Origin of the sequence: Gordonia sp. VNK1 (assembly GCF_040049135.1) — a bacterium.
Classification (GTDB): Bacteria; Actinomycetota; Actinomycetes; order Mycobacteriales; family Mycobacteriaceae; genus Gordonia; species Gordonia oleivorans.
On sequence record NZ_JBDZDJ010000010.1, the window covers coordinates 110,409 to 168,079 of the forward strand.

48 protein-coding genes and 3 pseudogenes (1 of these 51 only partly in view) are annotated in these 57,671 nt (G+C 67.6%); 33 read left to right on the top strand and 18 right to left on the bottom strand.

All coding sequences use genetic code 11. The features are described 5' to 3' along the window. The first annotated feature begins 232 nt into the window (after positions 1–232). The 8 genes and pseudogenes from nrdH to ABLE94_RS14510 all read left to right on the top strand — a co-directional run bounded on the left by nrdH (position 233) and on the right by ABLE94_RS14510 (position 9,989). Positions 233–466: a glutaredoxin-like protein NrdH gene (nrdH, locus tag ABLE94_RS14475; RefSeq protein ID WP_348807553.1), complete on the top strand. Its 234-nt coding sequence runs from the start codon at positions 233–235 to the stop codon at positions 464–466. 180 nt (positions 467–646) lie between these two features. After that, on the top strand, positions 647–1,189 hold the full coding sequence (gene nrdI / locus ABLE94_RS14480) for a class Ib ribonucleoside-diphosphate reductase assembly flavoprotein NrdI (protein WP_348807552.1): 543 nt from the start codon (positions 647–649) through the stop codon (positions 1,187–1,189). Between the two features lie 186 nt (positions 1,190–1,375). Next, a pseudogene (gene nrdE / locus ABLE94_RS14485) lies at positions 1,376–4,717 on the top strand (class 1b ribonucleoside-diphosphate reductase subunit alpha); the annotation flags it as partial. Positions 4,718–4,755: 38 nt separating this feature from the next. Continuing rightward, positions 4,756–5,874, top strand: a complete 1,119-nt coding sequence (locus ABLE94_RS14490) for a hypothetical protein (protein WP_348809089.1) — start codon at positions 4,756–4,758, stop codon at positions 5,872–5,874. A gap of 16 nt (positions 5,875–5,890) precedes the next feature. Beyond that, the gene (locus ABLE94_RS14495; protein ID WP_348807549.1) at positions 5,891–6,634 is read left to right on the top strand and encodes a maleylpyruvate isomerase family mycothiol-dependent enzyme; all 744 of its coding nucleotides are present in this window, start codon (positions 5,891–5,893) and stop codon (positions 6,632–6,634) included. Continuing rightward, positions 6,624–8,147 carry an amidohydrolase gene (locus tag ABLE94_RS14500; RefSeq protein WP_348809090.1) on the top strand — a complete coding sequence of 508 codons (1,524 nt, stop codon included), beginning with the start codon at positions 6,624–6,626 and terminating at the stop codon, positions 8,145–8,147. Before ABLE94_RS14495 ends, ABLE94_RS14500 begins: the two co-directional genes overlap by 11 nt. 208 nt (positions 8,148–8,355) lie before the next feature. After that, positions 8,356–9,357 carry a class 1b ribonucleoside-diphosphate reductase subunit beta gene (gene nrdF, locus ABLE94_RS14505; protein ID WP_348807547.1) on the top strand — a complete coding sequence of 334 codons (1,002 nt, stop codon included), beginning with the start codon at positions 8,356–8,358 and terminating at the stop codon, positions 9,355–9,357. Between the two features lie 68 nt (positions 9,358–9,425). After that, a complete protein-coding gene (locus ABLE94_RS14510; RefSeq protein WP_348809091.1) occupies positions 9,426–9,989 on the top strand; it encodes a hypothetical protein in 564 nt (187 codons plus the stop codon). A 28-nt stretch (positions 9,990–10,017) separates the two neighbouring features. Here ABLE94_RS14510 and ABLE94_RS14515 read toward each other — a convergent pair whose 3' ends face one another. Genes ABLE94_RS14515 through ABLE94_RS14525 form a run of 3 tightly spaced genes read right to left on the bottom strand, consistent with a single transcriptional unit; the run spans position 10,018 to position 14,211 of the window. Further along, positions 10,018–10,815 carry a hypothetical protein gene (locus tag ABLE94_RS14515; RefSeq protein WP_348807545.1) on the bottom strand — a complete coding sequence of 266 codons (798 nt, stop codon included), beginning with the start codon at positions 10,813–10,815 and terminating at the stop codon, positions 10,018–10,020. Continuing rightward, on the bottom strand, positions 10,812–13,781 hold the full coding sequence (locus tag ABLE94_RS14520; RefSeq protein ID WP_348809092.1) for a DEAD/DEAH box helicase: 2,970 nt from the start codon (positions 13,779–13,781) through the stop codon (positions 10,812–10,814). The genes ABLE94_RS14515 and ABLE94_RS14520 overlap by 4 nt, the downstream gene beginning before the upstream one ends. A 37-nt stretch (positions 13,782–13,818) precedes the next feature. Continuing rightward, complete coding sequence (locus ABLE94_RS14525; RefSeq protein ID WP_348807543.1) at positions 13,819–14,211, bottom strand: PPOX class F420-dependent oxidoreductase; 393 nt, start codon at positions 14,209–14,211, stop codon at positions 13,819–13,821. An 87-nt stretch (positions 14,212–14,298) separates the two neighbouring features. On the opposite strand from ABLE94_RS14525, the gene ABLE94_RS14530 reads away from it, so the two are divergent. Continuing rightward, positions 14,299–15,699: a DUF2252 domain-containing protein gene (locus ABLE94_RS14530; RefSeq protein ID WP_348809093.1), complete on the top strand. Its 1,401-nt coding sequence runs from the start codon at positions 14,299–14,301 to the stop codon at positions 15,697–15,699. A gap of 57 nt (positions 15,700–15,756) precedes the next feature. Here ABLE94_RS14530 and ABLE94_RS14535 read toward each other — a convergent pair whose 3' ends face one another. From ABLE94_RS14535 to ABLE94_RS14545, 3 genes and pseudogenes are all read right to left on the bottom strand, one after another. Further along, positions 15,757–16,248, bottom strand: coding sequence for a beta-class carbonic anhydrase (locus ABLE94_RS14535; protein WP_348807541.1), 492 nt, complete (start codon positions 16,246–16,248; stop codon positions 15,757–15,759). 111 nt (positions 16,249–16,359) lie between these two features. Next, a pseudogene (locus ABLE94_RS14540) lies at positions 16,360–17,117 on the bottom strand (isocitrate lyase/PEP mutase family protein). After that, a complete protein-coding gene (locus ABLE94_RS14545) occupies positions 17,104–18,072 on the bottom strand; it encodes an ABC transporter substrate-binding protein (RefSeq protein ID WP_348807540.1) in 969 nt (322 codons plus the stop codon). The pseudogene ABLE94_RS14540 and the gene ABLE94_RS14545 overlap by 14 nt, the downstream one beginning before the upstream one ends. Before the next feature lie 337 nt (positions 18,073–18,409). Between ABLE94_RS14545 and ctaD the strand changes: the two genes are divergently transcribed. From ctaD to ABLE94_RS14565, 4 genes are all read left to right on the top strand, one after another. Further along, positions 18,410–20,173, top strand: coding sequence for an aa3-type cytochrome oxidase subunit I (gene ctaD / locus ABLE94_RS14550; RefSeq protein WP_348807539.1), 1,764 nt, complete (start codon positions 18,410–18,412; stop codon positions 20,171–20,173). A gap of 83 nt (positions 20,174–20,256) precedes the next feature. Then, positions 20,257–21,474, top strand: coding sequence for a phosphoserine phosphatase SerB (gene serB, locus ABLE94_RS14555; RefSeq protein ID WP_348807538.1), 1,218 nt, complete (start codon positions 20,257–20,259; stop codon positions 21,472–21,474). After that, complete coding sequence (locus tag ABLE94_RS14560) at positions 21,471–22,217, top strand: peptidyl-tRNA hydrolase (protein WP_348807537.1); 747 nt, start codon at positions 21,471–21,473, stop codon at positions 22,215–22,217. Before serB ends, ABLE94_RS14560 begins: the two co-directional genes overlap by 4 nt. After that, complete coding sequence (locus ABLE94_RS14565; protein WP_348807536.1) at positions 22,214–22,672, top strand: cupin domain-containing protein; 459 nt, start codon at positions 22,214–22,216, stop codon at positions 22,670–22,672. The genes ABLE94_RS14560 and ABLE94_RS14565 overlap by 4 nt, the downstream gene beginning before the upstream one ends. A gap of 733 nt (positions 22,673–23,405) precedes the next feature. Here ABLE94_RS14565 and ABLE94_RS14570 read toward each other — a convergent pair. From ABLE94_RS14570 to ABLE94_RS14575, 3 genes and pseudogenes are all read right to left on the bottom strand, one after another. Further along, positions 23,406–23,648, bottom strand: a complete 243-nt coding sequence (locus ABLE94_RS14570) for a DUF6985 domain-containing protein (protein WP_348807535.1) — start codon at positions 23,646–23,648, stop codon at positions 23,406–23,408. Between the two features lie 46 nt (positions 23,649–23,694). Beyond that, a pseudogene (locus tag ABLE94_RS26450) lies at positions 23,695–23,934 on the bottom strand (DUF6985 domain-containing protein); the annotation flags it as partial. Between the two features lie 40 nt (positions 23,935–23,974). Next, a complete protein-coding gene (locus tag ABLE94_RS14575; protein WP_348807534.1) occupies positions 23,975–24,970 on the bottom strand; it encodes an LLM class flavin-dependent oxidoreductase in 996 nt (331 codons plus the stop codon). A gap of 204 nt (positions 24,971–25,174) precedes the next feature. Here ABLE94_RS14575 and ABLE94_RS14580 point away from each other — a divergent pair, with 204 nt between their 5' ends. Both ABLE94_RS14580 and ABLE94_RS14585 read left to right on the top strand, forming a co-directional pair. Beyond that, complete coding sequence (locus ABLE94_RS14580; protein WP_348807556.1) at positions 25,175–25,981, top strand: ABC transporter ATP-binding protein; 807 nt, start codon at positions 25,175–25,177, stop codon at positions 25,979–25,981. Positions 25,982–26,067: 86 nt separating this feature from the next. Next, on the top strand, positions 26,068–26,868 hold the full coding sequence (locus ABLE94_RS14585) for an NUDIX hydrolase (RefSeq protein ID WP_348809094.1): 801 nt from the start codon (positions 26,068–26,070) through the stop codon (positions 26,866–26,868). Between the two features lie 4 nt (positions 26,869–26,872). Here ABLE94_RS14585 and ABLE94_RS14590 read toward each other — a convergent pair whose 3' ends face one another. Next, positions 26,873–27,826: a zinc-binding alcohol dehydrogenase family protein gene (locus tag ABLE94_RS14590; RefSeq protein ID WP_348809095.1), complete on the bottom strand. Its 954-nt coding sequence runs from the start codon at positions 27,824–27,826 to the stop codon at positions 26,873–26,875. 83 nt (positions 27,827–27,909) lie between these two features. Here ABLE94_RS14590 and ABLE94_RS14595 point away from each other — a divergent pair, with 83 nt between their 5' ends. Further along, positions 27,910–28,551, top strand: coding sequence for a TetR/AcrR family transcriptional regulator C-terminal domain-containing protein (locus ABLE94_RS14595; RefSeq protein WP_348809096.1), 642 nt, complete (start codon positions 27,910–27,912; stop codon positions 28,549–28,551). 61 nt (positions 28,552–28,612) lie between these two features. Next, the gene (locus ABLE94_RS14600; RefSeq protein WP_348807529.1) at positions 28,613–29,164 is read left to right on the top strand and encodes a hypothetical protein; all 552 of its coding nucleotides are present in this window, start codon (positions 28,613–28,615) and stop codon (positions 29,162–29,164) included. Positions 29,165–29,204: 40 nt separating this feature from the next. Here ABLE94_RS14600 and ligD read toward each other — a convergent pair whose 3' ends face one another. Continuing rightward, positions 29,205–30,194 (bottom strand): non-homologous end-joining DNA ligase, encoded by a 990-nt coding sequence (ligD, locus tag ABLE94_RS14605; protein ID WP_348809097.1) that lies wholly within the window; start codon positions 30,192–30,194, stop codon positions 29,205–29,207. A gap of 9 nt (positions 30,195–30,203) precedes the next feature. Continuing rightward, complete coding sequence (locus ABLE94_RS14610) at positions 30,204–30,818, bottom strand: TetR/AcrR family transcriptional regulator (protein WP_348807527.1); 615 nt, start codon at positions 30,816–30,818, stop codon at positions 30,204–30,206. A gap of 104 nt (positions 30,819–30,922) precedes the next feature. Between ABLE94_RS14610 and ABLE94_RS14615 the strand changes: the two genes are divergently transcribed. The 3 genes from ABLE94_RS14615 to ABLE94_RS14625 are packed head-to-tail and all read left to right on the top strand — an operon-like array spanning position 30,923 to position 33,767. Next, complete coding sequence (locus ABLE94_RS14615; protein WP_348809098.1) at positions 30,923–31,915, top strand: Rossmann-fold NAD(P)-binding domain-containing protein; 993 nt, start codon at positions 30,923–30,925, stop codon at positions 31,913–31,915. A 9-nt stretch (positions 31,916–31,924) separates the two neighbouring features. Then, positions 31,925–32,713, top strand: a complete 789-nt coding sequence (locus tag ABLE94_RS14620) for an enoyl-CoA hydratase/isomerase family protein (RefSeq protein WP_348807525.1) — start codon at positions 31,925–31,927, stop codon at positions 32,711–32,713. Between the two features lie 46 nt (positions 32,714–32,759). Further along, the gene (locus ABLE94_RS14625; RefSeq protein ID WP_348807524.1) at positions 32,760–33,767 is read left to right on the top strand and encodes a class I SAM-dependent methyltransferase; all 1,008 of its coding nucleotides are present in this window, start codon (positions 32,760–32,762) and stop codon (positions 33,765–33,767) included. Positions 33,768–33,770: 3 nt separating this feature from the next. On the opposite strand, the gene ABLE94_RS14630 is transcribed toward ABLE94_RS14625, so the two are convergent. Beyond that, the gene (locus ABLE94_RS14630; protein ID WP_348807523.1) at positions 33,771–34,952 is read right to left on the bottom strand and encodes an alpha/beta hydrolase; all 1,182 of its coding nucleotides are present in this window, start codon (positions 34,950–34,952) and stop codon (positions 33,771–33,773) included. Positions 34,953–35,077: 125 nt separating this feature from the next. On the opposite strand from ABLE94_RS14630, the gene ABLE94_RS14635 reads away from it, so the two are divergent. Then, on the top strand, positions 35,078–36,298 hold the full coding sequence (locus ABLE94_RS14635; protein WP_348807522.1) for a THUMP-like domain-containing protein: 1,221 nt from the start codon (positions 35,078–35,080) through the stop codon (positions 36,296–36,298). On the opposite strand, the gene ABLE94_RS14640 is transcribed toward ABLE94_RS14635, so the two are convergent. Beyond that, a complete protein-coding gene (locus ABLE94_RS14640) occupies positions 36,221–37,645 on the bottom strand; it encodes an MFS transporter (RefSeq protein ID WP_348807521.1) in 1,425 nt (474 codons plus the stop codon). The two genes, ABLE94_RS14635 and ABLE94_RS14640, sit on opposite strands and share 78 nt — an antisense overlap. 53 nt (positions 37,646–37,698) lie before the next feature. On the opposite strand from ABLE94_RS14640, the gene ABLE94_RS14645 reads away from it, so the two are divergent. Further along, the gene (locus ABLE94_RS14645) at positions 37,699–38,694 is read left to right on the top strand and encodes a GlxA family transcriptional regulator (protein WP_348807520.1); all 996 of its coding nucleotides are present in this window, start codon (positions 37,699–37,701) and stop codon (positions 38,692–38,694) included. A gap of 9 nt (positions 38,695–38,703) precedes the next feature. On the opposite strand, the gene ABLE94_RS14650 is transcribed toward ABLE94_RS14645, so the two are convergent. Then, on the bottom strand, positions 38,704–40,035 hold the full coding sequence (locus ABLE94_RS14650; protein ID WP_348809099.1) for an outer membrane protein assembly factor BamB family protein: 1,332 nt from the start codon (positions 40,033–40,035) through the stop codon (positions 38,704–38,706). A gap of 164 nt (positions 40,036–40,199) precedes the next feature. On the opposite strand from ABLE94_RS14650, the gene ABLE94_RS14655 reads away from it, so the two are divergent. From ABLE94_RS14655 to ABLE94_RS14665, 3 genes are all read left to right on the top strand, one after another. Then, a complete protein-coding gene (locus tag ABLE94_RS14655) occupies positions 40,200–40,952 on the top strand; it encodes an acyltransferase (protein ID WP_348807518.1) in 753 nt (250 codons plus the stop codon). A 400-nt stretch (positions 40,953–41,352) separates the two neighbouring features. Continuing rightward, positions 41,353–42,651, top strand: a complete 1,299-nt coding sequence (locus tag ABLE94_RS14660) for a 13E12 repeat family protein (RefSeq protein WP_348809100.1) — start codon at positions 41,353–41,355, stop codon at positions 42,649–42,651. Continuing rightward, a complete protein-coding gene (locus ABLE94_RS14665; protein WP_348809101.1) occupies positions 42,648–42,944 on the top strand; it encodes an HNH endonuclease signature motif containing protein in 297 nt (98 codons plus the stop codon). The genes ABLE94_RS14660 and ABLE94_RS14665 overlap by 4 nt, the downstream gene beginning before the upstream one ends. Before the next feature lie 569 nt (positions 42,945–43,513). Here ABLE94_RS14665 and ABLE94_RS14670 read toward each other — a convergent pair. The 3 genes from ABLE94_RS14670 to ABLE94_RS14680 are packed head-to-tail and all read right to left on the bottom strand — an operon-like array spanning position 43,514 to position 47,129. Further along, positions 43,514–44,776: a glycosyltransferase family 4 protein gene (locus ABLE94_RS14670; protein ID WP_348806648.1), complete on the bottom strand. Its 1,263-nt coding sequence runs from the start codon at positions 44,774–44,776 to the stop codon at positions 43,514–43,516. Continuing rightward, positions 44,776–46,323 (bottom strand): 1,4-alpha-glucan branching protein domain-containing protein, encoded by a 1,548-nt coding sequence (locus ABLE94_RS14675; RefSeq protein ID WP_348809120.1) that lies wholly within the window; start codon positions 46,321–46,323, stop codon positions 44,776–44,778. The genes ABLE94_RS14670 and ABLE94_RS14675 overlap by 1 nt, the downstream gene beginning before the upstream one ends. Before the next feature lie 8 nt (positions 46,324–46,331). Further along, the gene (locus ABLE94_RS14680) at positions 46,332–47,129 is read right to left on the bottom strand and encodes a class I SAM-dependent methyltransferase (RefSeq protein WP_348806649.1); all 798 of its coding nucleotides are present in this window, start codon (positions 47,127–47,129) and stop codon (positions 46,332–46,334) included. Between the two features lie 139 nt (positions 47,130–47,268). On the opposite strand from ABLE94_RS14680, the gene ABLE94_RS14685 reads away from it, so the two are divergent. The 8 genes from ABLE94_RS14685 to ABLE94_RS14720 all read left to right on the top strand — a co-directional run. Next, positions 47,269–48,054, top strand: a complete 786-nt coding sequence (locus ABLE94_RS14685; protein WP_348806650.1) for an electron transfer flavoprotein subunit beta/FixA family protein — start codon at positions 47,269–47,271, stop codon at positions 48,052–48,054. Positions 48,055–48,134: 80 nt separating this feature from the next. Further along, a complete protein-coding gene (locus tag ABLE94_RS14690; protein WP_348806651.1) occupies positions 48,135–49,088 on the top strand; it encodes an electron transfer flavoprotein subunit alpha/FixB family protein in 954 nt (317 codons plus the stop codon). 158 nt (positions 49,089–49,246) lie between these two features. Continuing rightward, the gene (locus tag ABLE94_RS14695) at positions 49,247–50,113 is read left to right on the top strand and encodes a GNAT family N-acetyltransferase (protein ID WP_425476204.1); all 867 of its coding nucleotides are present in this window, start codon (positions 49,247–49,249) and stop codon (positions 50,111–50,113) included. Beyond that, positions 50,110–51,006 (top strand): lysophospholipid acyltransferase family protein, encoded by an 897-nt coding sequence (locus ABLE94_RS14700; protein ID WP_348806653.1) that lies wholly within the window; start codon positions 50,110–50,112, stop codon positions 51,004–51,006. Before ABLE94_RS14695 ends, ABLE94_RS14700 begins: the two co-directional genes overlap by 4 nt. A gap of 84 nt (positions 51,007–51,090) precedes the next feature. After that, entirely contained in the window at positions 51,091–51,594 is a 504-nt protein-coding gene (locus ABLE94_RS14705) for a DUF4334 domain-containing protein (RefSeq protein WP_348806654.1), read from the top strand. A 284-nt stretch (positions 51,595–51,878) separates the two neighbouring features. Next, the gene (locus tag ABLE94_RS14710; protein ID WP_425476207.1) at positions 51,879–53,309 is read left to right on the top strand and encodes an MFS transporter; all 1,431 of its coding nucleotides are present in this window, start codon (positions 51,879–51,881) and stop codon (positions 53,307–53,309) included. Positions 53,310–53,434: 125 nt separating this feature from the next. Next, complete coding sequence (locus tag ABLE94_RS14715; protein WP_348809102.1) at positions 53,435–56,938, top strand: ATP-binding protein; 3,504 nt, start codon at positions 53,435–53,437, stop codon at positions 56,936–56,938. 107 nt (positions 56,939–57,045) lie between these two features. Next, positions 57,046–57,671: the beginning of an FAD-binding oxidoreductase gene (locus ABLE94_RS14720; protein ID WP_348809103.1), read on the top strand. 772 nt of this gene lie beyond the right edge of the window; only the first 626 of its 1,398 coding nucleotides appear in the window; it begins with the start codon at positions 57,046–57,048; its stop codon lies beyond the right edge, outside the window.

Below are 57,671 nucleotides of genomic sequence, written 5' to 3' on the forward strand. Positions count from 1 at the left end.
AATGTGATTCACAACTTCTAGTGGTGCTCGGAAATGTCAGGCACTAGGTGTAGTGTTCTCAACACCAGCCGGACCGAGACGCGAGAGTGCCGTAGCGGTAGGAGAAGTTCGATACACGCAGTGACCTGCGTCACGATCTTCACGCTGGGAAATCGGGCTCCGAGGGGTCCGTGACCACACCCGACCGACGAGCATCTGCTGATCATCACGTGACACGAGGAGCGTTCTGCGAATGGCAATCACCGTCTACACCAAGCCGGCGTGCGTGCAGTGCAATGCGACCTACAAGGCCCTGGACAAGCATGGCCTGGAGTACGAGGTCGTCGACATCAGTCAGGACGACGAGGCGCGCGACTACGTCATGGCCCTCGGGTACCTGCAGGCACCGGTTGTCGTCGTCGGCGACGACCACTGGTCGGGCTTCCGCCCGGACCGCATCAAGGCCCTCGCCGCCGCCGCTGCCTGACGCGATCGCCAAGTGCCGATCCGGAGGGGAAGTCGGGATCGGCCGGGCTCGCGCGCAGCACGTGGACGCGGTTGCCTGCCCCGTGAGTGATTCCGTGGCAGGCAACCGGACCACAACTTTCGAGAAGAAGACCTCAGCGGCCGCAGATGGCCGTTCACGATCCGGCAGGCGGTGGGAGAGATGGTGGAACAGCCGACCGGCACACCGCCGCTCATCGTGTACTTCTCCTCGGTGTCGGAGAACACCCATCGTTTCGTCGAGAAGCTGCGGCTGCCCGCGGTGCGCATCCCGTTGATCGACCGGGGCGCCCCGAACGCCGTGACCGCAGACGCCGGGAACGCCGCAGGCAGGATCGGTTCCTTCGAGGTCGACCAGCCGTTCGTGTTGATCTGTCCCACCTATGGGGGCGGTAAGTCCTCCTCGATGGTTGGCGGTGGCTTCGTCCCCAAGCAGGTCATCCGCTTCCTCAACAACCCCCACAACCGCTCGCGCATCCGTGCGGTGATCGCGGCCGGCAACACCAACTTCGGCGAGGAGTACTGCCTCGCCGGCGACATCATCGCGCGCAAGTGCTCGGTGCCCTACCTCTATCGATTCGAATTGATGGGGACCGAACACGACGTCACCCGCGTCCGCGAGGGACTGGCGGAATTCGGCGCCACCATGGTCGCCGACCTGCGTGAACCGGAAGTGTCAGACCCCACGCCTATCGTGTGCGGGTGAGGGGTTCGCACCCCACCCCACGATCACAACAGCCAGCACGTCCACGAATCAGCACGCCCATCACCCGTTTCGACACCCACCAACAGGAGAGTCTCCGTGTCGCCCACCACTTCTGTCTCCGACGTGACCACCGACACCACCACCTCGGCGAGCAAGTCCGGCGTGCACGCGGGACCGGCCGGACACGATCCGGGCGAGCTCGACTACCACGCGCTCAACGCGATGCTGAACCTGTACGACGCCGACGGTCGTATCCAGTTCGAGAAGGACCGCGAGGCGGCGCATCAGTACTTCCTGCAGCACGTCAACCAGAACACGGTGTTCTTCCACGACCTCGACGAGAAACTCGATTACCTCATCGAGGAGAACTATTACGAGCCCGAGGTCCTCGAACGCTACGACCGCGAATTCGTCAAGCTGCTCTTCGGGCACGCGTATGCCAAGAAGTTCCGGTTCCCGACCTTCCTCGGCGCATTCAAGTATTACACCAGCTACACGCTGAAGACCTTCGACGGCAAGCGCTACCTCGAGCGGTTCGAGGATCGCGTCTGCATGGTGGCGTTGACCCTGGCCGACGGTGATACGACGCTGGCACGCAATCTCGTCGACGAAATCATGGAAGGCCGTTTTCAGCCGGCGACTCCGACATTTCTGAATTCGGGAAAAAAGCAGCGCGGTGAGCCCGTGAGTTGTTTTCCGGCCGGGACTCCGGTCGATACCGAGCACGGCCCCCAGGCCATCGAAACACTCAAGCCCGGCGATCGGGTGCTCTCCCACGACGGCACGTATGCCGCCGTGGAGAAGCTGATCGAGAACCCCAATGATCAAGCGCTGGTGTCGATTTCGCACTTCGGACACAAGGAGCCGATCCTCTGCACGCCGGAGCATCCGATCCTGGTCTGGACAACGCGGGAAGTAGACACCATCATCGGCGGCGATGGCGCCGACATCTTCAACGGCTTTGTGTGGCTCGCGGCCAAGGACATCGATCCGTCGGACTTCATCGTCACCACGGCACCCTCTCAGGGGCGGCCAGTGCGACGCCACGACCTGATGGCGTACGTGGGGGAGGGGACATACGAGGAAGTCGATGGGCTGATCCAGAAGGTCAACTCCGACAAGAAGCACCGAAACAAGCAGCGTCACAGCCAGACGTTCAACTCGGTCAATCGGTATGTCGAAGAGTCCTATGACCTCGGATTGATCCTCGGTTGGTATGTGGCCGAGGGGCATGTTTCCAAGCGCTCAACGAACAGATCCGTGCCCAACGGTGTGCACTTCACCTTGGGTGCACATGAACTCTTCTATCAGAACGATCTCGCGGACGCCTTCAAGCGAGTCTTCGCGACCGACTTGCGGGTCCATGAGAGCGTCAGCGACCATTCGGTCCGAATGGTGTGCAACAGCAAGGTGATCGCGGAGCTGCTGCTCTCCCTTGCTGGGACCGGCTTCGGTGACAAGCGGCTTTCGGCGGATGTGCTCACCGCAGATGAGGAGTTCCAACGTGGACTGCTCATCGGGCTCTTCCGGGGCGACGGCTGCTCAACCACCGGTGGAATGATGGTGGATCTGGTGAATCCTGAACTGGTCGACCAGGTTCAGTTGATTCTGCGACGACTCGGCATCATGTCCACCGTCCGGCGCTACGTCAACCAGGCGGGCAACATCACGGGTCAGGCATTCGTTCCCGGTACTCCGGGTACCAACGAGGATTTCATTTTCGACGTCGGGAAGAACCTGCACAACTATGTCGGTCGCAAGGGCGCCCTACGGACGACCTATCAGGTGGTCCACGGCCGCCATGTCTATGGCATTCGTGAGCTGAAGCACACCGATCAGACTCCCGAGAAGGTGTACAACCTCCACGTCGAGGGGACCCACACGTATTCGATTCATGGGACCGTGGTCCATAATTGTTTCTTGTTGCGAATCGAAGACAACATGGAATCCATTGGGCGGTCGATCAATTCGGCATTGCAGCTGTCCAAACGCGGTGGTGGCGTCGCCCTTTTGTTGTCGAATATCCGCGAGCACGGTGCGCCCATCAAGAAAATCGAGAATCAATCGTCGGGCGTTATTCCGATCATGAAATTGCTCGAGGATTCTTTTTCCTACGCCAATCAGCTCGGCGCGCGTCAGGGTGCCGGTGCGGTGTACCTGCACGCCCATCATCCCGACATCTACCGCTTCCTCGACACCAAGCGGGAGAATGCGGATGAGAAGATCCGCATCAAGACCCTGAGCCTGGGCGTGGTGATCCCCGACATCACCTTCGAGCTCGCCAAGAACAACGACGACATGTACCTGTTCAGCCCGTACGACGTCGAACGTGTCTACGGCAAGCCGTTCGCCGACGTCAACGTGACCGACACCTACCACGAGATGGTGGAGGACAAGCGGATTCGCAAGACGAAGATCAAGGCGCGCGAATTCTTCCAGACCCTCGCCGAGCTGCAGTTCGAATCGGGCTACCCCTACATCATGTTCGAGGACACGGTGAACCGGGCCAACCCGATCGACGGCAAGATCACCCACTCCAATCTGTGCTCGGAGATCCTGCAGGTGTCCACGCCCTCGACGTTCAACGACGATCTGTCCTATTCCCATGTGGGCAAGGACATCTCGTGCAACCTCGGGTCGCTGAACATCGCCAAGACGATGGATTCACCCGACATCGGCGCGACCATCGAAACCGCGATCCGTGGCCTGACCGCCGTCAGTGACCAGACGGCGATCACCTCGGTGCCCTCGATCGAGAAGGGCAACAACGACTCTCACGCGATCGGCCTCGGCCAGATGAATCTGCACGGCTATCTCGCCCGGGAGCGGATCTTCTACGGTTCCGAGGAGGGTGTGGACTTCACGAACATCTACTTCTACACGGTGCTGTTCCACGCCCTGCAGGCGTCGAACACCATCGCCCGCGAGCGCGGCAAGGCGTTCGCCGGCTTCGAGAAGTCGACGTACGCAACAGGCGAGTTCTTCGACAAGTACACCGAGCAGGTGTGGGAGCCGGCGACGCAGCGTGTGCGAGAGCTGTTCGCCGAGGCCGACATCCACATCCCGACCCAGGATGACTGGCGGGTGCTGAAGGCATCGGTCGCCGAATACGGGATCTACAACCAGAACCTGCAGGCGGTGCCGCCGACCGGATCGATCAGCTACATCAACCATTCGACCAGCTCGATCCACCCGGTCGCCGCCAAGGTCGAGATCCGCAAGGAAGGCAAGATCGGTCGCGTCTACTACCCGGCGCCGTTCATGGACAACGACAACCTGGAGTACTACCAGGATGCCTATGAGATCGGCTACGAGAAGATCATCGACACCTACGCCGCGGCGACCCAGCACGTCGATCAAGGCCTGAGCCTGACCCTGTTCTTCAAGGACACCGCCACCACTCGTGACGTCAACAAGGCACAGATCTACGCGTGGCGCAAGGGAATCAAGACGCTGTACTACATCCGACTGCGTCAGATGGCTCTCGAGGGCACCGAGGTTGAGAACTGCGTGTCGTGCATGCTGTGATGGGCACCCTGTAACAGGCCGCGACATCGGGGGTGCGGATGGCCGAGAAGAAGATCGACTACCGGAAGCGGCCGGCACCGGGGAGTACGCCGGTACCGCCGGTCCAGTCCGGGTGGCCGGTGCCGCCCGCGCAGCACGCTCCGGCGGCCGCGTCGGGGTGGCCCGCGCCGCCCGTCGCGCCGGCCCCACCCGCTCAACCCGGGTGGCCGGGGCAGGCCGCGCAACCGGCCCCGCCGGTAACCGCACCGCGGCCGGTGCCGACCGAGGTGGGCGTCGTCGGCGCCGCGCCCCCGAGTTGGACCACCTTCTGGGTGTTCGGGTCGGTCGTCGGCGTGCTGCTCCTGCTGGCACTGATCTTCGTGGCCACGGGTTCGGCGGTCGGCGTGTTCTTCTTCGGTTTCGTGGGGGGCATCCTGGGCTTGCTGTACCTGCTGTCGCTCTGGGGAGCCCGGTCGGTGATCGGTAAACCCCAGGTGACCGCCGGTGCTGCCGGAATCTGGGCTCCGCGATTCCAATTGCGCTGGGATCAGGTCAGGGCCCTGGATTTCGTCTCCAACGGCCGCGAGTACTCGAAGATCGATCCCCACAAGACCAGTGTGGCGAAACGACAGATGACCTCGCTGGTGGTCACCTCGCGTGAGCGCGGCGCCAACGGTCGACCCGTGCAGTACGGAACGACCCTGTGCTTCAACCACTCCCACAATTACGAGGAGTTCCGTCAGGCGGTCCGAAGACTCGCCCCGCACGTCGAGTTCCGGACGGACGTGAGTGTCGAGGACACCGTTCTCGACCCGGCGGTCCAGCAGGCGGTGCAGCAGCAGCTGGCGTCGACCGGTCGCCTGGTGGTCACCACCAAACGCGGCAAGGAGAAGATGTCCTTCGACCGAAACGGCGCCACCCTCGGACGCAACTTCGCGCCGTGGCCGGAGATCACCGCTGCGGTGGCGGTCATCGACCTCCACACCGACCGGACCGGGGGAATCTCCACCACCACCCGGACGCAGACACTGGTGCTCCTGACCAATCAAACGAATCCCAACGGCCAAGAACGCCGGTTCCGGCACTCCTACGACGAATCGTTCCAGCCACCCATCGAGTATCTCCTGCCGGTGCTGCGTCAGTTGGCGCCGCACATCCAGGTGGCCGACCAGCGCTGAGGGTAGCCTGCGACGGATGACACCCGAACGCTGGCTCGACGCCATCCGGCTGGAGAGTGATCGGCTCGCCGCCACCACCCCCGCATCGCTCACCCTGCCGGTGCCGACATGTCCCGGCTGGACCGTTCACGACCTCCTCGGACACGTCGGCGCCGTCCATCGCTGGGCCGCCGACCGCCTGATGGAGACGCGACTGTACCGCGGATACGACGGAATCCCGGTCCCCGAGGGCGCCGCGGTGATCGACTGGTACGCGGCCGGACGCGACCTTCTCGTCGACGCGTTGATCTCACGCGACCCGGACTCCCCGGCGAAGACCTTCGTCGGCGAGCGGACCGTGGCCTTCTGGTATCGGCGCCAAGCCCACGAATTGGCGGTGCATCGCTGGGATCTGGAATCGGCCACCGCGCCGGCAGCCCAGGCACCGATCGAGGCCGACCTCGCCGCCGACGGCATCGACGAGTGGCTGGAGGTGTTCGTTCCGCGTTTCATCGCCGCCGGCGACCCCGTGCCCGACGAGGTGCTGGGCCGCACGATCCACCTGCACGCCCACGACCACACCGACCGTCACTGGGTGCTGCGCCCGACCGCCGAGCGATTCGATGTGTCCGACGAGCCCGCGGAGGCAGACGTCGCCATCCGCGCGACCGCCGATGATCTGCTGCTCACCGTCTGGCATCGACGCGCCCTGGACGACGCGGACGTCGTCGGTGACCGTGACCTCGCCGGTGCCGCACTCGAACTCGTCCATGTCACCTGAGGCGTCATCCGAGCCCACCGGCGCCGACCTCATCATCCGTTCGGCGCGGATCGTGTCCGAGGATGGCACGGTCACCGAACCCGTCGACATCAGGATCGCCGGTGGCCGGGTCGCCGACATCGGCGGGGTCACCGCGCACGGGCAGTCGGCCCGCGAACTCGATGCCGGCGGGCGGTGGGTGATCCCCGGACTCTGGGATCACCACGTGCACGTCACCCAGTGGGCGCGGTGGGGTGAGCGGCTCGACGTCTCCGGCTGCACTGCACCGCAGGCGGTGATCGATCGGGTGCACCACCACATCGAGGAGGTGGATTCGTCGTCCGGGCAACAGGATTCGCGCGTGATCCTCGGTGTCGGACACCGACCTTCGCAGTGGTCGGAGCCGGCGTCGGTGACCGCACTCGACGCGGTGTCCGGACGGCATCCGGTGATCCTGATCTCCGGTGATGCCCACAGCGGCTGGCTCAACAGCCGATCACTGCAGGTCTGCGGCCTCGAGCACCGCACGGGCCTCGTCGACGAGAACGAGTGGTTCGCGGTGTTCGCGCGCCTCGACGAGATCGCACCGACGCAGACCCCGGAGTTCGATCAGGTGCAGCGGGCGATGACCGCGGCCCTGACCCGCGGCATCGTCGGGATCACCGACCTCGAATTCGCCGGCGCACATCGCGTCTGGCCGGAGCGGATCGCCGCCGGCATGATTGCGCCCCGCATCCGCGCCGGGTTCTACCCCGACGCCCTCGACGAGGTCCTCGGGTCCGGTCTGCCCGGTTCTGGTCTGCGCACCGGTGACCCGTTGGCGCACAACGTTCTTCTCGGTCCGCTGAAGATGATCACCGACGGTTCGCTGGGATCGTTGACGGCGCACTGCTGCGACCGCTACGCACCCGAACCCCATCCATTCGGCAAGCAGAACTTCTCCGGTGCCCAGATCCGGGAATTGCTCTCGCGCGCCACCGCGGGTGGCCTCGACGTCGCGGTGCACGCCATCGGCGACGCCGCGGTCACCGAGGCGCTCGATGCCTTCGGGGTGACCGGCGCCCATGGCAGCATCGAACACGCCCAGTTGATGCGCCGCGACGACCTCGTCCGGATGGCCGGCCTCGGGGTGGTGGCGAGCGTGCAACCCGCGCATCTCCTCGACGACCGCGCTGTCACCGAACGTGTCTGGGCGGATCGGGCCGATCGGTGCTTTCTGCTGCAGAGCATGCATCGGGCCGGGGTGGCCCTCGCGCTCGGATCGGACGCGCCGATCGCGCCCCTGGATCCGTGGCTGGCCATCGACGCCGCGGTGTGGCGCGCCGAACCCGGTGAGCCGGCGTGGAATGCCGCCGAACGACTGACCGTCGGACAGGCGTTGTTCTCCTCGACCAACGGGGCGCCGCCGCTCGCCGTGGGGTCGCTCGGCGACGTCGTGCTGCTCGACGACGATCCGTTCGGTGTGCGGCCCCGCGACGTGCGGGTGGCGGCGACCGTCATCGGTGGTGATCCGGTGTGGTCTGCCCTGGGATGAGTGGCGACCAGCCACCCATGATTTGGGGCCTCGTGCGTCACACCATCCCCAGATGTTGTGGTTTTTCACGATCTTGGCGTCGGATCGAGTGTCGGTCCACGATGGCCGGGCGCGACGGCCTAGATTGGTCCTATCGCTCATCGCACCAGCCGCGCTGCGGCGAACTGCGGACACCGACCCGAATCCACCCATCGACCCCGAGGAACAGATGACGGCCACCTCTCACAGCCCCGCCGACGGCGCCCCCATCAAGCTGGTCAGCCGGGTCTCGGCGATCAACTGGAACCGCGTCCCCGATGAGAAGGACGCCGAGGTCTGGGATCGCCTGACCGGAAACTTCTGGCTGCCGGAGAAGGTTCCGGTGTCCAACGACATCCCGTCGTGGAACACGCTGACGGAGTACGAAAAGCAGCTCACCATGCGGGTGTTCACCGGTCTGACGCTGCTCGACACCATCCAGGGCACCGTCGGTGCGGTCTCGCTCATCCCGGATGCGACGACGCCGCATGAAGAGGCGGTGCTCACCAACATCGCGTTCATGGAGTCGGTGCACGCCAAGAGCTACAGTTCGATCTTCTCCACCCTGTGCTCGACCAAGGAGATCGACGAGGCCTTCCGCTGGTCGGAGGAGAATGACCAGCTGCAGCGCAAGGCGCAGATCGTCATGGACTACTACCGCGGCGAGGATCCGCTCAAGCGCAAGGTGGCCTCGACGCTGCTGGAGTCGTTCCTCTTCTACTCCGGTTTCTATCTGCCGATGTACTGGTCGTCGCGCGCCAAGCTCACCAACACCGCTGACCTGATCCGGCTGATCATCCGCGACGAGGCGGTGCACGGCTACTACATCGGCTACAAGTATCAGCGTGGTCTGGAGACGCAGAGCGCGCAGCGTCGCCAGGAACTCAAGGACTACACCTTCGAGTTGCTCTTCGAGCTCTACGACAACGAATCCGATTACACCGAGGCGCTCTACGACGAGGTCGGTCTCACCGAGGACGTCAAGAAGTTCCTGCGCTACAACGCGAACAAGGCGCTGATGAACCTCGGCTACGAGGCGATGTTCCCGAAGGACGAGACCGACGTGAACCCGGCGATCCTGTCGGCCCTGTCACCCAACGCCGACGAGAATCACGACTTCTTCTCCGGGTCCGGTTCGAGTTACGTCATCGGCAAGGCCGTCAACACCGAAGACGAGGACTGGGACTTCTAGCGGGGCACAACCGAAGGACGTCGATGGCGGCTCCCGGGCGGTCAGCAGCGCCGAAGCCGGGGTTGACCGTGACCCGGTTCCGGACCTCGATGATCATGCAGGTCATCTTCATCGGCACGGCCCTTGTCATCGTGGTGACCACCCTGGCCGGGACTCTCGCGTCAGGCGGCAGTACGACGGGTGTGGTGGTCGTGATCGTGATGTTCGTGGTCATCGCACTGCTCGTGTGGTGGATACTGCGTCGCCGAACGCTGATGGTGATCGCCGTCGACGCCACCACGCGAGCCGGATGTGTCGAGAAGCCTGCACGCGGCACGGACGCGGGGTGGCGAATCCCGTTGTCCGACATCACGCGTGCGCATGTGGCCATGCATACGAAGTGGGTCGGGTCGGGAGATGCTCGCACCCAGAAGAAGCGCCAACTCCTCGGCCTCGAGACCCAGGCGTGGGTACCGACGTGGCATGCGCACCCTGCCGCCGACCCGCGGTGGTTTCCCGACCTACCGGATCGCGCTCGCCAGTACGTCGTCCACATGGGTTCATCGGGTGGCTACGGGCGACGACGCCGGCGAATTGTCGCCGCCTTCGAGCCCAGCCGGGTGGAGGTTGTTCTGCACGAGCGCAATGAATGAGCGAGGGTAGCGGCCCCTTGACGGTCCTTCACTCCTCGACGAGCCGGTCGTACAGGTCACCGAGCTCATCGACCGCCTCGGCGATGTCACCCGGCGCCACCCCGGATGCCCGCAGGGCCGCCCGCAACGCCGCGGTGTCGAGGTCGGTCATCGGATTCATCCGCGGCGGTGACGGCAGCGGGGGAGCGGTCGCGCCGGTGCCGTAGAAGTCGACGGTCGGTGGTGCAGAACGCGATTCGGTCCACACGAGCGGATTGTCGGGGAGCCCGGACGGTTCTCCGGACACGTCCTCGATGGCCGCGAGCAGTTCGGGTAACGATGTTCCCATCAGCGTGAGCAGTGTCAGCGGGGTGCGGTCGATCTCGGCCGCGATCTCATAGGTCACCGTCAGTACGTGGATGCAGCGACCCGAGGAGTCCGGGCACGTGCAGTCACCGACGATGTCGGCACTTTCGGTGGGCAGCAACAACTCTCCGAGCGTGTCGGGTTGCTCGCCACGGGCCAGATACATCACGTCGGTGATGCCGCCGGCCGCGGCCAGCAGCGAGACCACCGTGGTGGCGTCGACGGTGCGAACCTCGAGGAACACCTCGAAGGGGTCGAGTTGACTGCCCTCGACGACCGCGGTCACCATTCCATCACCGATGGACACCCGATGCGCATTCCGATCGCGAAAGTAGCTGCGCGCCTTCGTGATCTTGCGGTTCTCGACGATCTCGGAGGTGACCTGCCCACCCGGTCGGCCCTCGACGACGTCGACCAGGGCCCGGGACCACGGCGTCAACGCATAACCGCGGACCGGGGTGGTGCCACGCCGCGCACTCATTCGCTCACCGCCTCGTCGCGGAGCCGGAACAGTTCGAACAGTTCGTCGTCGCCGAGGTCACCCATCCAGTTCTCGCCCGTCGACACCGTCAGCCGGGACAACTCGCGTTTCTTGGCGATGAGGTCGTCGACGCGTTCCTCGAGGGTGCCCACGCAGACGAAGCGCCGCACGTGCACCCGCTGGGTCTGACCGATCCGGTAGGCACGATCGGTGGCCTGGTCCTCCACGGCCGGATTCCACCACCGATCCACGTGCACAACGTGATTGGCGGCGGTCAGGTTGAGTCCGGTGCCGCCGGCCTTGAGCGTGGCCACCAGAATCGGCGGCCGCGCGGAGCCGTCACCGCGCTGGAACCGCTCGACCAGCAGGTCACGCTCGCCGCGTGGCAGACCACCGTGCAGCAACGGGATCTCGGTGCCCAGCACCTCGGTCAGCCACGACGAGACCAGTTCGCCGAACACGGCGAACTGGGTGAACAGCAACCCCTGATCACCTTCGGCGACCAGGGTGGTGACGATGTCGGAGAGGAGTTCGAGCTTGCCCGACCGATGGTGGCCGCGGCGCAGTATCGCCGATCCGTCACCGAGGTAATGCGCCGGATGATTGCAGATCTGTTTGAGCCGGGTCAGTGCGGCGAGGACCGTGCGGCGCCGCAGCGCGCGCTGCTGCTTGTCGGCCAGGGCGGCCATCAGATCGTCGATCACCGCGCGGTAGAGGGCGGCCTGCTCGACGGTGAGGTTGGCCCGCACGGTGAGCTCGTTCTTCTCCGGCAGATCGGAGACGACGGCCGGATCGGTCTTCTCCCGCCGCAGGATGAACGGGCGGGTGAGGGTGGCCAGCCGACGGACGGCGGCCGGATCCCGATCCCGCTCAATGGGTTCGGCGAAGCGGTTGCGAAACGCCGAGGCCGAGCCCAGCAGCCCGGGATTGACCAGGTCGATCACCGCACGCAGGTCCTCGAGGCGGTTCTCCACCGGGGTTCCGGTCAGGGCGATGCGGTGAGCGGCGGGGATGGCGCGCAGTGCGCGGGCTGCGGCCGTCCGGACGTTCTTCACGTGTTGCGCCTCGTCGACGATGACGTGCCGCCACCGATGCGCGGACAGTAGATCGCGATCGCGGGCGGCGAGGGCGAACGTCGTCAGCACCACGTCGATGCCGGAATGGACCGCGGTGAACGCGGCACCCTTGGATCGTCCGGCGCCGTGATGGACGGTCACCCGCAGATCCGGTGCGAACCGTTCCAACTCGTGGACCCAGTTGCCGACCACCGACATCGGACACACGATCAGCGAGGGCGCGCTGTCGCTTTCGTCTCCACCATCGTCGCGTGCGTCGTACTCGTGACACAGCAGCGCGATGATCTGCAGCGTCTTGCCCAGGCCCATGTCGTCGGCGAGGACGCCACCGATGCCCTGGCCGGACAGGTACGCCAGCCACTCCAGGCCGCGGTGCTGATAGGGCCGCAACACCGCGTGCAGCGACGCCGGGGCCGCCACCGGGACCGGGGCCATCGTGCCCGTCTCGGCGATGGCATCGAGCCAGGCCAGTCCCTGCACCGAGGTCACCGGTACCGGCACGCGGTCGGTGTCGTGCGCGACCATGTCGAGCAGCTCACCCATGTCGGGTGTGTGCCCGGACGTCCGCAGCGCGCGTTGCGCCGCGATGAAGGCGGCCGCGCGGGTCAGCGCGGCGCCCTCGGCGCGTACCCACACCCCGCGGATGCGCACCAGATCGCCCTTCTGACGCGACAATTCGTCGAGATCGGCGTCGCTGAGCGTGATGGCGTCCGGGCCGTCACCCAGGGCGAGTCGCCACTCGAACTCACGGATCTCGCGCAGGCCCACCATGCGGGCCGGGGCGCCACCGCCGGTCACCGGGGCCGCCCGCACCCCGAGGGTGGGCCGCACCTCGGCGATGGTGCGGGGGAGCAGGACCGGGAGGCCTGCCTCAGCCAATGCCTGTGCGCCGCTGGTGAACAGCGCTTCCGCGAGATCGCCGGTGAGCAGGAAGTCCAGCGAGGTGCGGTCGGGGTCGGCGCGACCCAGATCCGGGAATGCGCGCACCGCGGTGGCGAGTTCGGTGGTGATCTCGTCGAGTTCGGTTGCGTCCAGGCGATGCGGGACCACCGGATCGATGTGACCGTCGTCGGAGCGTCGGCAGACCTGCAGACGCCACCGGAGCCGGTGCGGGTCGCCGGGAACCGAACCGGCGGTGAACAGTTCGTCGTCGAGGTCCTGCGGATGATCCGGATCGTCGGGTTCGTGCAGACGGAAGAGCACCGTCGAATCGCCGGCGGGAGCGCTCGCCGTCCACTGCGTCCACGCCGACATAGCGGTCGGGCGGGTGGCCGACGCCGGAACCGCGGAGTCGACGAGGGCCGCGATCAGCGGGGTGGCCGGATCGGCCGCGCCGAGGCGGGTCGCCGACGCGGTGATCCGGGCACGGCACTCGTGATCGACGAGTTCGGCCGCAAAGTCCATCAGCGCCTCGGTGCCGCCGTTGTCCAGCAGCGCCGCCGGTGCGCCGCCGGTGATCACCGCCGACCACGCACGCCACTGCGGTGTGGCCACCGGGCGCCAGACGAACACCGACTCGCCCGCCACCTCGGCGACGGTGGGTGCCACGACGCGGGCATCGACGAAGCGTCTCACCCCGTCGAGAAGGTGGCGGTACCACGCGATGTCGCCGGCGACCGCCACCGAGCGCGTCGCGTCCAGGAACGACACCGCCGACGCCACCCCGAGCGTCATCGTCGCGACGAAGCGACGCCTGCCCGACTCGTCAATCACTCCGACCTGCCGGCGAAATCGTTTGCCGGACAGCAATGATCGCAACGGTTCCGGATACGGTGACCCGGCGGCTTCGGTGTCGTTCCCGTCGGTCTCGTCCCAGACCGAGAGGCCGACGCCGGGACGCCACAGGACATGCAGCGCGGCGGCCGGTTTGGGGGCCGGTGCGGCGACCACGGTGGGTGCGGTGTCGGTCGATGAGGTGGCCGCGGCGCTACTTCTTTCCGAAATAGGTGGCGTTCAACGCGAGGATGACGCGATCGGCGGCGTCCGGGGGCGGAGCCTGATCGGCGTTGCCGTAGCGCTTGCCGAGCACGACGTAGAACGATCCGGTCGGATCGTCGGTGACCGATTCGAGGGTGCCCCGCACCTCGAGGTACCGATACGGATTGTCGGGATCGGTGATGACGAACGAATAGTTCGGATTCTGCTGCAGGTTGGCGATCTTCTTGCGGGCCTTGGTGTGGGTGAACCGCAGCTGCCCGTCCTGCCAGGCGAACCACATCGGGGTCGCATTGGGTACGCCATCGGGTCCGACGGTGGCGAGCACACCGACAATCGGACGGTCGAGCAGGTCGTCGTAGCCCTCGGGGATCGTGGTTGCCATGCCGTCCAGGGTAGTGGGCGCCACCGACACGACTCACCGGCACGATCGGGTGACCTGATGGGTCATCGTGGAGCAGACTGGTCAGTCATGGCCACCCCGTCACTGCCGCAGCCGCCGACGCAGAGCGAGATGCTCGCGACCGGCCCCACGATCTACTCGACCGCCGACCGGTCGATCGGTAAGGCCGCCCGCAAGGTCGTGCCACGCAGTGCGTTGGGTGACTGGGATCCGGATCGGCGTGGACACGATGCGCTCGCCACCATCTTGGCGCAGAACACCATTCGGGATCAGGTGCTGTTGCCGATCCGCCACGGACGCATGTCGGCATCGCCGTGGACCTACTATCGCGGGGCCGCCGCGGTGATGGCCGCGGACCTGGCGTCGCGTCCGAACACGGGGATCACGGTGCAACTCTGCGGTGACGCCCACGTCCTGAATTTCGGGCTGTGGAACACCCCCGAGCGGACCCTGGCCTTCGACCTGCGTGACTTCGACGAGACGCTTCCCGGACCGTTCGAATGGGACCTCCTGCGATTCCTGGCGAGCCTGGTGGTCCTCGCCCGCGAGAACAACGTCGACGCCGTCACCGCCACCGGCGCGGTCCGCGCCGGATTCCAGGGCTACCGCAAATGGATTCGGACGTACGCCGGGTGGCCGATCCTGGACGTGTGGGCGGAGAAGATCTCCGTCGACGACCTCGTCGGGTATGTGGCGTCACCGGCCAACGGAGCCCGGCTCGATTCGTATCTGGAGAAGCGGGCGCAGAAACGCACGGCGCGGGGAGCGAGCAAGAAGCTGACCCATCAGGTGGATGGCCGTCGGCAGATCGTGGAGGACCCGCCGTACCGGATTCACGCACTCAGTGGTTACCGCGACGTGCTCAACGACGTGATCCGCGCCTACTATGCGACGGTCCCGGAGAACATCGCCGCGCTGCTGCGTCGCTTCGATCTGGTCGACGCGGTGCAGCAGGTCGTCGGCGTCGGCAGCGTCGGGATGCGGGTGTTCCTCAATCTGGCCGAGGAACACGAGACCGGCGACCCGATGTTCTTCCAGATCGAACAGGCCGCCGCCTCGGTGTACGAACCGTTCCTGTCGCCGAGCAGTTACGACAACCACGGTCAACGAGTCGTCAACGGCCAGCGACTGATCCAGAGTGCCTCCGACATGTTCCTGGGCTGGACCCGGATCGCCGACTGGGACTTCTACGTGCGCCAGTTCCGCGACGGCAAGGTCATCCCCGACGGACCGCGAGTGGCCGGCGTCATCGAGCAGTTCGCGACGGCCTGCGGACACGTGCTGGCCCGTGCGCACGCGCGCAGCGGGGATGCCCGCGCGATCGCCGACTATCTGGGGACATCACGCAAGGCCGAGGAATCGGTGGTGCGATTCGCCAACGCCTACGCCGATCAGACCGAACGCGACCACGCGCAGTTGGCCACCGCGGTCGCCGACGGGTCGATTCCGTCGGCGCCCGGCTGGCCGTGAGCCCGGTGGTGACGATCAGTCGGAGATGATCAGGCGGAGACGATCAGTCAGAGACGATCAATCGGTGACCTCGTTGAGTTTTCCGGTGGCCACGTCGAAGACGAAGCCGCGCAGTGAGCTGGTCTTGGTGATGAACGGGCTGTTGCGGATCCGGGTGAGTGACTGACGCACGTCCTCGTCGACGTCGCCGAATGCCTCGGCGGCCCACTGCGGCTTCTGCCCGATCTCGTTCTGGATCTCGCGTTTGAAATCGTCGTCGGTGAAGGTCAGCATGCCGCAGTCGGTGTGGTGGATGAGGATGATCTCGGTGGTGCCGAGCAGTCGCTGGCTGATGGCCAGTGATCGGATCTCGTCGTCGGTGACGACGCCGCCCGCATTGCGGATGACGTGTGCCTCACCGTCTTTGAGGCCGAGGATGCGGTAGACGTCCAGGCGCGCATCCATGCAGGCGACCACCGCGACGTGACGACTCGGCGGCAGCGGCAGCGGGCCGGAGAAGGTGGCGGCGTAGGCGGCGTTGTTCGCCAGGTATTCATCGGTGACAGTCATCTGTCCACGATGCTCGTCGACCTCTGCCGACGTCGACGGTTTCACCCGGTCGGGGTCAAACCATGGCCGGATGCGCATGTGTGGTGAGCTCGCGGTCGGGAGAGCCCGCGTTCAGTGCCAGCGGGCCAGCAGTGCCGTCGAGCGGGCCGCGAGGTCGGCCTGCCAGAAGGGGCCGAAGCTGATCCGGCCGACACCGAGGTCCGCGAAATGGGTCAGGGAGTCCTCGGCGGGCAACCCGATGGCGTTGACCGGGAGCGGCAACTCCGAGGTCAGCCGGCGGTGCACGTCGTCGGCATGCCGGCCGACCGGGTAGAGGCACGTCGCACCCGCGTCGGCGCAGCGGCGCAGCCGGTCGATCGCGCGGTCGACGCGGTCGGCGTCGTCGCCGATCCGACGCAGCAGCACGTCGGTCCGCGCATTGATCACGATGGGCACGCCCGCGGCGTCGGCCGCCTCGCGCAGTGCGGCGACGACCTCGGCGTGTTCGGCGGGTTCGCGGAGCCTCCCGCCCTCGGAGTGCACGGTGTCCTCGATGTTGAGACCGACCGCTCCGGCGTCGAGGAGACCGCCGATGAGGGTGGCCGCCGACTCGCCGTATCCGGACTCGATGTCGACCGACAGAGGTACGTCGACGGCCTCGGCGACCTGGGCGACCCGGGTGCACAACTCGGCAAAGGTCATGCCCTCGTTGTCGGAGCGGCCGATGGAGTCGGCCACCGGGTGACTGCCCAACGTGAGTGCGGCGAACCCGGCGTCGACGGCCAGGGCGCCGACCACGCGTCCCAGACGGTCGGCAGCACGACGGGATCGCCGGGCCGGTGCAGGGCGGCCAGGGTCCGGGCCGCCACGCTGAGATCAGGAGTTGGCATTGAGGGATTCCTTGACGTCGTTGAGCACCAACCACGCCGAGGCCAATCCGCCACCGCCGTACCAGATCTCGTCGTTCACCGACAGCACCCGCTTCCACGTCGGTGCCCCCATGTCGAGCCAGCGATCCGAGAGCAGGACCTCCTCGCCGTGCGCCTGCCCGTCCTCACCCTCGAAGGACACATAGATGAGGTCGGCGTCGGCGTCGGTGAAGTTCTGATCGGTGACGGTGACGTCCTCCGGCCCGCGTTGCGCGGCGGGTCGCTGGACGCCGATCTGGGTCAGGATCTGACCCGCGAAGCTGCCGGTGCCGGCCAGGATCTCCGCATCCTTGGTGAACCGGACCAGGGACACCTGATTGTGGGCGGCATCCATCCGACGGCCGGTCTTCTGTGCCTCGGTGTCGAACTCCTGCAGCAACCGAGTGCCCTCGCCGGAGCGGCCCAGCGCGGCGGCGACCGCGGTGAAACGTTCCTGCCAGTCGTCGTCGGTGGCGATGGTGACCGTTTTCGTCGTGCCGAAGGCGCCGGCGGACGCCGCGGTCGACGGCGTGGTCAGGACGATGTCGGGTGCCGCGGTCTGCACCGCGGCCGCATCGGGTTCGGCACCGATGGTCGGCACCGACGTCAGTTGCGGGCCGAGATACTCGGGCACGCTGCCCGGCGCCGCGGTCACCGCGGTCACCTTCGGGCCGAGTCCGAGGGCGCAGATGTCGTCGAGCAGGGCCGGATCGGTGACCACGATGCGCGAGACGTCGGCCTGCGGGGCGTCGGCGACCGTCGGCGCCAGGCAGGTCCGGGCGTAGTCGCGGTCGGCGGAGACCACGTTGACCTCGGCGATGCGGGTCGTCGAGGTGGAGATGGTCTTGCCGTCGGGGGTCGTCAGCGTCGACTGGTCCTCGGAGCACCCGCTCACCGCCAGGGCCGCGGCCACACCGATCGTCGAGATCGCCATCATCCCTCGGAGTCGAGAGGTGTTCTTAGTCCGTCCGTTCCGGTGGTCACCGCCGCGCTGCACCCGCCCAACCTAGCAGGGGCGCCGACGGGTTTCGCCGACGTCGCAAGCGGGACGGTGGACCGGGGTCGATGGCACCCTGTGGTGAGGCGGCGCGTCGCCCGCATCGAGCGGTCTGACCTGCGTCGATGGCGTCGGCGGAAAATCGAGTACGACAGATCGTAGGACCCACTCGGCCAGGGTGGGTGCAAGGGTTTAGGATCGGTAACCAGCGCTCGGTTTGTTCATGTGCCGACCGACGGAAAAACGCTTCCCGACCGGTCGGGCAAGAGGAGGATCTGTGACCGCGGTAGACCAGCCCACCACGCAAGTGGCACCAGTTCGTCCGTACCCGGAGCGATATCAGCCCAAGGGTTCGTTCATCTACAAGCTGATCACCACGACCGATCACAAGTTGATCGGCATGATGTACATCGTCGCGTGCTTCGCGTTCTTCCTGATCGGCGGCCTGATGGCGCTGCTGATGCGCGCCGAGCTCGCCCACCCGGGGATGCAGTTCCTCTCCACCGAGCAGTTCAACCAGCTGTTCACCATGCACGGCACCGTGATGCTGCTGATGTATGCGACCCCGATCGTCATCGGCTTCGCGAACTTCGTTCTGCCGCTGCAGATCGGTGCCCCCGACGTCGCCTTCCCGCGACTCAATGCCTTCGGCTTCTGGCTGTTCGTCTTCGGCTCGACCGTCGCGATCGGCGGATTCATCACCCCCGGTGGCGCCGCCGACTTCGGCTGGACCGCCTACACCCCGCTGACCGACGCGATCCACTCGCCCGGCGTCGGCGCCGACCTGTGGATCATGGGTCTGGGTGTGTCGGGTCTGGGCACCATCCTCGGTGGCGTCAACATGGTCACCACCGTGGTCTGCCTGCGTGCACCCGGTATGACGATGTTCCGGATGCCGATCTTCACCTGGAACATCCTGGTGACCACGATCCTGATCCTGCTGATCTTCCCGCTGCTGACCGCGGCCCTGCTCGGCCTGGAGGTCGACCGCCAGTTCGGCGCCCATCTCTACGACCCGGCCAACGGTGGTGTGATTCTCTGGCAGCACCTGTTCTGGTTCTTCGGTCACCCCGAGGTGTACGTCATCGCGCTGCCGTTCTTCGGCATCGTGTCCGAGATCTACCCGGTGTTCGCCCGCAAGCCGATCTTCGGCTATTCCGGCCTGATCTACGCGACCCTGGCCATCGCGGCCCTGTCGGTCGCGGTGTGGGCGCACCACATGTACGTCACCGGCGCCGTGCTGCTGCCGTTCTTCTCCTTCATGACCTTCCTGATCGCGGTGCCCACCGGTGTGAAGTTCTTCAACTGGATAGGCACGATGTGGAAGGGCAACATGACGTTCGAGACGCCGATGCTGTTCTCCGTCGGCTTCATCGTGACGTTCCTCTTCGGTGGTCTGACCGGTGTCCTGCTCGCCAGCCCGCCGCTGGACTTCCACCTGTCCGACAGCTACTTCGTCGTCGCCCACTTCCACTACGTGCTCTTCGGCACCATCGTGTTCGCGACCTACGCCGGCATCTACTTCTGGTTCCCCAAGATGACCGGACGCATGCTCGACGAGGGTCTGGGCAAGTGGCACTTCTGGCTGACCTTCATCGGTTTCCACACCACCTTCCTGGTGCAGCACTGGCTGGGTAACGAGGGCATGCCGCGCCGCTACGCCGACTACCTGCCGTCGGACGGGTTCACCACGCTGAACATGATCTCGACGACCGGTGCGTTCATCCTCGGACTGTCGACGCTGCCGTTCCTGTGGAACGTGTTCAAGAGCTACCGCTACGGCGAGGTCGTGACCGTCGATGATCCGTGGGGCTTCGGCAACTCCTTGGAGTGGGCCACCAGCTGCCCGCCACCGCGTCACAACTTCACCGAGCTGCCCCGCATCCGCTCCGAGCGTCCGGCCTTCGAACTGCACTATCCGCACATGATCGAGCGGATGCATGCCGAGGCCCACGTCGGACCGGGTCACAGCAGCGAATCCGCCGAGCACACCCGACGCGATCCGTTGACCGTCGGCGACCACGAGTCCTCGGCCGACTGACCAGGAATCACTCGGTGGTCGACTCGAAAGAATCACACACCACAACCGCACCCGGATCGGCATCGCCCGGTCCGGGTGCGGTCGTGAAGACGACCCTTCTGGTCACCGTCACCGGCCCCGACAAGCCGGGCGTCACCTCGGTGCTCATGGGCGCACTGGCCGGCCAGCAGGTGTCGCTGCTCGACGTCGAGCAGGTGGTGATCCACGATCGCCTCACCCTTGGTGTGCTGGTGGCCGTCGACGGCGATCCGGAGGCCGTCCAGGATGTCGTCGAACAGGCGATGTCGTCGATCGGGATGGACGTCAGTGCCGAGGTCAACGCACCGTCGGACGGACATGCGCCGTCCACACATGCGGTCGTGCTGCTCGGCAGTCCGGTCACCGCACGCGCGTTCAGCGCGGTGGCCGCCGAACTCGCCGGACAGGGCGGCAACATCGACTCCATCCGCGGCGTCGCCGACTATCCGCTGACCGGACTGGAACTGATGATCAGCGTCGGCGGCCGCGACGACGTCGCCGCCGACACCGCGCTGCGCAAGGGCCTTGCCCGCGTCGCGACGAAGCATTCGGTCGACATCGCCGTCGAGCGCGGTGGGCTGGCGCGCCGCGCGAAACGTCTCATCGTCTTCGACGTCGACTCCACCCTCATCCAGGGTGAGGTCATCGAGATGCTCGCCGCCCACGCCGGCCGGGAGGCCGAGGTGGCGGCGGTGACCGAGGCCGCGATGCGTGGTGAGTTGGATTTCGCGCAGTCGCTGCATCAGCGGGTGGCCGCGCTGGCCGGACTCGACGCCTCCGTGCTCGACGAGGTGGCCGCGTCGCTGCAACTGACGCCGGGTGCGCGCACCACCATCCGGACCCTGCACCGGCTCGGCTATCACTGCGGTGTGGTGTCCGGCGGATTCCGTCAGGTCATCGACGCGCTCGCTCACGAGCTGGAACTCGACTTCGTGCGCGCCAACACCCTCGAGGTGATCGACGGCAAACTGACCGGGCGTGTCGTCGGCGAGATCGTCGACCGCCCCGGAAAGGCCCGGGCCCTGCGGTCGTTCGCCGACCACGTCGGGGTGCCGATGGAGCAGACCATCGCCGTCGGCGACGGCGCCAACGACATCGACATGCTCAGCGTCGCCGGGCTCGGCATCGCGTTCAACGCGAAGCCGGCGCTGCGCGAGGTCGCCGACGCCGCGCTGAATCATCCGTTCCTCGACGCGGTGCTGTTCATCCTCGGCGTCACCCGCGACGAGATCGAGGCCGCCGACGCCGCCGACGGCGTGCTGCGGCGGGTTCCGCTCGAGTGACCGATCCGGGGTTGCCGTCGAATCCGTTCGCCGACGACTACCGGCGCCTGACCCGCTACGTCGGCGGAGCGGACGATCCGGAGAATCCGGCCGACGTCCTCGCGATGCAGATGGTTCTGCGGATCGAGAAGACCGCACCACCGGACCGTGCGGACCTGCTGGTGGCCGCTGCCCGAGCCGTGGCCCTGCTGTGTCTGGACGATCGTGCCGGTGGCGACGGACCGTGGTCAGAGCCGATGGACGCGTGGTGCGACGCCCGCATCCGCAAGATCGCCCGACGGGCGCGCGGTACGCAATGGGCTGCGGCGCAAGAGGTCTGGGGTGTGACGGCCACCGTCGGTGACGTCGAGGCCAGAGCGCTGGTTCCCGGTCGGGTTGGCGACGTCGACAAGCGGATCTCGCGACTGCAGATCGGTGGCACCGAGGTGGCGGGCTCGCTACCGACCGAACCACCCATCGGCGGCGTGTGCCTGTGGGTGAACCCGGACCTGGAGATGACCGTCGGCAAACTCGCCGCGCAGGTCGGCCATGCGTCGATGCTCGCGGTGCGGTTGATGGACGAGACGTCGGCCCGGGTGTGGCGTGATGCCGGCTGCCCGCTGTCGGTGTGTGCCGCAGACTCCTCGCGGTGGGCGGCACTGATGGCCGCGGATGCGACCGGCGCCGCGGTCGCGGTACGCGATGCGGGTTTCACCGAGATCGCGCCCGGGTCGGTGACGGTGATCGCGGAGGTGATCCGATGAGCGAACCCGACGAATTGCCGTACTGGGCACAGGGATTGGGGCTGAACCCGCATCCCGAAGGCGGCTGGTTCACCGAGACCTGGCGCAGCGATCTGGTGCTCCCTGCCGCGGTCCTGCCCGGCTACGACGCCGATCGCGCGGCCGGAACCGCGATCCTGTTTCTCCTCATGCCCGGTCAGCAATCCGACTGGCACACGGTGCGCGGTGCCGAGATGTGGCTCTATCATCGCGGCGCGCCGGTCGAACTCGACCTGGGTGGCGACGGTGACGAACCGGACGATGTCACCACTGTTGCGGTCGGTGCCGACATCGGCTCTGGTCATCGGCCGCAAGTGTTGGTGCCGCCACGACACTGGCAGCGAGCGCGATGCACCGGCGACGAGGCGTCATTGGTCAGCTGCATCGTCGTTCCCGGATTCGACTTCGCCGATTTCCGGCTCATCGACAAGGGCTAGGCACAAGCCGCTCGAGGTGTTCCGACCCGCCGGTCGAGACCCTCTGTGGTGCAGCTGGTTCCGTCCCCGCGCGCTGGTCGAGGTGTGAGGAGCGCTAGCGACGAGCCTCGAGACCTGGTGAGACAAGGCCGGTTTCGTCCCTGTCCGTGGGTCGAGGTGTGAGGAGCGCTAGCGACGAGCCTCGAGACCTCGTGTGGTGCTGCTGGTTTCGTACTAGCCACTGGTTGTGGTGGGTTGTCTTGCAGCGCGGGTCGCGGAGGGTGGCCTCGATACACCGACTCGCAAGCTCGTCGGCACTCGGCCAGCGGGAGGTGCGGCTGGTTTCGTCCCCGCCCGTCGGTCGAGCTGTGAGGAGTGCCAGTCCTGCGTTAAGCTCCGTCGAAACGACGACCCTCGAGACCTGGTGAGACAAGGCTGGTTCCGTCCCCACCTGCCGGTCGAGGTGTGAGGAGCGCTAGCGACGAGCCTCGAGACCTCGTGTGGTGCAGCTGGTTCCGTCCCCACCTGCTGGTCGAGGTGTGAGGAGCGCTAGCGACGAGCCTCGAGACCTCCTGTGGTGCAGCTGGTTTCGTTCTAACCTCGGGTTGCGGTGGGTTGTCTTGCAGCGCGGGTTGCGGTGGGTGGCCTCGATACACCGACTCGCAAGCTCGTCCGCACTCGGCCAGCGGGAGGTGCGGCTGGTTTCGGACCCAGTGAAGAGAACGCGCCTGGCCGGGCCGCACCACCTGCCGACTCACCCCACCGACGGCGACCAGTACACCGCACCCTCGGGAACCTCGTATCCGCGACCGTAGGCCGACCGGTGAGTCGGGTGTCCGTCGTAGGAGCTGATCCGGGTGAGGGTTCGGCCGTCGGTGAAGACCGTCTGCAAGCCGTGTTCGGGTTCCCAGTCGCATTCGTCCTCGCAGATGACGTACCAGTGCTCGTCCTGAAACACCACGTGTGGGCGCAGGTTGAACGTGACATGGGACCACACCTCGTCCTCGGTGATGGTCTCCGAACCCTTCCTCGTCGCCGATGGACACCGCGACGTCGCGGTAGTACGCGAACAGTGCGGGGGCCGCGGAGGTCAGGACCGATCGATCGAGTGCGCAGAAATCGATGATGCATGCGGCGAGGGCGTCGGCCTGGTCGCCCGCGAACTCATCGATCGTGAATTCGCAGTCTGCACCAAAGATCTCGACGTACCGCGGAGGGGTTCGATACCACTCGTCCACGTCGTCGTGTTGGAGGACGCCGATTCCGGGGAGTTCTGTCTGCACCCCGCCATTGTGGCAGGGGCCGGCCGCTTCGAGTCGTTCGTCAGGCCGACGCCACCGACCGGTCGCGCGCCGGCGTCAGATGCTCCAGCGTCCGCAACCAGATCTCCCGGTCCGGCGCGATGGACGCGACGATCACCTCGTCGGCGTCGGCATGTCCGGCGAACCAGTCCAGGTAGTCGCGCACCTCGGCGGGCGTGCCGACTCCGCTGTAGGTCATCATCTCGTCGATCTGGCGGCCCTGCGGCATCGACAGGATGGCGTCGGCCTCGTCGTCGGTGAAGCGGCGGCCGCGACCGAACAAGGCACCAACGCGTTGCCGCTTGGCCTGGTGCAGTTGGGCTTTGGCGATGTCGGCGTCGTCGTCGGCGATCACACAGGCCCCGGCGATCACGTACGGTTCGCTCAGTTGCTCGGACGGACGGAACTGCTCGCGGTAGATCCGGACGGCCTGGGTGAGGGCGGCCGGTGCGAAGTGGGAGGCGAAACCATACGGCAGGCCGAGCGCGGCGGCGAGCTGCGCGCCGAAAAGCGACGAACCCAGGATGTAGAGCGGTACGTTCGTGCCATTGCCGGGTGTGGCCTGCACGCCCTCCACCCGGGTGCTGCCGGTCAGATAGCCCTGCAATTCGAGAACGTCCGACGGGAAATGCTCGGCCGCGGAGATGTCGCGGCGCAGTGCCGCGAAGGTCTTCTGGTCACCGCCGGGGGCGCGGCCGAGGCCGAGGTCGATGCGACCGGGATAGAGCTCGCCGAGCGTTCCGAACTGCTCGGCGATGGTCAACGGCGAGTGGTTGGGCAGCATCACTCCGCCGGAGCCGAGCCGGATCGACGAGGTGCGGGCCGCGATGTGCGAGATGAGCACCGCCGGCGCCGACGACGCGATGCTCGCCATGTTGTGGTGCTCGGCGTACCAGATCCGGGTGTAACCCCACTGCTCAGCACCGATGGCCATCTCGGTGGAGGCGGCGAGGGAGTCACCGACGGTTTCGGAGGCGCCCACCTGGGCGAGATCGAGGATGGAAAGCGGCACACTCATATGAGTAGCCAAGGCGTGGTGCCGCCTGACTATTCCGCCCTCGGTCGTGCCGTTCTCGATTACTCGGCGGCAGTGGACGTTTGGCCGGGGGATTCGCCGGCCATCCTCCCCGGGTGTTTGTCACGCGACGGCGGCCCCCGGTAGGGCACGATAGGAACCGTGAACGCCAGTGAGCCGCAAGAGCCGACCACCGACCCCGATCTGATGATCGATTTCCGCGACGTCGCGGTCGTGCGCGAGGGAAACACGCTGGTCGGACCGGTCAGCTGGCAGGTCGAACTCGACGAACGATGGGTGGTGCTCGGTCCCAACGGCGCGGGCAAGACCACGCTGATGCGCATGGCCAACGCCGAACTGTTCCCGTCGTCGGGGGTCGCGTTCGTCCTCGGTGAGTTGCTCGGCAAGGTCGAGGTGCGCGAGCTCTCGACGCGCATCGGTGTCGCCAGCCCGGCCCTGGCCGACCGCATCCCCGACGACGAGATCGTCGCCGACGTGGTGATCTCCGCCGGATACTCGGTGATCGGCCGATGGCGGGAGGAATACGACGACGTCGACCGTGCGCAGGCACTGGAATCCCTGGAGTCGATGGGTGCCGAGCACCTCGCCGACCGTGCCTTCGGCACACTGTCGGAGGGGGAGCGCAAACGTGTCCTCATCGCGCGGGCCTTGATGACCGACCCGGAGTTGCTGCTCCTCGACGAACCCGCCGCGGGCCTCGACCTCGGCGGACGCGAGGAACTCGTGGAGCGACTCTCCGCCCTGGCGGCCGACCCCGATTCGCCTGCCATCGTGCTGATCACCCACCACGTCGAGGAGATCCCCGCCGGATTCACCCATGCGATGCTCCTCTCGGAGGGGGAGGTCGTCGCCCAAGGGCTCCTGAACAAGGTGCTCACGAGTCGGAACCTGACCAAGGCCTTCCGCCAGCAGATCAGTCTGTCGCGCGTCGACGGGCGGTTCTTCGCTCGGCGCAACCGCCGGGCGGGTTCCCATCGTCGTTCGGCAGGCTAACCCAGTCGGTGGCGCCGGGGCGCGCGTCGATAGGGTCGATCGGGTGAGCCCGAGCACACGCTCGGGTGACCGGTAGGAGGCCCGCCATGACAGATACGCCCGCCCCGCTTCGTGACGCCGCGACCGTCGTTCTCGTCCGCGACAGCGATCACGGCATCGAGGTGTTCCTGCAACGTCGCGTCAAGCAGATGGCCTTTGCCGGTGGTATGACGGTGTTCCCCGGCGGTGGCGTCGATCCCCGGGACCGCGACGCCGATCTCTCCTGGACCGGACCGGATGCCGATTGGTGGTCGGAAATCCTCTCCACCACAACCGAACTCGCGCAGGCCCTGGTGTGTGCGGCGGTGCGTGAGACCTTCGAGGAGTGCGGTGTGCTGCTTGCCTCCACCGCGGACGGCACCTTTCCCGACCCGGCGACGCTGCGCGACGACCGCGGCGCCCTGGTCGACAAATCCCTGTCCTTCGCCGAGTTCCTCCGCCTGCGCGGGTTGACCCTGCGCGCGGATCTCCTTCGGCCGCTGGCGCATTGGATCACACCGGTAAATGAGAAGCGGCGGTATGACACCCGGTTCTTTCTCGCGGCGGTGCCGCCGGGGCAGGAACCCGACGACTCCACCAGTGAGGCCGACATCGCACGCTGGGCGAGCGCGGGGGACGCACTCGAGGCGTGGTCGGCGGGCAAACACTTCCTGCTGCCACCGACGTGGGCGCAGCTGACCGAGGTGGCCAGGTTCGCCACCGTTGCCGAGTTGCTGGCCGCGGAGCGCGTGATCGAGCCGATCGAGCCGAACGTCAGTGCCGGACAGGGTCTTTCCGGTCTCGCCTTCGTCAACTCGGACGACTACTTCGCCGGGCTGGGCACCACGACGCCGAATATCGACCTCTGAGTGCTCAGTCGCCGATCGTGATCACCAGGCGGCCCGGCGCGTCGGCATCCCATGCCCGGCTGACATCGGGTAACGGTGCGGTGCGGATCGCGATCGGCAGTTCTCCGCTCGCGGCGACGTCGAGGATCTTCGGCAGCTCACCGAAGAGCAGGGCCGGATCGATGGATCCGCCGCCCGACCCGCGGATCGTCAGTGGCCGAGCGCGCAGGATGGCGGCGTCGAGCTGCAATGATCGTCCCGCCATCGCGCCGATCTGGACGTAGTCGACCGGTGTCCGGCGCGCGGTGAGGCTGTGCGCCCGGAGTGCGCCGAGCGCCACCTCGGCGACCGGCCCCCACAGGTAGTCGAGCACGATGTCGATGCCCTCGGCGAACCTCGCGGCGAGGTGTTCGTCGGCGTCGGCGTCGGCCAACGACACCGTCACCACCCGGGGATCCTCCGCCAGCCGGGCGAGGGCCTCGGCATTGCGACCTGCCGCGATGACCCGCGCGGCACCGAGATGCAGCGCGATCCGGACCGCCAGACAACCCGACGTTCCGGTGGCGCCGAGGACCGCGACGGTTCCGCCGTCGAGTCGCGAGGTGCTCGAGCGCAACGGCATCCACGACGACATCGCGGGGTTGACCACGGCGGCGGCGACCTCGCTGGTCAGTGCGTCCGGGATGGGAACGGCGAATCCGTTCGGCACGATGGTGCGCTCGGCGATGGTGCCGTACGGGTCCGGGCATCCGCCGGTGTAGACGCGCCGGCCGTCGATCAGGCCGATGCCGTCGACCCCGGCGACGAAGGGTAGGTCGTCGCCGGACGAGTAGTGCGCGCCGGCCGCCACGGATCGGACGAGGTTGTGGACGCCGGCGGCGAGCATCCGAACCTCGATGACGTCGTCGGTGACCGGCGGCTCCGGGAAGTCCGCGTACCGCGGCGGTGAGGTGACGTCGGAGACGACTGCAGCTTTCATGATTTCTCCTGAACATTGTTCAAAACGACGTCTGCTAGCATTGTTGAACAATGTTCAGAAGTCAAGGGGAGAGGGGCCGACCCGTGCCACGTGCGCAGCTCACCCGTTCGGCGATCATCGACGCCGCATTCGAGCAGCTCGCCGAGACCGGTCTGGACGGGATCACGGCACGAGCGCTGGCCGCCCGTCTCGGGGTGCGGGCGGGGGCGCTGTACTACCACTTCCGCGACATGGCCGACCTGCAGGACGAGATGGCCTCCCGGGTACTCGCGACCCTGCTGGCCGATCCGGTGCCCGACGGGCCGGCCGACGACTGGCGGGAACTTCTGCGTGCCGGTGGTCACCGGACACGCGAGATCCTGCTGTCGTTCCGGGACGGGGCAAAACTGGTCGCCGGCACGACCCTCGTCGACGACACCGCCCTGCGCGGTCTGGAAGCACCGGTCCGGGTGCTCGTCGCCGCCGGGATGACCCCGCTGGACGCTCAACGCGCCCTGCAATCGGTCAACGCCTACGTCACCGGATTCGTGATCGAGGAACAACATCGTCATCCCGTGGGCGGCGGCGATCGCTTCACCGCCGAGGAACGCCGCGCCCGGCTCGATCCGGACGAGCAGCCGCTGCAGTACGCGCTCAGCGACGAGGTCGTGTCGTTGCCGGCCGAGGCATTCGAGTGGGGTCTGGAAGCGCTGATCGCCGGAATCGGCGTGCGAGTGGGGTTGTAGCGCAGCAGGTTTCTCGGCTGTTGGCCCGCAGATCGTCTGCGCTGATGCCTACGCTGGCCGGATGACCGAGTCGATGCCGTCCGGTGTGACCACACGAGCCGCCGACCTGCGACTGCCGCAGTGGGTGGTGATCTGGTTCGCCATCACCGCGGTCATCCAGACCTACGACGCGTGTTATGTGCTGCTGGGATCGGTCTCGCACAAGGGTGGATCGATGGCGTGGCTGTGGCCGGGGCACGTCTTCTATTCGTCCTTCGATCACCGCTACGCGGGCGCCGACGCGTTCGGCAGCGCCCAGAGCTGGGCCAACCTGCTCGAGGTACTCGTGCTGATCTGGGTGCTGTCGAATCGTCGGCGGTTCTCCGCCGTCGTGGTCGGGCTGATCGTCACGGTCGCCACCTTCTGGAAAACGGTTCTCTACTTTCTCGTGGAGGCGTCCAGTGGTCTGGAGATGACCAGGCAGTCGCTGGAACGGGGCGACATCGTCGGATTCCTCACGGTCGCGGTACTGCCGAATCTGGTCTGGATCGTCGTGCCCGGCGCGGTGATGATCACGCTCGGTCGGCAACTTCTCCGCGTGGGACGCGTGGCGGCGACGCGATCGGCGCCGTGACCACAACCGAAGCCCGCAGCCGAAACCGCAGCCGACGACCTCAGTCGAGGTCGATGACGTCCGGGTCGTCGACCTCGGATGGATGCCCGGCCTCATCGCCGCTGTCGCGCTCGGCCCAGTCGAGCAGGTCATCGATGCGGAAGGCGACGTCATCGATCTCCGCGTGCAGGTCACCGAGCTCGGCGAAGCGAGCGGGCATGGTCGCGATGGTGAAGTCGTCGGGTTCGATGTCGTCGATCTCGGCCCAGGTCACCGGCGCCGACACGGTGCCCCGCGGGTTGCCGCGCACCGAGTACGCGGATGCCATGGTGTGATCGCGGGTGTTCTGGTTGTAGTCGACGAAGACCGCGGCCGGGTCGCGGTCCTTGCGCCACCAGGCGGTCGTCACATCGGTGGGTGCGCGTCGCTCGACCTCCCGGGCGAAGGCGAGCGCGGCCTGGCGCACCTGCTGGAAACCCCACTCCGGCGCGATCCGGACGTAGATGTGCAGGCCGCGTCCGCCGGAGGTCTTCGGGAACCCGCGGATGCCGAGATCGTCGAGGACCTCGTGCACCACGCCCGCCACCCGGCGGATGCGGGCGAAGTCGCAGTCGGGCATCGGGTCGAGATCGATGCGCCACTCGTCGGGTGATTCCGGGTCGGCGCTGCGCGAGTTCCACGGATGGAACTCGACCGTCGACATCTGTACCGCCCAGATGACACTGCCGAGTTCGGTGACGCTCAACTCGTCGGCGGTGCGCCCGTACCGTGGGAACCACAACTGCGTGGTCTGCACCCAGTCGGGTGCCCCGGCGGGAATGCGCTTCTGGTGCACCTTCTTTCCGTCGACGCCCTTCGGGAACCGGTGCAGCATGCAGGGACGCTCGAACAGGGCGCGAACGATGCCGTCGCCCACCGACAGGTAGTAGCGGGCGAGATCGAGCTTCGTCTCGCCTCGCTCGGAGAAGTACACACGATCCGGGCTCGACAGCCGGACCGTGCGGCCGTTCACCTCGAGCATGACGGGTTCGCCGGCCGAGGTCGGGCTCATGGGATCTCCTCACCGAGGTCGGGGAGTGGTCCCTGTGGAGTCTGCCATCGCGGCGGCCGCGGTGGCGGTCGCCATGCCCGTGCACTGGGTGATCAGCATCGCCCGGTGGCGGTCCGGATCGGGATCGGCGGGGATGACATCACGCAACGCACCGAGCGTCCAGTGACTCACCACCAGCGAGATGACCGCGAGCAGGAGACCTTGTGCGTCGGCTTCGGAGACGTCGGGAAGTGCCGACCGGATGCCGCTCCAGTTCCGGGTGCACATCGGTCGACGCGAATCGGGCGACGCCGCGTGGTCGAGTTCGAGGCTTTCCCATGCGAGCAGGCGCGGCAGTTCCGGTCGGCGGCGGCAGCGGTCGTAGAGGCGGCCGGCGAACTCGCCGACCCGCTCGGGGCCGGTGCCGGTGACGTCGATGCCGGTCAGCAGGTCGGTGAGCTCGCGGGTGAGTACCGCCGAGAACAGACCCTGTTTGTCGCCGAAGTAGCGGTAGACGCGCTCCTTGTTGACCCCGGCGTCGCGCCCGATGGCGTCCATGCGCGCGCCGGCGAACCCGGCGCGGGCGAACTGACGTGCCCCGGCGTCGAGGAGTTTGGTGCGGGTCGCTTCGGTGTCCCAGGCCATGGACGATCACCCTACCAATTCTCCAACCGAACGTTTGGAAACGAGGGCGTGCCCGCCTATCATTGATATCCAACTGAACGTTTGGAGATTGGACGGTGGTGGCGATGCGGGCAATGGTTCTCGGTGCGCGAGGAGCGGTGGGATCGGTGATCGTCGGCGAACTCGAGCGCCGCGGACATGACGTCACGCCCGCGGGGCGCCGCGAAGGCGAGGGCGGCCGGGTCGATGTGTCGGCGCGGGACGGAATTGACGTGCTCACCGGCCTCGCCGTCGGCCACGACGTGCTGATCAACGCGTCCGGGGTCGAGGACGAACGACTGGCCACGTTGCCGGTGCCGGTGGTCGAGATCTCGGCGACGTCGCGTTACCTCGCCGCGCTGCGCCGCAGCACCGGTCCGCGGGAGACGGTGGTCCTTGGCGCCGGGCTGGCCCCCGGCCTGTCCACCACGTTGGTCGCCGACATGGCGTCCGCACCCGACGACGAGATCGACGTCGGCGTCATGCTGGGCACCGGTGAGCACCACGGGACGGCGGCGGTGGCGTGGACGATCGGATTGATCGGGCAGGACATCTTCGCGTCGCCGGATGGCATGCCGGTCACCAACTTTCGCCAGTCACGAGTACTTCCCGGCTACGGCGGCGAACGTCCGCGACGTCATCTGCGGGCCGACTTTCCCGACCATGTGCTGCTCGGGACCACTGCGCGGCCGGCGGCGGTGCGTTCCCACCTCGCGATGACCGACGCGCTCTCCACTCGCGCGTTGGCGCTCGCGGCACGCCGTCCGCGATTGCGGGCCCTGGTCGGGCGGGCACCACACGTCGGCTCGGATCGGTGGCGGATCACCGTGGTCAACCGTCGAAGGGGGGAGGTTCGTATCGCGACGGGGCGAGCCCAGTCCGCGGCCACCGGCGTGGCCGCGGTCCTCGCGGCCGAGCGGGCGGTCGAGCTCTCCGATGGCGGATGCCGGGGGCTGGGGGCGGTGACGATGGCGGACCTCACCACGTCGGTGGCGGTGGCCGACAGATTGTGCGAATCGGGGCGCCCCACCCGTCTCGTTGGTCAACCCGGAACGCGATCGGCGGGATCGGACCGGTAGCCTTCGACCATGGCTGAGTTCGTCACTCTCGAAACCTCTGAAGAGCATCCCGGCGTGGGCACGATCCTGCTCCATCGCCCACCGATGAATGCGCTGAACCGGCAGGTGCAGTCCGAACTCGCGGCCGCCGCGGCGCAGGCCACCGAACGTGACGACATCAAGGCGGTCATCGTCTACGGCGGCCCCAAGGTGCTCGCGGCCGGTGCGGACATCAAGGAGATGACCGACATGACCTACGCGGAGATGTCCAAGGTCGCCGGGTCTCTGCAGCGTGCGCTGGGTGCGATCTCGGAGATCCCGAAGCCGACCGTCGCCGCGATCACCGGATACGCCCTCGGCGGCGGACTCGAGGTGGCGCTCGGCGCCGATCGTCGGATCGCCGGCGACAACGCCAAACTGGGCGTACCCGAGGTGCTGCTCGGCGTCATCCCCGGCGGCGGCGGCACCCAGCGTCTGGCCCGGCTGGTCGGGCCGTCGAAGGCCAAGGACATGATGTTCACCGGCCGCTTCGTCGGTGCGGCCGAGGCGCTGGAGATCGGGCTGGTCGATGAGGTCGTCGCCCCCGACGAGGTGTACAACGCCGCCCTGAAGTGGGCCGGACAGTTCGCCAACGCCGCGTCGGTGGCCATCGCCGCTGCGAAGAAGGCCGTCGACCAGGGCCTCGGCGTCGACCTGGACACCGGGCTCAAGATCGAAGAACAACTGTTCGCCGCGCTCTTCGCCACCGAGGACCGCGCGATCGGAATGGCGTCGTTCGTGGAGAACGGCCCCGGCAAGGCCACGTTCACCGGTAAGTAAGGCGATGGCCCCCACCGGGGGCGTCGGAGAGAGGAAACGCCAAGCGATGACGACCACCGAGAACGGGACCACCCCCGAGGGCGGCGCGACCGACGATCAGGGAATCGATCCCGCGCCGAATCCGCATGCCACCGCCGAACAGGTGCAGGCCGCGTTGACCGACACCAAACTCGCCCAGGTGCTCTACCACGACTGGGAGGCGGAGACCTACGACGAGAAGTGGTCGATCAGCTTCGACGAACGCTGCATCGATTACGCGCGCGGCCGGTTCGACGCCGTGCAGACCGACGAGGGGCTGCCGTATGGGCGGGCGATGGAACTCGGTTGCGGCACGGGGTTTTTCCTGCTCAATCTGATGCAGTCCGGGGTCGCGACCAAGGGTTCGGTGACCGACCTGTCGCCGGGCATGGTGAAGGTGGCGTTGCGCAACGCGGAGAACCTCGGACTCGACGTCGACGGCCGGGTGGCCGACGCGGAGAAGATCCCCTACGACGACAACACCTTTGACCTCGTCGTCGGACACGCCGTGCTGCATCACATCCCGGATGTGGAGCAGGCGCTGCGCGAGGTGCTGCGGGTCCTCAAGCCGGGTGGTCGGTTCCTGTTCGCCGGCGAGCCGTCGACCATCGGCGACTTCTACGCCCGCTGGATGAGTCGCGCCACCTGGTACCTGACGACCAACATCACCAAACTCGGTCCGCTGCAGTCGTGGCGGCGGCCGCAGGAAGAACTCGACGAATCCTCCCGCGCGGCCGCGCTCGAGGCCGTCGTCGACATCCACACCTTCGATCCCGACGAGCTGGCCGGCATCGCCCGCGCCGCCGGCGCCGAGGGCGTCGACACCGCCACCGAGGAATTCGCCGCCGCGATGCTCGGCTGGCCCGTCCGGACCTTCGAGGCCGCGGTGCCCGCAGGCAAATTGGGTTGGGGCTGGGCCGGATTCGCGTTCGGTTCGTGGAAGCGGCTCACCTGGCTCGACGAGAACGTGCTGCGAAAGATCGTGCCCCCGAAGTTCTTCTACAACGTCGTCGTGACGGGCACCAAGCCGCAGTAGTCGCTACGGCCCGACGATCAGATTCGCCGGGAGATTCGCCACGACCGCGGCCATATTGTATTGGGCCATCGTCGATTTCCCGTCGACGTCGCGGGTATAGCTGGCGTGGGCGGTGCTCCCGACTCGGGTCACGCCGGTCTTGTCGGTGCCGGCATGGGTGGACAGCCGGATGAGGTCGGCGCTCTCGGCGGGGTCGCTGCCGAAGATGCCGAGTTCGGCGATGGTGTCGCCGTCGTTGCGGAGGTAGTAGGCGCGACCGCCGATCAGGTTGAAATCCTGCGGGGTGTAATCGGCATCGTATCCGCGCTCGCCGCCGAGGCCGGGTGAGCCGTAGAAGATGACGTCGCTGATCAGTCCGTGGGTCAGGCGCAGCGCTTCGGCGGTCACGAGTGACCCGTAGGAGTGTCCGAGCGCGACGAGACGCGGACGACGGTCCGAGGCGGCGGCGATGCCGGCATAGAAGCGGGACAGGATCGGGGCGGTGTCGCGTGCCTTGCCCTCGGTGCTGACGTGAAAGGCGCCGCGCGCGGTCGAGATTCGGCCGCCGGGCCCGGTGAGATTCGGGGTGTCGTAGCCGATCCAGGCGATGGCCGCCACGGTCTCCTGTCCGCGCCCGGCCAATCCCAGCTGCCGGGTGGCTTCCTCGCGGAGCAGTCGCGATTCACCACCCATCCCCTGATAGGGCAGATCGCCGGTGAGTGACGGCGAGATCGTCGTGCCGAGCCCGGGGGTGCTGATGGCGATGTGATCGGCGTGATCCGGGTTGCCGATGGCCACGGCGCAGTGGCCGCGTTCACCGCTGTGCATGTCGAAGGAGATCAGCAGTCGCGGATTCTTCTCGTCGGCGCGTCCGAGTTCGTGTTCGATGGCGCCGATGTCGGCGAGTTTCTTGTCGACGTACCACTTGCGGGTGTCGTCACTGGTGAACGTTCCGCCGAAGCGGTTGTCGGCGAGCCGCTTCTCGAGGTCAACGCTCTGCTTCTGGAGGTCGGCACGCATGGTGGGGAGCATCGCGCGGTTGGCGATGTCGCGGTCGGTGGCGAGGATGCCGTCGGAATTGCCGATCCACTCCGGATGATCGGTGCGCAGACGGGCACGCTCGGACTCCGGGAGGCCGACCCACCACTGGGCACGGGTGACTGCCGGACCGTTCAACTCTTCGGGACGGTGATCGCTCGACTTCACGCCGTGAGATTAACGCGAGCGACCGGGCGGATGCCCCGACATGCCGGTGCCGAACAGACCGGATGGACCGATGACGGCGGACCCGGGTGGTACGCCGCGGCGGGGACGCGAGAAGATCAACGGTGATGGGGTACAGGTTCGGACTCGACGATGTGGCATTTCTGCGGTCACGGCATGGCGACAAGGCATTGGAGAACGTCGGTGGCCTGGCCCTGACGCCGGCGTCGATGCTGTCCGACATCGCCGAGGCGCGCAGCCGCTACGCACCCCATGACGCCGCTCTCATCGAGACGGTCCGACTGCGTCGGCGTGCCGTCGGCAAGCTCCGGCACGCCGCCGATCTGCTTCTCACCGACGACGCCCTGCAACAGTCGACCGCATCGGTCGTCGCCGCGCACCGCGCCGCCGAGATCGCCCGGCGTTATCCCGACGCGATCGTGCACGACGTGACCTGTTCGGTCGGCGCTGAACTGATCGAACTCGCCGCCATCGCTGGAATCGGTGGTGTCATCGGCAGCGACCTCGATCGTGTGCGACTCGCGATGGCGCGGCACAACACCGCATTGAATGTGTCGTGCCCTCCGACGCTGCTCGTCGCCGACGCACTGACCCCGACCTCGACCGCCGACGTCGTCCTCGCCGACCCGGCGCGACGCACCGGTGCCGGGCGGGTGTTCTCACCGGACGCGCTCAGCCCTCCGCTGCTGGATGTTCTGATGACCTATGCCGGGCGTCCGCTGGCGGTGAAATGTGCTCCGGGACTGGACTATCAGGTGATGCGGGATCGTTTCGGATTCTCCGGTGAGGTGCAGGTGACCTCGCTCGACTCGTCGGTGCGGGAGGCGTGCCTGTGGTCGGGGCCGGGGATCGGTGTCGGACGGCGGGCCACGGTGATGCGCACCGGTGTCGACGGCGCCGTGTCGGTCTGGGAACTCACCGATGCCGAACCCGACGACATCCCGACCGGTGAACCGGGGGAGTGGATCATCGATCCCGACGGTGCGGTCGTCCGCGCCGGACTGGTGCGGCACTACGCGCACCGACACCGGTTGTGGCAACTGGATCCGCAGATCGCCTACCTCACCGGCGATGCGGTGCCATCCGGTGAGCGCGGGTTCCGCATCATCGAGCGGCTGGGCTCGACAAGTGAGAAGGTCCTGCGCAAGGCGCTCGCCGCCCAGGACTGCGGCACCCTGGAGATCCTGGTGCGCGGCCTCGACGTCGACCCCGACGCACTGCGGAAACGGCTCAAGCTCAAGGGCACCCGGTCACTGTCGTTGGTGCTCACCAGGATCGGCCGTAAGGGAGTGGCCTTCGTCTGTGAGGCCGGGATCCGCGGGATCTGAGCCCGCCGGTGCGGCCCCGGTGACGTCGGTTACGGTGACCTCGGTTTCGGTGACGTCGGTTTCGGCGATGTCGTTGGCGCGGAGCCGGATTCCCGCGCACAGTGCGGCGGCGACGACGCACAGTGCCGCCGCGACGTGAAAGGCGTTGTCGTAGGAGCCCTGCGCATCCCTGATGTAACCGGCGCCGAAAGCGGCGACGGCGGCACCGATCTGATGGGAGGCGAACACCCAGCCGAAGACCACCGGGGTGTCCGCGCCGAAGTAATGCCGACAGATCGCGATCGTCGGTGGGACGGTCGCCACCCAGTCGAGGCCGTAGAAGATGATGAACACCCAGGTGCTCGGTTCGGCGTTGGGCGACAACAGCATCGGGAGCAGCACCAGCGACAGACCGCGGCCGAGATAGTAGATCACCAGCAGGATGCGGGGATCCACCCGATCGGTCAACCATCCCGAGAACACGGTGCCGGCGACGTCGAAGATACCGATCGTCGCCAACAATGATGCGGCGACGGTGGTCGGCATGCCGTGATCGTGCGCCGCCGGGATGAAGTGGGTCCCGATCAGACCGTTCGTCGTCATTCCGCAGATCGCGAAGCTGCCGGCCAGCAGCCAGAAGGCCCGGACGCGCATCCCGCGCACGAGTCCGCTTGCCGCGGAGCCGAATCCGCTGGTGGGCAGAGCGGTTTCGGCGTCGTCCGGACGGGCGCCGTACGCGGTGGTACCGACGTCGGTGGGACGGTCCCGGATGAACAGCACCACCAGCGGAACCACAGCGAGTGCTGCGCCGGTGACCACGATCGACGCCCACCGCCAGCCGTATGCGTCGGTGATGTGGGCGACCACGGGGAGGAAGATCAGCTGACCGGTCGCCGATGCGGCGGTGAGGATTCCGGTGACGAGGCCGCGTTTGGCGACGAACCAGCGGGTGGAGACGGTCGCCACGAAGCCCATCGAGATGGACCCGGTGCCCAGGCCGACGAGGACACCCCACAGCAGGAGCAATTGCCAACTGGCGGTCATGAACACGCCGAGTCCGGTGCCGGCGGCGATCAGCAGGAGCGCGCCGGTCAGGATCGGGCGCACCCCGAATCGGTCCATGAGTGCCGCCGAGAACGGGGCGGTGACACCGAAGAGCACCATGTTGATCGACATGGCGGCGCCGACGGTGGCGTGCGACCAGCCGAACTCCATGTGCAACGGGTCCATCATCACGCTCGGAACGGCCCGGAAGCCGGCCGCGCCGAGGATCGCGATGAAACTGACGGCGGCGACGATCCAGGCCCAGTGCAGGTGCGGTGTCCGCCGGCCGGAGGTCGGCACGGTGGGCGTGGGGGAGTTGGTCACCGATACAGCATCGGGTATCGACGTGCCGGGCCACCACTGGCATGATTGCCAATATGTCGGAAGATCATGCCAAGCGTGTGTCTGTCGCGACTCCGCATGCGGTGGCGGTCCTGCTGCTGCCGCCGGTCGTCGGTTTCGACGCGACGATGCCGTCACTGCTGTTCGGTCAGGCGTGCGCCGACGACGGCAGCCCGCTGTATTCGGTCACGACCGTGTCGCTGTCGCCCGGACCTCTCGACACCACCACCGGCTACGGGATCGTCGCCGCGGCGGGACCCGAGGCGCTCGCCACGGCCGACACCATCGTCGTGCCCGGTACGCGCCTGGCGTCGAGTCGTCGTGACGGCGTCCTCGACCCCGACGTGGCGCGCGCACTCGACGCGCGCAAGCACGACGCCCGACTGGTGTCGATCTGCACCGGTGCCTTCGTCCTCGCCGCGGCCGGCGTCTTCGACGGAAGGCGGGCGACCACGCACTGGCAGTACGCCGACGACTTCCGGCGCCTCTACCCCGAGGTCGACCTCGATGAATCGGTGCTGTTCGTCGACGAGGGTGCGGTGCTGAGCTCCGCGGGTCTCGCCGCCGGAATCGACTTGTGCCTGCACATCATTCGGCGCGATCACGGGGCTGCCGTCGCCAACCGCGTCGCCCGGCACTGTGTGGTCCCGCCCTGGCGTGAGGGTGGTCAGGCTCAGTTCATCGAACGGCACGTACCGGTCGGTGACGGTCCGGGAACGGCGGTGGCGCGGGAGTGGGCGCTCACGCATCTGGCCGAACCCGTCACCGTCGACCGGATGGCTGCGCACGCGCAGATGAGTACGCGGACCTTCATCCGCCGGTTCCGCGACGAGACGGGTTCCGCGCCGGGCGCGTGGCTGCGCGACCGGCGGCTCGACCTCGCCCGGGAGCTGCTCGAGACCACCGACCTGTCCGTCGATGTCATCGCCGAACAGACCGGTATCGGCTCCGCCGACAATCTCCGTCACCACCTCCGCAAGGAACTCGGCATGGCCCCGATCGCCTACCGGCGCACGTTCCGCGGTGCGTGAACCCTCCGCTCAGCCGGGGATGTTGCTCTTCGAGTCGAAGAAGTACACCTCGCCGAGATTGGTGGCGGTGGCGATCTGCCCGGACGCCGACACCGCGATACCGGTGGTGAAGCCGGCCGAATCGGGCAGCGTCAGACTGCGTTCGGTGCTGCCGTCGGCGGTGGACACCTCGGTCAGCGACAGGGTGTCCTTGCCGGGATCGCGCACGACGGTCCACGCGGTCCCCGAATTGGTCAGCGCCGAAAGGCTCACGGTCGCCAGATCGTTGCGCTGCCACACCTTTTCGGCTCTGTCGCCGCGGTCGCGCAGCAGCGTCAACGGGGCGCCGATGACACCGGTCGGGATGATCAATCCATCCGGGGACACCGTCATCGTCGCGAACCCGTAGCCGCCGTTGTCGTAGGTCCAGCGGGTGGTGCCGGTCGCGGCGTCGAGGGCCACGATCTGGCCGAGGCGGCTGAAGGTGTAGACGGTGGAGCCGTCGGCCGACAACGTGGCCGGCCCGATCACCCCGCCGGGCACCTGCGCCTTCCACATCTCCGAGATCGTCCGCTTGCCGTCGACCTCGGCGTAGGAGAACCCACGGATCTCGCTGGCGATCGCGCCGGTGGGCCACACATTCAGGAAGAAGCGCTGATGAGCCATGTCGACCGCGGGGGGAGCGGGAACCGCACACCGCGGACCGTTGGTGACGCAGTCGCCGTATCCGTAAAGCGGGTCGGCCGGATCGGCCTCGGGACGCAGCCGTACCTCGGGTGCGGCGAACTGCGCCGTCTGGGTGTCGATGAGCAGGATCTGGCCCTGTGTCGTCACCATCAGGGCGATGCCCGGGTCGGCGAACTTCGCCGACAACGGCACCCCGACCACCGGCATCCGCCACCGGATCGCACCACCGGCGTTGAACGCCAGGAAGGTGGTCTGTTCCCCGATGTAGGGCTGGTCGTACTGATCGGTGAGCATGGCGTTGCCCGAGACACCCTCACGCATGTTCTTGCAGAAGTTCTTGCGTCCCGAGCGCTGATCGAGCACCAGCAGGTTGCATCCGGTCGCGTTGGAGGTCACCCCGACGTTGCCGGTCGCCGAGATGGTCACCGGCGCGGTCACCGTGCCACCGGTCGGGCGGGTCCAGCTCAACGCCAGATCGTCGGGGACGCTGGGGTAGGCGAAGTTGGAGTTCGCAGCGTTGCCGCCGTAGCTGGACCACCCGATTCCCGGTACCGACCGGACGTCGATGTGGCCGTCGGAGCATGATGACAGCGCCAGGGCGGCCACCGCCGCGAACACCACGACGACAGTTGCCGGCATGCGCCGCATACCTCGCGGACGTCGGGCAACCGCCATCGAAGCTCCTTCACCTCTGCTCGCCGGAGTCATCACCGGCGACGCCAACGCTAGAGCCTATCCTGTGGGGCGTCGGCGACCGGTGCCGCGACGCCCCGGACACGGCCCCCGGAGGTGATATCTGGCGAATCCGGTCCACATGCGATGGCCTAGGGTTGCCTGTCATGACCACGATGTGGAACGCCAGCTACCGGTCGCGGTTCCGGGCCGGGCGTCGTCGGGACCCCGAGCAGGTGCGCTTCCTGACGATCGACTCGTTGCGCTGGGTGCTCCGCAATCGGGCCTATACGCCCTGGTATCTGGTCCGTTACTACCGACTCGCGAAGTTCCGGATGGCCAATCCGCACATCGTGCTGCGCGGAATGCTGTTCCTCGGCCGCAATGTGGAGATCCACGCCACCCCGGAGATGAGCCGGATGGAGATCGGCCGTTGGGTCCACATCGGCGACGGCAACTCCATCCGCTGCCACGAGGGCAGCCTGCGCATCGGCGACAAGACGGTCTTCGGCTGCAACAACGTCGTCAACTCCTACCTCGACCTGGAGATCGGTGGCTCGACGCTGATCGCCGACTGGTGCTACATCTGCGACTTCGACCACCGCATGGACGACATCACGCTGCCCATCAAGGATCAGGGCATCGTCAAGGGGCCGGTGCGCATCGGCCCCGACACCTGGGTCGCCGCCAAGGTGACGGTGCTGCGCAACACCATCGTCGGCCGCGGCTGCGTCCTCGGCTCCCACGCGGTGGTCAAGGGCGTCATCCCGGATTACTCGATAGCCGTCGGTGCACCGGCCCGCGTCGTCAAGAATCGCAAGGACGCCTGGGCCGCCAACGCCGCGGAACGTGCCGAACTCGAACGCGCTCTCGCCGACATCGAACGTAAGAAGGCACAAGCGGCGCGCGGCGAGGGCTGACCGGCCCCACCCTCCCTTGGCTGAGCCGAGCCGGAGCCTCTCGTTGGTGGGCGACCCGCCCGTTGGGTGGAACCGGCCGTGCCATCCGTCGAAGCGACGCGCCCCTCCCGTTGGTGGAGTCGGCCCCACCCTCCCGTTGGTGGCGTCGGCCGCGCTCCTCCCGCCCATCGAACCGACCCGCCCCCTCCCGTTGGTCGAGCCGGTGAGGAGCGCAAGCGACGAGCCGAGTCGAGACCTCCGCAACCCGACAGCGAAACCGAGCCACCGACAACCGAACACGGATCTGCCGACGCTGACAGCGTTCACCCCCAACCGATTCCGCGCCGGCGAAAGTTGTCGGACCCCCTCGCTACACTTGACTCAGTTCAGTTCGAGCGACCGAGCAGAGGAGGTGAACACCATGGCCGACACAATGATTCAGACCAATCAGGCACCAGAACTGTCGATGACCGCCGACGACGCAGCCATGATCGATCACCTCCCCGTCGAGGCGGCCACCGCTCTGGCCCGCTCCCTGCAACGCCAGGAACGACAAGTGATCGCGCGGAAGGTGCTCTCCGCAGCGCGGATCGGGCACACCGTGTACGACGAGATGCTGCTCTCGGGCCATCAGACCAACGTGCACACCACCGACGCCGTCGACAAGAGCGCCACCGGCAAGGTGTCCACCACCCTGGGTGTGTCGGTGCCGCAGGCCACCGCGTGGATGACGCTGAGTTTCCTGCTGTCGACGCTCCCGACGGTGACCGCGGCATTCCTGGACGGTGACCACTCGTTGGAACGTATCCGCATCATTGCCATCGAGATCGCCGTCCTGTCCGACGACGATGTCCGCGCGTTCGCCGAAACCCGTGCGCTGCAACTGGCCGAACGTAATCAGGCGGATACGACCCTGCGGGATCAGGTCGTCGAGATGGTGATCGCGCTGGATCCCGACGGTGCCGCGGACCGTCGTGAGGAGGCCGCTGCACGTGATCAGAACGTGCGGGTCCGCCGAGATACCAACGGGCACTGCAGTATCTCCGTCTACGCCCCGGGAGAAATGGGTGCCCATCTGGCGGCGCGGATCGCGAAGATGATCAGTGAGCGGATCTGCCCACGTGACCCGCGTCGTCAGGGTCAGGTACAGGTCGCGGCATTCGCCGAAATCCAAGGACTACCCGGCGCACACCTGTCGTGTGAGTGCGGGCGGGGCGACTGCTCGCGGGCGATCCCCTTGCCGGAAGAGCCAACTGGCCTGACCGACCTCGACATCGACCCCGACGCGGCTGATCTGTCTGGCGATGTCGACGTGACCGACGATCCCGAGATGACCGACGATTCCCAGTCGGGCGCTGACGTCGCCGCCGCCGACGACGCTGAGGGCGAGGCAACGGATACCGTTGAGGCGCAACCCGACACCGAGACCAACACCGATTCGCAGTTGTCGCTGTCGTTGATCACCGACCCGTCCGGGCAGCGGGAAGCCCGGTTGGAGTACTTCGGCGTTGTCGACGACGCTCATGCCAGGTCATTAATCAGTTCGGACAGCTGGTCACCGTCACCGAGTTTCCCACCCTGGACATACCCAGCATCAGCACCGCCACCTCGCTGGATCGGATACCGGCGGCGTGGCGTCGTCTCGACGATCCGTTCCCCGCGTTACCGATCGACCCCACCGGGCACGGTGGACATCTGCTGCCACCCTCGGGTGCGTTGACGTATCGGATGCCGGCATGGTTGCGGGAGAAGATCATCGAGTTGGATGGCACCTGCCGGTACCCGCATTGCGGGCGCCCGGCCAGTGAATGCCAGATCGATCACCTGGTGAAATTCGTGCACCAGGATCCGATAACCGGTGGCTGGACCGTGGAATTCAACCTGATGCCGTTGTGTACCCCGGACCATCAGCGAAAGCATATGGGGTTGTTGATCCCCACCATGTTGTCGGATCGGGCTGTCGTGTGGCGTGATCCGGTGTCCGGGGAGACCATCACCACCTATCCGCGGTAGGTCACTACCGTCGGGTGGTGCTGCGCTGCAGTCGGTTTCCAGCGTCGGGTTGGGTGGTCTCGACCTCGACAAGCTCGGCCCGGCGGACACGCCACGGGCTCGCAAGCTCGCACGAGGCGGCTCGACCGGCGAGACGACGACGGCTCGACCTGCGGGAGTCGGGTTGTGCTGCAATCGGTTCCAGCTTCGGGTTGCGTGGTCTCGACACGACCTCCGCTGGCGCTTCGGTCGGCTCGACCGGCGAAATGGGCCGGTTCGACCGGCGAGACGACGACGGCTCGACCTGCGGGAGTCGGGTTGTGCTGCAATCGGTTCCAGCTTCAGGTTGCGTGGTCTCGACACGACCTCCGCTGGCGCTTCGGTCGGCTCGACCGGCGAAATGGGCCGGTTCGACCGGCGAGACGACGACGGCTCGACCTGCGGGAGTCGGGTTGTGCTGCAATCGGTTCCAGCTTCGGGTTGCGTGGTCTCGACGCGACCTCCGCTGGCGCTCCGGTCGGCTCGACCGGCGAAATGGGGCGGTTCGACCGGCGGCGCAACGAGTTTCAGCAACGTGAGGTCGCCGCGGGTCAGGGGTTGTTCGGATCACGTTCGGGCAGTGGGCGTTCGACGATCGGCCGACGACCGACCGGGGTACGAACTCGCCGTTTCGCGGCTGCATAGACCGCCAGGGTGCGGGTTGCGACCTCGGTCCAGGAGAAGTCCGTGCCAAGACGGGCCCGCGCATTGCGGGCTCGGGTGGCGGCCTCGGCCGGGTCCGACAGTGTCGCCCGCACGGCCGCCGTCAGGCCCGCCACGTCGGCGGGTGCGAAACTCAGCCCCGTCGCCGAATCCTGCACCGCCTCACCGAGTCCGCCGGCTCGAGACACCACCAGCGGGATGCCCGTCGCGGCGGCCTCGAGGGCGACGATGCCGAAGGGTTCATAGCGGCTCGGCAACACGATCGCGGTGCACCGGTGCATCAGATCGACGAGACCGTGATGGTCGACGGCGCCGATGAAGCTCACCGCGCGCGACACCCGGTACCGCCGCGCCTGCTCGACCAACCAGTCGCGCTGCGTTCCGGTCCCGGCCACGGTCAGCGTCGTTCCCGGATGTGTCCGACGGATGCGGGGGAGCGCGGCCAGCAGATCCTGCAGGCCCTTCTCATACTCCAGGCGCCCGGCGAACAGCAGCTCGGCCGGTCCCGACGGAGTCGGCCGCGGGGTGAAAGGCCATACGGTGATGTCGATCCCGTTGTGGATCACCGTGATGTCGGCGACCGGATCGAACAGTCGCGACACCTCGTCGCACATCGACACCGAGCAGGTGATCAGGGCGTCGGACTCCTCGGCGAGCCACCACTCCACCGAATGCACCTGCCGATTGATCCGGCCGCTCACCCAACCGCTGTGCCTCCCGGCCTCGGTGGCGTGAATGGTCGACACGAGTGGGACGTCGAAGATCTCGGCCAACGCGATCGCCGGGTGCGCGACGATCCAGTCGTGGGCGTGCACCACCTCCGGTGACCAACCGCCGTGCGTCGGGTGGTGGCCGCCGAGGATCGTGAGACCGGCCCGGATGAAGGCATGCCCCATCGCGAGGGTCCACGCCATCATGTCCGTGCCGAACTCGAACTCCAACGGGTCTTCGGCGACGGCGATCACCCGCACCCCGTCGACGACGGTGTCGGTCGTCGGATGCGTCAGCGCATCGGTGCCCGGCGGGCGGCGCGTCAGCACCACCACATCGTGTCCGAGATAGGCGAGTTCGGTGGCCAGATGGTGCACGTGACGCCCGAGACCTCCAACCACCACGGGTGGGTACTCCCAGGAGACGAGCAGAATGCGCATCAGATCGACTCCGCGCGGCCTGCGGCCATCGCCGGGGGGACCCGGCGGGCATCCAGGTCGGCGAAGAGATTGTCTGCTCGAAACCAGTTGTGGCTCAACCGTTGTGCCTCGCGGTCACGTCCGCTCAGTGCGGCATCGACGATTTCGCGGGTGGCGTGGGCGTGGGTATGCGCACGCGTGACGGCATAGTGGGCGGCGGTGTCCTTGGACACCATGAACGGCCAGTCCGACGACACCGTCAGCAGGGTCTCGCGCACGATCTGGTCGGCGACCCGATTGCGTCCGGCACCCGGTACGACGAGCTTGTCGAGGGCGGCCAGGGCGGTTTCGGTGACCTCGGCATTGAGCTGGACCAGATGCGAGACCTGCGGTCCCTCCCACACCCGCCAGTCCTTTCCCGACCCCCACGACGACGCGGGGAGATCCACCGGTTCCCCGACGAAACCGTCGGCCGCGGCACCGGCGAGTGTCCCCACCCGCACGCCCGCCTCGGGAAGTCGACGCAGCACCCGCTCCAACCAGATCGGTCCCTCATGCCACCAATGGCCGAACAACTCGGTGTCGAAGGCGGCCACCACCAGGGCGGGCCGACCGATCCGGGCGGACTCGTCGATCAGGCGCCGGCGGATGTGAGCGATGAAGTCGTCGACGTGGCGATCGATCACCGCATCCGCGCGCTGCGGGTCGTAAGGCTTCTTGGCGTGACCGGGGACCTTCTTGCCGGTGACCCGGGCCGGTTTCAGTCCGGTGCCGTGGTCGTAGGTGTGGAAGTCGCGGTAGGCGCCGTGACCGGGATAGCCGGACTTCGGTGACCACACGCGATAACTGACCTGCAGGTCCCGGCCGAACGCCAGCACATCGGTGTCACCGACCGGCCGGGCCAGCGCGGTGTCGCCGTGCAGCGTCGGACCATCGACCATGAAGTGACCGACCCCCGCCGCCGCATACTCGGCTTCCATACCGGGGGCGAAGGCGCACTCCGGCGCCCAGATCCCGCGTGGGCGTCGCCCCCACCGTGCATGGGCGTCGGCCAGGCCCTCCGACAGGGAGAACCGGCGCAGCCGCGGATCGAGAAGCGGCGCGAACGGATGGGCGAGCGGTCCGCCGAGGATCTCGACGACCCCGCTGTCGGCGACCCGGCGCAGCATGGGCGACGCCCCGTGTCGCCAATGCTGCTCGAAGTCGCGCATGGCCGCCGCCGCCGAACGATACTCACGCGTCCCCAACACGCGGCGGGTGTCCTCCCGCGACACCGCGGCCTCGCATGCGCGCAGTTGCCAGTCCGCGAGCCATTCGTACATCGACGCGCAGCAGTGCGGATCGTCGAGTTGTGCGGCCAGTACCGGTGTGATGCCCAGCGACATGACGTCGCGCAATCCGTCGTCGGCGAGGCGGCGCAGCATGTCGAACACCGGGAGATACGAACCCGCCCACGACTGATGCAGCCATTCCTCGCCGACCGGCCACCGGCCGTGGTGGGCCAACCACGGCAGATGTGAGTGCAGAACCAGCGTGAACTGCCCCGGTACCGGCGTCGCGTCGCAGATCCGGGGATTCAGGGTCGCACCGCGATCGCGAGAAGGTCCAGACAGGCGTCGATGTCGGCGTCGTCGCGGATGTCGAAGTCGGTGGCCGCGACGGCCGCCACATCGTCCACGAGCTCGTCCGGCCACGGTTGCCCGGCGAGGGCGCGTTCGATCTGCGCGTCGATCAACGACCCACCCCACTTCGCATCCAGGCGCGCCAACGCCGCGCCGTGATGCACTCCGAGCATCGCGGACACGACGAACCCGCCGTCGACGAGGAGTTCGGTCAGCTCCGCGGCATTGAGCTCGCGGGTGTGGAACGGGTTGAGCGGGGTGTCTCGGCCGGGGGAGAAGGTGATGCGATTCGGGGTCGAGATCAGCAGCTCGCCGCCGGGACGCAGCACCCGCAGGCATTCGGCGATGAACGCCGGCTGATCCCACAGATGCTCGATGACCTGGAAGTTCACCACCGCATCGACCGAGGCGTCGGCGAGAGGGAGGTCGATCAGATTCCCTTGCACGATCTCGACCTCGGGGTAGCGCACCCGCGTGTGGGCGACCGCGGCGTCGTCGTAATCCACGCACGTCACCGAGGCGCCGGCGGCGGCGAGCATGGCTGCCCCGTAGCCCTCACCGGACCCGGCCTCGAGAACGCGCAGGCCCGCGCAGCGCCCGGTGATGTGGGTATAGGCGACCTCATGGCGGCGGAACCAGTAGTTCTCGGCGGGAATGCCCGGAACTGTGCGTTCGCCGGTGAGGGCGAGTTGCTGGTCGGTCGTCAGTGCCTGCGGCGCGCCGGGCACGGGTGTCCGGTGTACGTCGGTCATCCCCACGACACTAGTCCCCCCTCCGTTTTGTGAGGTAGTCGATGTTCAGCCCGATAATAGGACGGGTTAAAGTGGGGAGACCGATGGCCTTACCCGCCGGTAAGTTGCCGAACCCGACGCAGGAGGTCGACGTAGACCCATGACAAACATTGTCGTTCTGATCAAGCAGGTTCCGGACACCTGGTCCGAGCGCAAGCTCTCCGACGACGACTTCACCCTGGACCGTGAGGCCGCCGACGCCGTACTCGACGAGATCAACGAGCGCGCCGTCGAGGAAGCGCTGCAGATCAAGGAGGCCAACGGCGGCGAGGTGACCGTGCTGACCGCGGGCCCCGAGCGTGCCACCGAGGCCATCCGCAAGGCACTGTCGATGGGTGCCGACAAGGCCATCCACATCAAGGACGACCTGCTGCACGGCTCCGACGCGGTGCAGACCGCCTACGTGCTGGCCCGCGCGCTCGGCACGGTCGAGGGTGTCGAGCTGGTCATCGCCGGCAACGAGGCCACCGACGGTCGTGTCGGTGCCATCCCCGCGATGATCGCCGAGTACCTCGAACTGCCGCACCTGACGCACCTGCGCAAGCTGACCCTGGAGGGCGAGACCCTCACCGGTGAGCGTGAGACCGACGACGGCATCTACACCATCACCGCGGACCTGCCGGCCATCGTCAGCGTCAACGAGAAGATCAACGAGCCGCGCTTCCCGTCCTTCAAGGGCATCATGGCCGCCAAGAAGAAGGAAGTCGCCGTCCTCACCCTGGCCGAGATCGACGTCGAGCCGTCGGATGTGGGCCTGGAGAACGCCGGATCCACTGTCACCAGCTCCACCCCGAAGCCGCCGAAGACCGCCGGTGAGCGTGTCACCGATGAGGGTGATGGTGGCGTGAAGGTCGCCGAGTACCTGGTCGGCCAGAAGATCATCTAGGCCCCAGCCGGAACCACATCACCGCGCCCGCGCATTCGGAGCGAATGACGCTGGGCCCCACACACATTCAGGAGAAGGAAATGGCAGAAGTTCTGGTTCTGGTCGAGCAGGACGCCGAGGGCGCCCTGAAGAAGGTGACCAGCGAACTCATCACCGCCGCACGCGCACTGGGTACCCCGTCGGCGGTCGTCGTCGGCAAGTCCGGCTCGGCCGATCCCATCATCGACGGCCTCAAGGAAGCCGGCGCCGAGAAGATCTACGTCGCCGAATCCGATGACGCCGCAGGCTATCTGATCAGCCCGCAGGTCGACGTGCTGTCGTCGATCGCCGAGGATGCGGCTCCGGCCGGCGTCCTGGTCGCGGCCACCGCCGACGGCAAGGAGATCGCCGGTCGCCTCGCCGTGCGCCTCGGTTCGGGCGTGCTCGCCGACGTCATCGACGTCAAGGAGGGTGGCATCGGCATCCACTCGATCTTCGGTGGCGCGTTCACCGTCGAGGCCCAGGCCAAGGGTGACGTCCCGGTCTTCTCGGTCCGCCCCGGTGGCGTCGAGGCCGCCCCGCAGGCCGGTGCCGGCGAGCGCGTCGACGTCGCCGTCCCGGACCAGGACGGTGGCGTGAAGATCACCAAGGTCGAGCCGAACGTCGGCGGCGACCGTCCCGAGCTCACCGAGGCCTCGATCGTGGTCTCCGGTGGCCGCGGTGTCGGTTCGGCCGAGAAGTTCTCGGTCGTCGAGGAACTCGCCGACTCGCTCGGTGCCGCCGTCGGTGCGTCCCGCGCCGCGGTCGACTCCGGCTACTACCCGGGTCAGTTCCAGGTCGGTCAGACCGGCAAGACCGTGTCGCCGCAGCTGTACGTGGCGCTGGGCATCTCCGGTGCCATCCAGCACCGCGCCGGCATGCAGACCTCCAAGACCATCGTCGCCGTCAACAAGGACGAAGAGGCGCCGATCTTCGAGATCTCCGACTTCGGTGTCGTCGGCGACCTGTTCAACGTCGCCCCGCAGCTGACCGACGAGGTCAAGAAGCGCAAGTGACGTCCGTGTCACCTCGGTGACACCCGTCTTCCGGTGACCCCCGACCCTCATGGTCGGGGGTCACCGGCATTTCAGGGACGGTTCATGCGACGGTCGGTTGGGCCGTCGACGTGTTCACCCGCCCAGCACCGACACGACGTGCCACCGTCGCCGTCGCGATGTGTCGCCTCGTTTTCATCTGGGGTATGACATCAGCCCCGGTCACCGTCCTCACCGGCCGATTCCGCACCCTCGTCGATGCGGGCCCGCTACGGGTCATCCTGACCGACGAACCGTCCGCCATCGCCGCCGCCCAGCGACTGCGCTACACCGTCTTCGCCGCCGAACCCGGATTCGCCGACACGATCGGCGACTACGAGTCGGGTAGGGACGCAGACCATTTCGACGCCCACTGCGAGCATCTGCTCGCCTGGCATGACGATCACGGCCTCATCGGGTGCGCGCGTCTGCTGCCGCCGCCGCGGGCCATCGCGGCCGGCGGGTGGTACAGCTCGGGCGAATTCGACCTGTCCGAACTCGACGAGATCGCCCCGGCCACCGTCGAGATGGGCCGGGCATGTGTGCTCGACGGCCATCGTCACGGCTCGGTGACGGCACTGCTGTGGGCGGCCCTCTTCCGTCACCTCGACGAGACCGGCTACCGCTACGTCATGGGGTCGGTGTCGGTTCCGCTGGGCGACACCGCAATCCGCATTGCCGGCCACCCGGCGGCCCGTGGCTCGCTGCTGCGTGGCGTCCGGGATGTCGTGGCGCAGCGTCATCGGGCCGACTGGCAGGCATACCCCCATGTGCGGGCCCGCATCGACGGAGTGCTGCTCGACGAGATCGAGCCGCCCGCCTCGGTGACGATGCCGCCGCTGATGCGCGCCTACCTGCGTCTCGGCGCCAAGATCGGCGGTGAGCCGGCCGTCGACTCGGCCTTCGACGTCGGTGACTTCCTCACGGTGCTCGACACCCGCACCGCCAACGCCCGGTATCTCGACCGGCTCCGTGACTCGGTGGCTCGCCTCGGCGGTGCCCGATGACCGCGGTGCTCCCGGCTGCCGAACCGACACCCGATCGTGTTCTCCGGCAACCGCACGGGAAGGTCTGCCGGCACGACCACCACTCGTGGTACCCGACGAGCCCCTGCGGCGCCGAGTGCCTCGACGCCCCGGCGCGACGCGCGGGACGAGTGATTGTCGCGGCCCGGTTGATCCGGCTGACAATGGTCCTCACCGTGATCGCATTCCTCGGGGCACTGGTCGCGCCCATGCCACGACTGGTGCGACGCGCGTACCTCCGTCGCTCCGCGCAGGCGGTGCTGCATGCCATCGGCATCCGCATCCTCCTCGACGATCACCGCCCCTTCGGTTCCCGCGCCCGCGGTCTCGTGGTCGCCAACCACATCTCCTACCTCGACATTCTCGCCATCGCGGTGGTGCAACCCGCGCACTTCGTGGCCAAGTCCGACGTCGCCCAGATGCCGGGAATCTCGGTGCTGGCCAAGCGATTCGGGGTGATCTGCATCGACCGCTCATCGTTGCGCACCCTGCCCACGGTCATCGACGAGGCGACCGCCGGACTGTGCGCGGACTCCTCGGTGGCGGTGTTCCCGGAGGGCACCACGTGGTGCGGGCACGCGCAGGGCAGCTTCCGCCCGGCCTTCTTCCAATCCGCACTCGATGCCGGCGTCCCGGTCCTCCCGGTCGGGATCGCCTTCAGCGCACGCGGCGGGCGATGCACCGCGCCGGGATTCATCGGCGATGACGGGCCCGCCGACACGTTGCGCCGGGTGCTGGCGCTGCGGGACCTCACGGTGCACGTCAGCCTGCACGAACCCCAACTGCCGCGCGGCGATCGGCGCGCGCTCGCCGCGCGATGCGAGATGCTGATCCGATCGGCCCCCGAGCCATGGGCACCGGCACCGCTGCGCTGAGGATCTGACAACATATATGATGTTGCTCGCGTCTGTGATGGACGCGACACCGATGTTGTCTCACGCGCCGGAAGGGACCGCCACATGTCCGACACCGCCACCCCAACTCCACCGACGAAGCTCACCGCCGACCAGGCGCGCGCCCGCTTCGCCGACCTGCGTGCCGTCGACGGCACCGTCGACGACGCCGAACTCGACGAGATCTGGGCGGCGCTGCCGACCCTGCGTCCCGAGGAGATGCTCGGCCGGTGGAAGGGCGGCGAGTTCACGACGGGCCACCAGACCAACGGGTTGCTGCCCAAGGTCGGCTGGTACGGCAAGACCTTCATCTCCCGCAACGACGTGCAGCCGCTGGTGTGCCGCGACGAGAACGGGGAACTGTTCTCCAACACAAAGCTGGGCAAGGGCGAGGCCAGCCTGTGGATGATCGAGTTCCGCGGTGAGGTCACCGCATCGATGGTCTACGACGGACAACCCGTGATCGACCACTTCAAGCGCGTGAACGACTCCACCCTGATGGGCATCATGAACGGCAAGGGCGGCGTCATCGACGGCCGTCACCTGTACTTCTTCCTCGATCGGGACTGACCGCAGGAGGTCGCGGACCGGGCCGGGCGGCGCGCGAGCGGGTGCTCGTCCAAGCCGTGCCACGTGAGCGGCCAAGCAGTCGACAAGAGGGTTCCAAGATCATCGGGTGACGGTGGTGGCCGACATACCGGCCCGACGAAGGAAGCCCTGTGCCCACTCCGCCCCAGACCTCTCCGCCCCAGACCACTCCGCCCCAGACCACTCCGCCCCAGACCACACCACCACCGACCCGTTCCCGCCTCGTTGCGCGGATCACCCTCGGGGTCTCCTGCGCGGCCACCGCGATGCTCATGCTCGACATCGCCGTGGTCAACACCGCGCTGCCCGCCATCGCCCGGGAGTTCGACGCCGACTTCGCCGCCCTGAAATGGGTCATCGACGGCTACACACTCGCCCTGGCCACCATCGTGTTGTCGGCGGGTGCATGGGCGGACCGGATCGGCCGTCGCCGCGTCTTCCTGATCGGCGCGGTGGTGTTCACCGCCGCGTCGGCATCCTGCGCGTTGGCGCCGGACATGCTGCTGCTCAACATCTCTCGGATTGTCCAGGGAATCGGTGCGGCGTCGCTGTTCGCCACATCGCTGGCATTGCTGGCACCCGCCTTCCCCGGACCCACCGCCCGCAGCAAGGCGCTCGCCGCCTACGGCGCCACGATCGGTGCGTCGTTCGCCGTGGGCCCCCTCCTCGGCGGAGTGCTCACCGAAACCCTCGACTGGCGTGCGATCTTCCTGATCAACATCCCGGTCGGGGTGGTGATGATCGGATGCACCCGTCTGGTCGACGAATCCCGCAGCGAGACACCGCGACGCGGTGACAAGGCCGGTGGGGTGGCGGTGATCATCGCCCTGGCCGCACTCGCCTATGGGCTGATCGAGGCCAACACCCGCGGATGGACCGATCCGGTGACCCTGGCCGCCCTGGGTCTGGCCGCCGCCGCCATCGTGGGCTTCGTGCTCGTCGAAAGCCGGGTGGCACAACCGATGATGCCGCTGTCCCTGTTCTCCAACCCGGGTTTCGCCGGTGCGCAGGTCGCGACCTTCGCGATCTCCGCATCGATGTTCGCGGTGTTCATCTACGTCACGATCTTCCTGCAGGGAGTGGTGGGACTCTCGCCCATCGATGCCGGCCTGGTCTACCTCCCCGGAACCGTGGTGATGCTGATCGTCGCGGGAGCGACCGACCGCATCCTCGGGCGGGTCGCGCCGTGGCGGCTGATCGCCGGCGGGCTGCTCGCGGTGGGTGGTGGCCTCGCCTGGATGACCATCGGCGGATTGGACAGCAGTGGCTGGGACCTGATGGGCGGCTTCGTGCTCGCCTGCATCGGAGCCGGCGTCTTCAATCCGGTGATGAGCGGAATCGTGCTCGCCGAGAGCGGTCTCGACGACGCGGGGCTGGCCACCGGAATCAACGACGTGTTCCGGCAGTCGGGCATCGCGCTCGGGGTGGCGGCACTCGGGGCGGTGTTCCCGGTGCAGTCGGTGCTGAGTGGCGGATCGCCCGCGGACTTCGTGGCCGCACTCGACACCGCGCTGTGGATCAGCGCCGCTGTCGCGATCGGCGGCGCGGTGATCGCCGCGCTCACCATGCGCAGTGCCCGGGCCACCACCGGTGACATCCCGTCCGCGCAGCTTGACCCGACCGGCGACGGTACGAGGGGCGACGGCAGGAGGGGCGACGGCACGAGGGGCGAGGCCCCGATGCCGGTGAACCGATGATCCCCGCCGGAATCGACAACCGACGAGCTCTCCCGGTCGGCCGCCGCGATCACGCATTGCCGCCTAGAATCCTCGGATATAGGCGACATCTGGATCGGACGATCGATGCAAGCGAGGAATCCGGCATGCGGGAGTACTTGGTGCTGGGGCCGCTGGAGGTACGACGCGACGGCGTCCCCGTCGAATTGGGCTCACCGAAACAACGGACGGTGCTCGCGGCGCTGCTCCTGGCACGCGGCGGTGTCGTCTCCAGCGATCGTCTGATCGACACCGTCTGGGGCGACGAACCGCCCTCGGCGGCCACCACGAGCCTGCAGGCCTACATCTCGAATCTGCGGCGCGCACTGCGCGGCGACCGGGGGGAGACCTCCCCGATCCAGCGGGTCGCCGCGGGCTACCGACTCGACCTCGGTGCCGACCGGCTGGACCTGATGACCTTCGGCGACCTCGTCGCCGGCGCCCGGGCGGCGCGGGACGAGGCCCGGTGGGCCGACGCCCTCGCCGACGCGCACGCGGCGCGCGCCCTGTGGCGCGGCGAGCTGCTGGGCGACGAGGGGACCGATGCGGGGTGGATCGTGGCCGAGGCGGCCGCACTCGCCGAGGCACGCATGGCCGTCGAGGACACCCACATCACCGCACTGCTGGCCGCCGGCGACACCGGCGGCGCGCTCGCCGGGATCGTCGCCCTCCGTGCCCGGGACCCGTTGCGCGACAGGGGAGTATGGCTGCACATGGTGGCCCTCTATCGGGCCGGTCGATCCACCGAGGCGCTCGAGGTCTACCGCAGGCACGCGGCGCTCCTCGACGAGGAACTGGGGCTGGCACCCGGCGGTGAACTCATCGAATTGCAGGGCGCGGTCCTCCGGCACGATCCGGTCATCGCGGCCTGGCCACGCGCGCCGCACTGGTCGGGCGCCACCGAGGTGGCCATGCCGACCGAGGCCGAGAAGCCGGTGGCGGTGGCAGCCCCGTCCGTCGACGACGCCGTCGACCACGTCCCACTCGTGGGTCGTGCAGCTCAAACTGAGCGCATCGCAGCACTTTTCGACGGTCCTGCGACCACCAGATGGCTGATGCTCAGCGGCCCGGCCGGAATCGGCAAGACCCGCCTCGCCGAGGAGGCGGCCCGTCACGCGCAGGCACTCGGCGACCTCGTGGTGTGGGTGCGCTGTCCCGACGCGGAGGGCGTTCCGGCGTGGTGGCCTTTGCGGCAACTGTGCCGGGCACTCGATGTGCCACCGGCCGACGTGCTCACCGTGCCCGCCGGCGTCGACGCCGACACCGCCCGCTTCGCGGTGTACGAACACGTCCAGACGATGCTGGAATCGGTGGCGCCGCAATCATTGACGGTGATCGTCGACGACGTGCACTGGGCCGACGCGATGACCCTCCGCCTCCTGGCCTACCTGACGACCGTGATGCACACCGTGCCGCTGCGCGTCATCGCCACCGCCCGCGACGGCGAGGGCGGCGACGACACCGAGCGACTGCGCACCGCGTTCTCCCGGGCCGGCGGCACCCTGATCGCCGTGCCGCAACTCGCGCGCGCCGAGGTCGCCGAACTCGTCCGCGTCGTCGCCGATGAGACGCTCGGCCCGACCGACATCGAAACCCTCACCCGGCGTACCGGCGGAAACCCGCTGTTCGTCTCGGAGTTCGCACGGCTGCCACCCGAGGAGCGACGTCGCGAGATGGTCCCGGCGGCGGTGCGGTCGGTCCTCGACCGACGGCTGCTCTCCCTGGACCCCGCGGTCCTGGAAGTGGTCGGATATGCCGCGGTCCTCGGCGAGGAGATCGACGTGACCCTGCTGGCCATGGCAATGGACCGGGACGTCGCCGAGATCGCCGACTGCCTCGACGAGGCCGTCGACGAACGCATCCTGGTCGCCGCGGCGACCGGCGGGCGGACACGTTTCGCCCACGCCCTGCTCCGCGACGAGGCACTGTCGACGATCCGTCCGCTGCGCCGCTGCCGCATCCACCTGCGATTCGCCGAGGTCCTCGCCGCCGCCGGTGGGGTGGACACCGCGCCGCGCCGGGCAGCGCACCTGTTGGAGGCGCGTCCGGTCGCCGACGCTGTCGAGGTGGTGGCCGCCTGCCGCGCGGCCGCGGACGAGGCCACCGCACAATGGGATTCGCAGACCGCGGCATTCTGGCTCGACGCGGCGCTGCGCACCCACGAATCGGTGGCGGTGCCCGGCGGCGATACCACCGCACGCGATGACCTGCTGATCGCGTTGCTGGCCGCCCGGGCCCGCGCCGGGCAACTCCAGATGGTTCTCGACACGGCGGAAACCCGCCTGTACCAATCGATTCGGTCCGGCGCACGGTCCACCGTGGGACGGTTGGCGAGCAGCCTGATCCGGGCCGGTGGGTCGTGGCCGTGGATGGGCCCGACAGACGAGAACGAGAGCCTCCTCGCCGCGTTGAGCGCGGCCGCGACCGCCGTCGCGACGGAACCGGCAAGCCTCGCCCGGGTGCTGGCGGCGTCGGCGATCGGTCACTGCTATCACCACGATCCGGCCGTCCCCGCCGAACTCCTCGCCGCGGCAGATGATCTCGCCGCACAACTCGGTGAGGATGTACTGGCCGACGTCACGCTGGCACGCCTGATCACCTACGCCGGCGTGGCCGAATACGCTGCCGTATCCCTGAATTGGGCGGAGACCCTGCGTGGGCTCACCTACCCCGACGCCGACGTCGACGAGGTCATCGTCGACGCCGCGTTGACGATGGCGACCATGACGCTCGGTGACATCGACACGACCGAGGCGCTCGTGCGCCGTGGCATCGCGGGCAGTGAGAGGCTCCGATTGCCGATTCTGCGGGCGCAGTTGCGGTGGATGGAGATGTCGCTGGCCGCGTGGCACGGTGATTTCTCGCTGGCCCGCAGCCACTACGAAACCGCCGTCGCGGTGCACGAGCAGACCGAACTGTATGTCGCCGGCAGCAATTGGATGGCCATGATGGCCCTGGCCTGCGAACGCGGCATGCTCGACGAGGTCGTCGACACCGAAGGGCTGCAGCCGCTGGACTGGGCCCGGCGGGTCAGCGAGGGTGCCACCGACAACAAGATCGCCGTCCTGCTCGCCGCGGGGATCGCCCGGATCGCCGGAGCGGAGGGCGACCGCGCTCTGGCGCGCACGATGATCACCATGTGGGTCGACGACGATCGGCCCATGGTCTGGACGTCGCTGTGCCATGGTGTCCTCCTGGCGCACGTGGTTGCCGAGCTCGGAATGGTGGAGTTCGCACCGGCATTCATCGACCATCTGACGCCGTACGAGGACTGCATAGCCGCATTGGGTCACGTGGGTTGTGTGGGTCCGGTCGCCCTGGCCCTCGCGGAGTTGCACTATCTCGTCGGCGACGAGAAACGTGGTTACGACGCCCTGGTCACGGCGCATCAGATCGCCCGACAGGGACGTGGGGTGCCCTCGACCCTGCGATGCCGGTTGCTCGCCGCACAGTTGCAGCCACCGTCGACGGACCGGTCGGAGATCCTGGCCGAGATCGAGTTCCGGGCCCGCTCCCTGGGCATGACGCAGGTCGCGGCGACCGCGGGAACGCTGCTCGCCGAGTCCGTCGAGGCCGGTGGGACAACAAGTTCCACCGCCGTGATCCGCTGACGGTTCCCGCTCCAAGGACGTTCCAAGAATGGCGCAACCGACCCGCCGCATCCTCTGAGTGCATCGATCAACCAGCACCGCTGGACCACAGTCACACAGGAGAACCCATGTCATCGATCCCCGAGGCGACTCGCCCCGTAGCCGCCGACCCGATCACCGCCGACGTCACCGCGCTGCAGGCCGCCGTTCGCGGCGCCGTCCACCGTCCCGGCGACCCCGGATATCCGTCGGTGACGTTCAACGTCGCCGTCGCCCAGAATCCGTGGGCGGTGGTCGACGTCGCCGACGCGGCAGACGTCGCCGCGGTGATCGGATTCGCCTCCGCCCACGGGATGACGGTCGCCGTCCACGCCACCGGACACGGCGCCACCGTCATCGGTGACGCGACGATCATGGTGCGCACCGCCGCGCTCGACGACTGCACTGTCGACCCGCAGACACGCACCGCGCGCGTCGGCGCCGGAGTGCGGTGGCAGACGGTGATCGACGCCGCCGCACCTCACGGCCTGGCGCCCCTGTGCGGCTCGTCGCCGACCGTCGGCGTGGTCGGACTCTTGAGCGGCGGCGGGATCGGGCCACTGGTCCGGACCGTCGGCATGTCCGCGGATCACGTGCGGTCCTTCACGGTGGTCACCGGCACCGGCGCCGTCAAACAGGCCACACCCGAGATCAATCCCGAACTGTTCTGGGGGCTGCGCGGCGGCAAGTCCACCCTCGGCATCATCACCGAGGT

What these genes read in the sequence shown, in the direction of transcription:
- nrdH (WP_348807553.1), top strand. Translation starts at nt 233, where the DNA reads ATGGCAATCACCGTCTACACCAAGCCGGCGTGCGTGCAGTGCAATGCG.
- nrdI (WP_348807552.1), top strand. Translation starts at nt 647, where the DNA reads ATGGTGGAACAGCCGACCGGCACACCGCCGCTCATCGTGTACTTCTCC.
- ABLE94_RS14490 (WP_348809089.1), top strand. Translation starts at nt 4,756, where the DNA reads ATGGCCGAGAAGAAGATCGACTACCGGAAGCGGCCGGCACCGGGGAGT.
- ABLE94_RS14495 (WP_348807549.1), top strand. Translation starts at nt 5,891, where the DNA reads ATGACACCCGAACGCTGGCTCGACGCCATCCGGCTGGAGAGTGATCGG.
- ABLE94_RS14500 (WP_348809090.1), top strand. Translation starts at nt 6,624, where the DNA reads ATGTCACCTGAGGCGTCATCCGAGCCCACCGGCGCCGACCTCATCATC.
- nrdF (WP_348807547.1), top strand. Translation starts at nt 8,356, where the DNA reads ATGACGGCCACCTCTCACAGCCCCGCCGACGGCGCCCCCATCAAGCTG.
- ABLE94_RS14515 (WP_348807545.1), bottom strand. Translation starts at nt 10,815, where the DNA reads ATGAGTGCGCGGCGTGGCACCACCCCGGTCCGCGGTTATGCGTTGACG.
- ABLE94_RS14525 (WP_348807543.1), bottom strand. Translation starts at nt 14,211, where the DNA reads ATGGCAACCACGATCCCCGAGGGCTACGACGACCTGCTCGACCGTCCG.
- ABLE94_RS14530 (WP_348809093.1), top strand. Translation starts at nt 14,299, where the DNA reads ATGGCCACCCCGTCACTGCCGCAGCCGCCGACGCAGAGCGAGATGCTC.
- ABLE94_RS14535 (WP_348807541.1), bottom strand. Translation starts at nt 16,248, where the DNA reads ATGACTGTCACCGATGAATACCTGGCGAACAACGCCGCCTACGCCGCC.
- ABLE94_RS14545 (WP_348807540.1), bottom strand. Translation starts at nt 18,072, where the DNA reads ATGATGGCGATCTCGACGATCGGTGTGGCCGCGGCCCTGGCGGTGAGC.
- ABLE94_RS14565 (WP_348807536.1), top strand. Translation starts at nt 22,214, where the DNA reads ATGAGCGAACCCGACGAATTGCCGTACTGGGCACAGGGATTGGGGCTG.
- ABLE94_RS14575 (WP_348807534.1), bottom strand. Translation starts at nt 24,970, where the DNA reads ATGAGTGTGCCGCTTTCCATCCTCGATCTCGCCCAGGTGGGCGCCTCC.
- ABLE94_RS14580 (WP_348807556.1), top strand. Translation starts at nt 25,175, where the DNA reads ATGATCGATTTCCGCGACGTCGCGGTCGTGCGCGAGGGAAACACGCTG.
- ABLE94_RS14585 (WP_348809094.1), top strand. Translation starts at nt 26,068, where the DNA reads ATGACAGATACGCCCGCCCCGCTTCGTGACGCCGCGACCGTCGTTCTC.
- ABLE94_RS14590 (WP_348809095.1), bottom strand. Translation starts at nt 27,826, where the DNA reads ATGAAAGCTGCAGTCGTCTCCGACGTCACCTCACCGCCGCGGTACGCG.
- ABLE94_RS14600 (WP_348807529.1), top strand. Translation starts at nt 28,613, where the DNA reads ATGACCGAGTCGATGCCGTCCGGTGTGACCACACGAGCCGCCGACCTG.
- ligD (WP_348809097.1), bottom strand. Translation starts at nt 30,194, where the DNA reads ATGAGCCCGACCTCGGCCGGCGAACCCGTCATGCTCGAGGTGAACGGC.
- ABLE94_RS14610 (WP_348807527.1), bottom strand. Translation starts at nt 30,818, where the DNA reads ATGGCCTGGGACACCGAAGCGACCCGCACCAAACTCCTCGACGCCGGG.
- ABLE94_RS14615 (WP_348809098.1), top strand. Translation starts at nt 30,923, where the DNA reads ATGCGGGCAATGGTTCTCGGTGCGCGAGGAGCGGTGGGATCGGTGATC.
- ABLE94_RS14620 (WP_348807525.1), top strand. Translation starts at nt 31,925, where the DNA reads ATGGCTGAGTTCGTCACTCTCGAAACCTCTGAAGAGCATCCCGGCGTG.
- ABLE94_RS14625 (WP_348807524.1), top strand. Translation starts at nt 32,760, where the DNA reads ATGACGACCACCGAGAACGGGACCACCCCCGAGGGCGGCGCGACCGAC.
- ABLE94_RS14635 (WP_348807522.1), top strand. Translation starts at nt 35,078, where the DNA reads ATGGGGTACAGGTTCGGACTCGACGATGTGGCATTTCTGCGGTCACGG.
- ABLE94_RS14645 (WP_348807520.1), top strand. Translation starts at nt 37,699, where the DNA reads ATGTCGGAAGATCATGCCAAGCGTGTGTCTGTCGCGACTCCGCATGCG.
- ABLE94_RS14650 (WP_348809099.1), bottom strand. Translation starts at nt 40,035, where the DNA reads ATGGCGGTTGCCCGACGTCCGCGAGGTATGCGGCGCATGCCGGCAACT.
- ABLE94_RS14655 (WP_348807518.1), top strand. Translation starts at nt 40,200, where the DNA reads ATGACCACGATGTGGAACGCCAGCTACCGGTCGCGGTTCCGGGCCGGG.
- ABLE94_RS14660 (WP_348809100.1), top strand. Translation starts at nt 41,353, where the DNA reads ATGGCCGACACAATGATTCAGACCAATCAGGCACCAGAACTGTCGATG.
- ABLE94_RS14670 (WP_348806648.1), bottom strand. Translation starts at nt 44,776, where the DNA reads ATGCGCATTCTGCTCGTCTCCTGGGAGTACCCACCCGTGGTGGTTGGA.
- ABLE94_RS14680 (WP_348806649.1), bottom strand. Translation starts at nt 47,129, where the DNA reads ATGACCGACGTACACCGGACACCCGTGCCCGGCGCGCCGCAGGCACTG.
- ABLE94_RS14685 (WP_348806650.1), top strand. Translation starts at nt 47,269, where the DNA reads ATGACAAACATTGTCGTTCTGATCAAGCAGGTTCCGGACACCTGGTCC.
- ABLE94_RS14690 (WP_348806651.1), top strand. Translation starts at nt 48,135, where the DNA reads ATGGCAGAAGTTCTGGTTCTGGTCGAGCAGGACGCCGAGGGCGCCCTG.
- ABLE94_RS14695 (WP_425476204.1), top strand. Translation starts at nt 49,247, where the DNA reads ATGTGTCGCCTCGTTTTCATCTGGGGTATGACATCAGCCCCGGTCACC.
- ABLE94_RS14700 (WP_348806653.1), top strand. Translation starts at nt 50,110, where the DNA reads ATGACCGCGGTGCTCCCGGCTGCCGAACCGACACCCGATCGTGTTCTC.
- ABLE94_RS14705 (WP_348806654.1), top strand. Translation starts at nt 51,091, where the DNA reads ATGTCCGACACCGCCACCCCAACTCCACCGACGAAGCTCACCGCCGAC.
- ABLE94_RS14710 (WP_425476207.1), top strand. Translation starts at nt 51,879, where the DNA reads ATGCTCATGCTCGACATCGCCGTGGTCAACACCGCGCTGCCCGCCATC.
- ABLE94_RS14715 (WP_348809102.1), top strand. Translation starts at nt 53,435, where the DNA reads ATGCGGGAGTACTTGGTGCTGGGGCCGCTGGAGGTACGACGCGACGGC.